41 protein-coding genes and 1 tRNA gene are annotated in these 45,335 nt (G+C 69.3%); 23 read left to right on the top strand and 19 right to left on the bottom strand.

Annotated elements, in window-relative coordinates; translation table 11 throughout:
• On the bottom strand, window positions 1-598 hold a 598-nt coding region (locus QN357_RS02410; protein WP_323504390.1), incomplete at its 3' end, for a CoA transferase subunit A.
• Window positions 599-774: 176 nt separating this feature from the next.
• Here QN357_RS02410 and QN357_RS02405 point away from each other — a divergent pair.
• Window positions 775-1,593 carry an IclR family transcriptional regulator gene (locus QN357_RS02405; protein ID WP_134560556.1) on the top strand — a complete coding sequence of 273 codons (819 nt, stop codon included), beginning with the start codon at window positions 775-777 and terminating at the stop codon, window positions 1,591-1,593.
• 105 nt (window positions 1,594-1,698) lie between these two features.
• On the opposite strand, the gene QN357_RS02400 is transcribed toward QN357_RS02405, so the two are convergent.
• The 4 genes from QN357_RS02400 to galU form a co-directional block, all read right to left on the bottom strand.
• Window positions 1,699-1,771, bottom strand: a tRNA-Ala gene (locus QN357_RS02400).
• Between the two features lie 96 nt (window positions 1,772-1,867).
• On the bottom strand, window positions 1,868-2,965 hold the full coding sequence (locus QN357_RS02395; protein ID WP_323504388.1) for a hypothetical protein: 1,098 nt from the start codon (window positions 2,963-2,965) through the stop codon (window positions 1,868-1,870).
• A gap of 145 nt (window positions 2,966-3,110) precedes the next feature.
• Complete coding sequence (locus QN357_RS02390) at window positions 3,111-3,770, bottom strand: GNAT family N-acetyltransferase (protein WP_134449330.1); 660 nt, start codon at window positions 3,768-3,770, stop codon at window positions 3,111-3,113.
• A gap of 75 nt (window positions 3,771-3,845) precedes the next feature.
• Window positions 3,846-4,739: a UTP--glucose-1-phosphate uridylyltransferase GalU gene (galU, locus tag QN357_RS02385; protein ID WP_134558259.1), complete on the bottom strand. Its 894-nt coding sequence runs from the start codon at window positions 4,737-4,739 to the stop codon at window positions 3,846-3,848.
• Window positions 4,740-4,773: 34 nt separating this feature from the next.
• Between galU and QN357_RS02380 the strand changes: the two genes are divergently transcribed.
• The 3 genes from QN357_RS02380 to mscL all read left to right on the top strand — a co-directional run bounded on the left by QN357_RS02380 (window position 4,774) and on the right by mscL (window position 6,298).
• Window positions 4,774-5,352: a 5-formyltetrahydrofolate cyclo-ligase gene (locus QN357_RS02380; protein ID WP_134558258.1), complete on the top strand. Its 579-nt coding sequence runs from the start codon at window positions 4,774-4,776 to the stop codon at window positions 5,350-5,352.
• A 74-nt stretch (window positions 5,353-5,426) separates the two neighbouring features.
• Complete coding sequence (locus QN357_RS02375) at window positions 5,427-5,852, top strand: FmdB family zinc ribbon protein (RefSeq protein WP_323504387.1); 426 nt, start codon at window positions 5,427-5,429, stop codon at window positions 5,850-5,852.
• Between the two features lie 11 nt (window positions 5,853-5,863).
• The gene (gene mscL / locus QN357_RS02370) at window positions 5,864-6,298 is read left to right on the top strand and encodes a large conductance mechanosensitive channel protein MscL (protein ID WP_323504386.1); all 435 of its coding nucleotides are present in this window, start codon (window positions 5,864-5,866) and stop codon (window positions 6,296-6,298) included.
• Between the two features lie 65 nt (window positions 6,299-6,363).
• Here mscL and QN357_RS02365 read toward each other — a convergent pair whose 3' ends face one another.
• Entirely contained in the window at window positions 6,364-6,645 is a 282-nt protein-coding gene (locus tag QN357_RS02365) for a hypothetical protein (protein ID WP_281535693.1), read from the bottom strand.
• 61 nt (window positions 6,646-6,706) lie between these two features.
• Entirely contained in the window at window positions 6,707-10,495 is a 3,789-nt protein-coding gene (locus QN357_RS02360) for an AAA family ATPase (protein ID WP_323504385.1), read from the bottom strand.
• Window positions 10,496-10,692: 197 nt separating this feature from the next.
• Here QN357_RS02360 and QN357_RS02355 point away from each other — a divergent pair, with 197 nt between their 5' ends.
• The 3 genes from QN357_RS02355 to QN357_RS02345 are packed head-to-tail and all read left to right on the top strand — an operon-like array spanning window position 10,693 to window position 12,939.
• A complete protein-coding gene (locus QN357_RS02355) occupies window positions 10,693-11,685 on the top strand; it encodes an adenosine deaminase (RefSeq protein WP_323504384.1) in 993 nt (330 codons plus the stop codon).
• Between the two features lie 32 nt (window positions 11,686-11,717).
• Window positions 11,718-12,005: a hypothetical protein gene (locus QN357_RS02350; protein ID WP_323504383.1), complete on the top strand. Its 288-nt coding sequence runs from the start codon at window positions 11,718-11,720 to the stop codon at window positions 12,003-12,005.
• The gene (locus tag QN357_RS02345; RefSeq protein ID WP_323504382.1) at window positions 11,998-12,939 is read left to right on the top strand and encodes an alpha-L-glutamate ligase; all 942 of its coding nucleotides are present in this window, start codon (window positions 11,998-12,000) and stop codon (window positions 12,937-12,939) included. The genes QN357_RS02350 and QN357_RS02345 overlap by 8 nt, the downstream gene beginning before the upstream one ends.
• A 59-nt stretch (window positions 12,940-12,998) precedes the next feature.
• Here the strand turns inward: QN357_RS02345 and QN357_RS02340 are convergent, their stop codons facing one another.
• On the bottom strand, window positions 12,999-14,015 hold the full coding sequence (locus QN357_RS02340; protein ID WP_134558253.1) for a magnesium and cobalt transport protein CorA: 1,017 nt from the start codon (window positions 14,013-14,015) through the stop codon (window positions 12,999-13,001).
• Between the two features lie 63 nt (window positions 14,016-14,078).
• Here QN357_RS02340 and QN357_RS02335 point away from each other — a divergent pair, with 63 nt between their 5' ends.
• The gene (locus tag QN357_RS02335; protein WP_134449321.1) at window positions 14,079-14,774 is read left to right on the top strand and encodes a 4'-phosphopantetheinyl transferase family protein; all 696 of its coding nucleotides are present in this window, start codon (window positions 14,079-14,081) and stop codon (window positions 14,772-14,774) included.
• On the opposite strand, the gene QN357_RS02330 is transcribed toward QN357_RS02335, so the two are convergent.
• From QN357_RS02330 to QN357_RS02290, 9 genes are all read right to left on the bottom strand, one after another.
• On the bottom strand, window positions 14,731-16,164 hold the full coding sequence (locus tag QN357_RS02330) for a M1 family metallopeptidase (protein ID WP_323504381.1): 1,434 nt from the start codon (window positions 16,162-16,164) through the stop codon (window positions 14,731-14,733). The genes QN357_RS02335 and QN357_RS02330 overlap by 44 nt on opposite strands.
• Window positions 16,137-20,102, bottom strand: coding sequence for a Pls/PosA family non-ribosomal peptide synthetase (locus QN357_RS02325; RefSeq protein ID WP_416347603.1), 3,966 nt, complete (start codon window positions 20,100-20,102; stop codon window positions 16,137-16,139). The genes QN357_RS02330 and QN357_RS02325 overlap by 28 nt, the downstream gene beginning before the upstream one ends.
• A 97-nt stretch (window positions 20,103-20,199) precedes the next feature.
• Window positions 20,200-21,051 carry an ATP-binding cassette domain-containing protein gene (locus QN357_RS02320; RefSeq protein WP_323504380.1) on the bottom strand — a complete coding sequence of 284 codons (852 nt, stop codon included), beginning with the start codon at window positions 21,049-21,051 and terminating at the stop codon, window positions 20,200-20,202.
• The gene (locus tag QN357_RS02315) at window positions 21,048-22,034 is read right to left on the bottom strand and encodes an ABC transporter permease (RefSeq protein WP_134449318.1); all 987 of its coding nucleotides are present in this window, start codon (window positions 22,032-22,034) and stop codon (window positions 21,048-21,050) included. Before QN357_RS02315 ends, QN357_RS02320 begins: the two co-directional genes overlap by 4 nt.
• The gene (locus QN357_RS02310) at window positions 22,031-23,008 is read right to left on the bottom strand and encodes a sugar ABC transporter substrate-binding protein (RefSeq protein ID WP_134449317.1); all 978 of its coding nucleotides are present in this window, start codon (window positions 23,006-23,008) and stop codon (window positions 22,031-22,033) included. The genes QN357_RS02315 and QN357_RS02310 overlap by 4 nt, the downstream gene beginning before the upstream one ends.
• Before the next feature lie 129 nt (window positions 23,009-23,137).
• The gene (locus tag QN357_RS02305; RefSeq protein WP_198413412.1) at window positions 23,138-24,595 is read right to left on the bottom strand and encodes a DUF2252 domain-containing protein; all 1,458 of its coding nucleotides are present in this window, start codon (window positions 24,593-24,595) and stop codon (window positions 23,138-23,140) included.
• A 67-nt stretch (window positions 24,596-24,662) separates the two neighbouring features.
• On the bottom strand, window positions 24,663-25,040 hold the full coding sequence (locus QN357_RS02300; RefSeq protein ID WP_322135251.1) for an SHOCT domain-containing protein: 378 nt from the start codon (window positions 25,038-25,040) through the stop codon (window positions 24,663-24,665).
• Window positions 25,041-25,162: 122 nt separating this feature from the next.
• On the bottom strand, window positions 25,163-26,788 hold the full coding sequence (locus QN357_RS02295; protein ID WP_323504379.1) for an MFS transporter: 1,626 nt from the start codon (window positions 26,786-26,788) through the stop codon (window positions 25,163-25,165).
• Between the two features lie 149 nt (window positions 26,789-26,937).
• Complete coding sequence (locus QN357_RS02290) at window positions 26,938-28,080, bottom strand: M20/M25/M40 family metallo-hydrolase (RefSeq protein WP_323504378.1); 1,143 nt, start codon at window positions 28,078-28,080, stop codon at window positions 26,938-26,940.
• Window positions 28,081-28,336: 256 nt separating this feature from the next.
• On the opposite strand from QN357_RS02290, the gene QN357_RS02285 reads away from it, so the two are divergent.
• The 4 genes from QN357_RS02285 to QN357_RS02270 are packed head-to-tail and all read left to right on the top strand — an operon-like array spanning window position 28,337 to window position 31,924.
• The gene (locus tag QN357_RS02285) at window positions 28,337-29,176 is read left to right on the top strand and encodes a GNAT family N-acetyltransferase (RefSeq protein ID WP_323504377.1); all 840 of its coding nucleotides are present in this window, start codon (window positions 28,337-28,339) and stop codon (window positions 29,174-29,176) included.
• Window positions 29,173-29,814: a MurR/RpiR family transcriptional regulator gene (locus tag QN357_RS02280; protein ID WP_134561558.1), complete on the top strand. Its 642-nt coding sequence runs from the start codon at window positions 29,173-29,175 to the stop codon at window positions 29,812-29,814. The genes QN357_RS02285 and QN357_RS02280 overlap by 4 nt, the downstream gene beginning before the upstream one ends.
• Window positions 29,815-29,858: 44 nt before the next feature.
• The gene (gene menC, locus QN357_RS02275; RefSeq protein WP_134449310.1) at window positions 29,859-30,980 is read left to right on the top strand and encodes an o-succinylbenzoate synthase; all 1,122 of its coding nucleotides are present in this window, start codon (window positions 29,859-29,861) and stop codon (window positions 30,978-30,980) included.
• A complete protein-coding gene (locus QN357_RS02270; RefSeq protein WP_323504376.1) occupies window positions 30,977-31,924 on the top strand; it encodes an aminodeoxychorismate lyase in 948 nt (315 codons plus the stop codon). The genes menC and QN357_RS02270 overlap by 4 nt, the downstream gene beginning before the upstream one ends.
• A 39-nt stretch (window positions 31,925-31,963) precedes the next feature.
• On the opposite strand, the gene QN357_RS02265 is transcribed toward QN357_RS02270, so the two are convergent.
• Entirely contained in the window at window positions 31,964-32,593 is a 630-nt protein-coding gene (locus tag QN357_RS02265; protein WP_323504375.1) for a hypothetical protein, read from the bottom strand.
• A 330-nt stretch (window positions 32,594-32,923) separates the two neighbouring features.
• Here QN357_RS02265 and QN357_RS02260 point away from each other — a divergent pair, with 330 nt between their 5' ends.
• From QN357_RS02260 to QN357_RS02210, 11 genes are all read left to right on the top strand, one after another.
• Complete coding sequence (locus QN357_RS02260; protein ID WP_241985019.1) at window positions 32,924-33,775, top strand: SDR family NAD(P)-dependent oxidoreductase; 852 nt, start codon at window positions 32,924-32,926, stop codon at window positions 33,773-33,775.
• Complete coding sequence (locus QN357_RS02255) at window positions 33,772-34,542, top strand: TetR/AcrR family transcriptional regulator (protein ID WP_323504374.1); 771 nt, start codon at window positions 33,772-33,774, stop codon at window positions 34,540-34,542. Before QN357_RS02260 ends, QN357_RS02255 begins: the two co-directional genes overlap by 4 nt.
• A complete protein-coding gene (locus QN357_RS02250) occupies window positions 34,532-35,305 on the top strand; it encodes a hypothetical protein (protein ID WP_323504373.1) in 774 nt (257 codons plus the stop codon). The genes QN357_RS02255 and QN357_RS02250 overlap by 11 nt, the downstream gene beginning before the upstream one ends.
• A gap of 6 nt (window positions 35,306-35,311) precedes the next feature.
• Window positions 35,312-36,607 carry an aminotransferase class III-fold pyridoxal phosphate-dependent enzyme gene (locus QN357_RS02245; RefSeq protein ID WP_323504372.1) on the top strand — a complete coding sequence of 432 codons (1,296 nt, stop codon included), beginning with the start codon at window positions 35,312-35,314 and terminating at the stop codon, window positions 36,605-36,607.
• Complete coding sequence (locus tag QN357_RS02240) at window positions 36,598-37,788, top strand: MFS transporter (RefSeq protein ID WP_166787377.1); 1,191 nt, start codon at window positions 36,598-36,600, stop codon at window positions 37,786-37,788. Before QN357_RS02245 ends, QN357_RS02240 begins: the two co-directional genes overlap by 10 nt.
• Window positions 37,789-37,914: 126 nt before the next feature.
• Window positions 37,915-38,613 (top strand): IclR family transcriptional regulator, encoded by a 699-nt coding sequence (locus QN357_RS02235; protein ID WP_134449305.1) that lies wholly within the window; start codon window positions 37,915-37,917, stop codon window positions 38,611-38,613.
• Window positions 38,614-38,654: 41 nt separating this feature from the next.
• Complete coding sequence (gene hutU / locus QN357_RS02230; protein ID WP_134449304.1) at window positions 38,655-40,322, top strand: urocanate hydratase; 1,668 nt, start codon at window positions 38,655-38,657, stop codon at window positions 40,320-40,322.
• Entirely contained in the window at window positions 40,319-41,536 is a 1,218-nt protein-coding gene (locus QN357_RS02225) for an allantoate amidohydrolase (protein ID WP_323504371.1), read from the top strand. The genes hutU and QN357_RS02225 overlap by 4 nt, the downstream gene beginning before the upstream one ends.
• Window positions 41,533-42,945 carry a formimidoylglutamate deiminase gene (locus QN357_RS02220; protein ID WP_323504370.1) on the top strand — a complete coding sequence of 471 codons (1,413 nt, stop codon included), beginning with the start codon at window positions 41,533-41,535 and terminating at the stop codon, window positions 42,943-42,945. The genes QN357_RS02225 and QN357_RS02220 overlap by 4 nt, the downstream gene beginning before the upstream one ends.
• Window positions 42,942-44,135 carry an imidazolonepropionase gene (gene hutI, locus QN357_RS02215; protein WP_134559171.1) on the top strand — a complete coding sequence of 398 codons (1,194 nt, stop codon included), beginning with the start codon at window positions 42,942-42,944 and terminating at the stop codon, window positions 44,133-44,135. Before QN357_RS02220 ends, hutI begins: the two co-directional genes overlap by 4 nt.
• Window positions 44,113-44,739, top strand: coding sequence for a HutD family protein (locus QN357_RS02210; protein WP_323504369.1), 627 nt, complete (start codon window positions 44,113-44,115; stop codon window positions 44,737-44,739). Before hutI ends, QN357_RS02210 begins: the two co-directional genes overlap by 23 nt.
• A 14-nt stretch (window positions 44,740-44,753) precedes the next feature.
• On the opposite strand, the gene QN357_RS02205 is transcribed toward QN357_RS02210, so the two are convergent.
• Window positions 44,754-45,335: HNH endonuclease signature motif containing protein (locus QN357_RS02205; protein ID WP_323504368.1), on the bottom strand; the 582-nt coding region annotated here is incomplete at its 5' end.

The raw sequence follows: 45,335 nt of genomic DNA, 5'->3' as shown, positions 1-45,335 counted from the left end.
AGATCGTGCCGCGCGGCACGATCTGTTCGGCCTCGGCGATCGTGACGATGCCGGCGGTCGCGACGAGCGGGTTGAAGTTGCGGGCGGTGTACCGGTAGACGAGGTTGCCCTCCGTGTCGGCGCGCCAGGCGTGCACGAGGGCGACGTCGGCGACGATGCCGCGTTCCTGCACGTAGCGGATGCCGTCGAACACCGCGTGGGGCTTGCCCTCTGCCACGAGGGTGCCGACCCCGGTCTTCGTGTAGAAGGCGGGGATTCCTGCTCCCCCGGCCCTGAGGCGCTCGGCGAGGGTGCCCTGGGGGCTGAATTCGACCTCGAGCTCGCCCGCGAGAAGCTGCTCGGCGAAGAGCCGGTTCTCGCCGACGTACGACGCGATCACCTTCCGCACCTGCCCGGTCTCGAGCAGCCGGCCGAGACCGATCCCGTCGACGCCCATGTTGTTCGAGACGACCGTGAGATCACGAACACCGGATGCCCGCACCGCGTCGATCAGGTCGGCGGGAATCCCACAGAGGCCGAAGCCGCCCACCGCGAGCACGATCCCGTCGTGGAGGACGTCACCGAGTGCGTCGGCCGCGCTGGTCAGTACCGTGGACATGGTCGTCTCCTCATTGAGCATTCACTGTGTCCACCCTGTGGACACGCTGTCTGACGGCCATGCTAACCGGGCGGCGAGGACCGTGTCAATCGCGGAAATCCGTGCGTTGGATTGCGCATCCACCCCGTGAACACTAGGCTCACCATCATCCACATTATGGACACATAGGAGTCGAGATGACCACGGTTGACGCAAAAGGACCGGGCGGCACCGTGCAGGGCGGCACCGTGCAGGGCGCCCAGGTGACGGCCCGGATCGCCCTGCTTCTCCGGCTCGTGGGCCGCGCGCCGGGCGGGGCTGCGCTCTCCGACATCGTGCGGGACTCCGGCCTGACCCGGCCGACCGTGCACCGCCTGCTCACCTCGCTCGCCGCAGAGGGGCTGCTCGACCACGATCCCGTGCGGCACACCTGGCACTACGGGCCCGAGATCTTCGTGATGGGGGTCGTCGCCGCCGACCGATACCCGATCGAGGAGCTCGCCCGGCCGAGCCTGCGCCGGCTCGCCGAGGAGACCGGCGAGAGCGCCTTCCTCTCCATCCGCCGAGGCGCGGAGACCGTCTGCCTGCTGCGGGAAGAGGGCAGCTTCCCGATCCGGTCGTTCGTTCTGCACGAGGGCGTGCGGTTCCCGCTCGGCGTCGCCTCCGCCGGGCTCGCGATCCTCGCGTACCTGCCGGAGGACGAGGTGACGGCATTGCTGGGCGGCGAGCTCGCAGCGACGTGGGGTCCGGCGCACACGGCGGCGGGCATCCGCTCGAACCTCGAGCTCACCCGCACCACGGGGTATGCGGTCAACCCCGGGCTGATCCTGGAGGGCAGCTGGGGCATGGGAGCGGCGATCTTCGATCGGTCCGGCCGGCCGGCGTGGGCGCTGTCCCTGACCGGGATCGAGCCCCGGTTCCGGCCGGAGCGACAGGAGTTCCTCGGTCGCCTGCTCCTCGAGGAGGCGAACCGGATCACCCAGGAGTTGCAGAAGCCCGGCCCGCTCGCGCACTGATCCGCGCAACCCTCACGCGTCGCCGAGTATCGTCGTGGCTGGAATTCACCCCGGAAACGACAAAAGGACCGGGGCCGCTGGGCCACGATCCTTCTGTCTTGCCGGTGGAGCTAAGGAGATTCGAACTCCTGACCTTCTCATTGCGAACGAGACGCGCTACCAACTGCGCCATAGCCCCCAACCGCTTATGAAGAATATCACGCGTTGGGCCTCGTTCTGAGCACACCCCGTGCGCGGCGACCTCCTGGCGGAACGGGGGTGCTCGTCCGAGTGCCTACCCGGCGGCGCGGCGGCGGCGCAGAACGGCGTCGAGGTCGGTCATTCCCGGCTCGGTCTCGCCGACGATGCCCATCGACGCGAAGCGGCTGACCGGTGCGGCGGCCGTTGCCTTGCCCGCGACGGCGACCGGCCCTGTCTTCGTGACCGGCCTTGTGCCCACGTTCGTGCCCACGTTGCTGCCCAGGCTGCTGCCCTGGGCGAAGATCGTTCCGGTGTGCCGGAGCGGCGTGACCGCGACCTGCAGCTGGTCGGCTCGGCGGGCCACCTCGGCCTCCGCGGCTGCCCGGCGGAGCTGCGCGGCGGCATCCGCTGAAGCCATGGCGACCTGGGCGACCGTGCCGGGGGCGAGGTGCAGCGGGCGGGGCAGCGGGTGCGGCGTCCAGGTCTGCACGGGAACGGGGGTCTCCTCGAACTGCACCGGTTCGAAGTCCTGCCCGACGAGCGGCCGGGAGCGGGCTTCGGCGACGGCGGGGCCCGCGGCGACGGACCGGGCCCTGGCGTGCGCGCTGGTGCGGGCGAGGCGGTTGAGGGTGCCGAATGCGAGGACGCCGGAGGCGGCGCCGACGGCGAGGAGGACGGCCGAGCCGCCGGAGACCAGGGCGACGAGGCCGAGTGTGACGGCCAGGAGGCCGCCGAGGAGCACGAGGGTCGCGAGGGCACGCACGCGGCGCACGCGCCGGCTCCTGGCCGCTGCGTGCCCGATGACGGTGGACTGGGCGGCGCGTTGGGCGGCGGCCTGTACCGCGGCGACCTGCGCGGCGGCGGCGCGTTCTGCTGCGGCCTGGGCGGCGACCGCGCGGCGGGCGGAACTCGCGGCGGCCATCACGGCCTTGGCCTCGACGCGAGCGTCCTCCTCGGCCTGCGCGAGCAGCTTCTGCTGGGTCACGACGGTGCGGGCATTCGCCTCGAGTCGTACCTCCTGCGGAATCTCCGACGTCTCCGCGAGGATACGCATGGTCTGCTGCAACCGAACCGCATTGCGTTCGATCGTGAGATATTGGCGTCGTCGGGTCCAGGTCGGCATCAAATAGGCCACCCAGAGCACGGCGGCGACCCCCACCATGACTCCGCCACCCAGGACCTCGCTACTCATGCTCCCTACGGTATGAGTCAGGGGCCGTTCCGGCGCTGATTAGACGGGGTGTGTCCGCCGACTCGCCGGTGAATCGACGATTCTTTTTTGCGCGGCGTGTCTTTTTGCGCGGCGTCTCTGCTGTGCGCGGGTTGTGGTTCGATGCTCAGTACTCGGCCACACCGAGCGGATGCGCCGCCGCGGCCCTGTCCGCGGGGGTCACCGCCGCAGCATCGGCGGGGGCCGCCCCGTCGCGCCAGCGGCGCAGCACGCCCTGGCGCACTTCCTCGGCCACGAGGGCGAAGCAGAAGTGATCGCGCCAGTCGCCGTTGATGTGGATGTAGCGACGGCGGAGGCCCTCGTAACGGAAGCCGAGCTTCTCGACGACGCGCAGGGAGGGGCCGTTCTCCGGCCGGATGCAGATCTCCATCCGGTGCAGGCCGAGCTGCCCGAAGCAGTAGTCGGTCGCGAGGGCCACGGCGATCGGGGTGATCGAACGACCGGCGAACTCCTCGGCGACCCAGTATCCGATCGTCGCGCTCGACAGCGAGCCCCAGCTGATCGAGGAGACGTTGAGCTGGCCGGCCAGCCGGCCCTGGAATTCGATCACGAACGGCAGGCCGTTCCCGGTGCGCGAGTGCGCGAGCAGGCTGCGAATGCTCGCGCGGGTGTCGAAGGACATCGGCGCGTACGGGCTGGTCGCCTCCCAGGCGCGCAGCCAGCCTCGGTTCTCCATCAGGGAGCGTTCGAGGTTTTTGTCATCGCGCAGCCGGATGGGACGCAACGTCACATCACCGTCGAAGAGCGTCGGAATCGCGATCGCCACAACCTGCCTGTCTACTCGGATTCAACTGGTGTTCCCCCACTGTAGTCACCCGGATCAGTCCCCGAGTCACCCCGATCAGTCGAGGGTGGCGGCGAATCCCTTGAGCCATGGGCGCAAGTCGGGACCGAGGTCTTCGCGGTCGACGGCGAGCTGCACGATGGCCTTGATGTAGTCGAGCCGGTCGCCGGTGTCGTAGCGGCGACCGCGGAAGATGACGCCGTAGACGCCGCCCGTGGTCTCGGGGTTCACCGCCATCTCCTGCAGGGCGTCGGTCAGCTGGATCTCGTTGCCCTTGCCCGGCTCGGTGTGCTCGAGCACGCCGAAGACCGAGGGGCGGAGCACGTACCGGCCGATGATGGCGAGGCTCGACGGGGCATCCGCTTCAGCGGGCTTCTCGACGAGGCCGGTGATGCGCACGACGTCGGGGTCGTCGGTGGCCTCGATCGCGGCGCAACCGTAGAGGTGGATCTGCGAGGGCTCGACCTCCATGAGCGCGATGACGCTCGTGTTGCGTTCGACCTGCTCGGTGAGCATCTTCTCGAGCAGTGGGTCGCGGGCATCGATGATGTCGTCGCCGAGGAGCACGGCGAAGGCCTCGTTTCCGACGTGCATCTTCGCGCGGAGGACGGCGTGGCCGAGGCCGAGCGGGTCGCCCTGGCGAACGTAGTGGATGTCGGCGAGGTCTGTCGCGAACTGAACCTTGGCGAGGCGGTCCTTGTCGCCCTTCTGGATCAGGACGTCCTCGAGCTCGGTCATCCGGTCGAAGTGGTTCTCCAGGGCGTTCTTGTTGCGCCCGGTGATCATCAGGACGTCGTTCAGGCCGGCCGCGACGGCCTCTTCGACGACGTACTGGATCGCCGGTTTGTCGACGACGGGGAGCATCTCCTTCGGCATTGCTTTCGTGGCCGGGAGGAAGCGAGTTCCCAGACCAGCAACGGGAATGACGGCTTTCGTGATGCGTGTACCCATGGCCCCTACGCTATCGGCATCTAGGATGACTTATATGGACTCCGAGACCGTTCACCGAAAGCGGGCGCTCCGCGCCGAACTGCGTGAGCGCCGGCAGAACATGACCTCGGTCGAGACGGATGCCGCGACGGCGGGCTTCACCGCGAACCTGCAGAGCATCGTCGTCGACCTCAGCGCTCGCTCCATTTCCTGCTACCTGTCCGCCAGGAACGAACCCAATACCCGGCCGTTCGTGAACTGGGCCGAGGCCCAGGGCATCCGGGTGCTCTTCCCGGTCTCCCGGGACGACGGCCTGCTCGACTGGACCGTCGGCGAGGACCAGACCGAATTCCCCGGTGTCTCCGGGATGCCAGAACCCGCGGGCAGCCTGCTCGGGCCGATCGCGATCAATGACGTCGACCTGATCATCGTCCCCGCGGCCGCCGTCGACACGACCGGGCTGCGGATGGGCTGGGGCCGCGGCTACTACGACAAGACCCTCGGGTCGATGGAGAAATGTCCCCCGGTCTACGCCGTCGTCTTCGACAACGAATACGTCGACTCCGTGCCGCGTGAAGTGCACGACCAGCCCGTCGACGGCCTGGTCACGCCCACGCGCATCATCACCTTCTAACTCATCCACCCTCACGTTCATCTATTTCAATCAGGGTTCCCGGCGCGCGCCGGGTTCCTACAGCCGGAGTTTCAGTGCCTACCTATTCCTACCGTTGCACCGAGTGCGACACCGCGTTCGATATCCAGCAAGCCTTCACCGACGACACGCTGACCGTCTGCCCGACCTGCGGCGGCAAGCTGCGCAAGGTGTTCTCCTCGATCGGCGTGAGCTTCACCGGTTCGGGCTTCTACCAGAACGACTCCCGCTCGGACGCGAAAGCGGCCCTGCAGGCGCACCCGAAGAAGCACGCCAAGTCGCACGCGGACACCGCGTCGCACGGCGAGAAGGGTTCGCACTCCGACAAGGGTTCTGACAAGCCCAAGAAGGCCGAGAAGTCGGAGAAGAAGTCGGGCGCGTCGTCCGAGAAGTCGGGCGGGGCATCCGCCGGCCCGTCGTCGTCATCGTCGTCGTCCAGCTCCCCATCAACCACGAGCGCGGCTTCGCCCGCAAAATCTTAGGAGTATTCCCCATGATCCAGGGCTTCAAGGAGTTCATCATGCGCGGCAACGTGATCGAACTCGCGGTCGCGGTCGTCATCGGCGCGGCGTTCACGTCGGTCGTCAACGCCATCGTCACGGGCATCTTCAACCCATTGATCGCGGCGATCTTCAAATCGGAGAGCCTCGCCGGCGCGATGGGCGTTCCGCTGCCCGGCGGCGGCACCCTGGCCTTCGGACTCGTGCTCGCGGCTCTCATCAACTTCCTGCTCATCGCCGCCGTCGTCTACTTCGTCTTCGTGATGCCGCTCAACAAGCTCAAGGAGGCGCAGGAGCGCCGCCGCGCCGCCGGCCTGCCGCCGAAGGACACAACCGTCCCCGCGACCGAGCTCGACCTGCTCACCCAGATCCGCGACCTCCTCGCCGCGGACGCCGCCAAGCCCGACACCGGCCCGTCCCCGAGGTAGCTCTCCTCCGGCGTGCCTGCCGTAGCGTCGGAAGCGCGTACGCAACGGCGGATGCCGGGCGCAGGTCACCAGTGCGGCGGGCGGTCCTGACGCAACTGGGCCTCGTTCGCGCTCCGTGACGGCTCGGTTCCGGCGACGTGCGGTGCGACGCCGCCCTCCTCGCGCAGGACCGGCGGGTGCGGGTTCGGATCCGTGTCCGGCGCCGGCGTCAGGCGCGCCCGGCGGGCTCCGCCGCGGGCTTTCACGACGGACTGGCGCGGCGCTGACGCGGGATTCGCCGGGTCGAGTCCGTGCGACCGGTCGGCTGCACTCTCCGGGGTCTCGACCCAGTCGTCGGTGTCTTTCACGACAGGTCCTTCAGGTCTTCCCCGGACGGCACTGCAGTCACGAGGGCGCGGGCGCCGTCCGTCACGCGTGCGGGTACTGAGCTGCCGGCGGCGTGGGGGGTGTGACGCCGACGAGGCCGGCGACGCGGGTGGCGACGGCGTCCGGGTTGCTGAACAGTTCGAAGGAGTGCACCCGCAGGTAGTGCCAGCCGAGTCGCCGCAGCACCTCTGGACGGAGCCTCAGCGACTCGCGCAGGCTTGCCCGGTCGACGACGGCATCCGTTTCGACGACGACGGCTCGGCCGGCGTGCGAGCCCGCGAGGGCGAGCTTGCCGCGGTGGCCGAGCGTCACGGTGACGCCGAGGCGTTCGAGGCGCTGGGCGAGGTCGACGAGCATGGGCTCGGTGGCATCGGGGACCTGCGCCTCGTTGTGCCTGGCTTCGGTCTCGGTGAGCACCTGGGCGAGGGCGAGGATGCCGTGGCGCTGGCGGTCCTCGTCGATGTCGGCGGGGCGGAAGCAGGAGACGATGTCCATGGCGCGGCGGGCCCGGGTCATGCCGATCGCGAGCAGGCGGTCGCCGCCGGGTTCGCCGAGCGAGCCGAAGTTGGTCAGCAGGCGTCCGTGCGGGGTGCGGCCGTAGCCGATCGAGAAGATCACCCGGTCGCGGCTCTGGGCGACGGCCTGTTCGAGGGTGAGCACGGTGAACGGTTCGGCCCGGTCCTTGAGGATGAAGTCGGCCAGGTCGGTGCGCTTGGAGAAGGCGGAAAGCACGGCCTGGTGCACGCGTACGGCGTGGCGTGCGCTCGCGGTGATCACCATGAGCGATTCGCGCGGGCGCTTGACGGCGTGGTCGAGCACGAGGTCGACGACCTTCGTGACCTCGGCGTCGACGCTCTCGACGGCTCCGCTGTCGGCGTCGGGCATGCCGTGGCCGCCCGCGACGTAGTTCAGGGTGAGGCTGCCGTGACCGAGGTAGCTGCCTGCCCACGGGAGGGAGTCGATGCGGCCGCCGTAGAAGCGGTGGTTGACGAGTTCGGTGAGGTCTTCGCCGCCGGCCCGGTAACTGCGGGTCAGGGTGAGGGTGGGCAGCAGTTCGCCGAGGCGGGCGAGGGCGGAGTCCGCGTGCAGGGCGTCGACGTTGGTTTCGCGCTCTGCGCGGTCTGCGAGGCTGACGCGGCTGACGCGCGCGTTGGCGTTCGTGCCGCCGCCGGCATCCGTGATGCCGGTCTCGAACGGCGACGGCGTCTGGGTGACGGGGTCGCCGAAGGCCACGATCTGCTTGCCGCGACGGATGGCGCCGACGTTCTCGGCGAGGGTCGTCGCGCCGGCGTCGACGAGGAGCACGGCGTCGAAGTGCTGGTCGTCGAGCTTGGAGACCTCGTACGGCGAGGCGAGCCAGACCGGGGCGAGCACGCGGCCGAGGTGCGGGGCCGCCTTGTTCAGGCGGGACGGGGTCGCGCGGTCTGCGCGCAGCAGGCGGCGAAGACGGTCGGCCTCCTCGGGCCAGTCGACGATGCCGATCTTCCAGGTTTCGGCGAGGAGCCAGCCGAGGCGCTGCCCGGTCGTCGACGCGTGGGCCTCGTCGACGAGGCGGAAGTCGGCCTCGAGACGGTCGAGCACCTGGGTGTTCGCGTTCAGGAGCGCCTTGTCGGCACCGAGCATGGTCTCGAGCACGGACTGCCACCAGGCGAGCTCGAGTTCGTTGGCGACGTTCTCCTCTGAGACGTGCCGCTTCGCGAGGTCGGTCATCAGGGGGTCGAGGTTGTGTTCGCGCAGCGTTGCGAGCAGCGCGGTGCGCTCGTGCAGGTTGGCGAGCACCTCGCTCTCGGCGGCGAGGCCGGAGATCGTGTAGATCAGTTCCTTGACCGGGCGCATCGCGAGCTGCCGGTTCGTGCCGGTGTTGCGCAGTGGGATATCGAGGGCCGCGAGGTCTTCGGAGACGCGCTGGAAGGCGACGTGGACGTCGGAGATCCCGACGGGCACCTCCGGCATGACGCCGGCGACGACGTAGCGCTGCCAGAGGGTGCGCTGCTGCTGGATCCGGCGGAGGCTGTCGTTCAGGTCGGTGACGTGCACGCCCGGCCGCAGGTATTCCTCGGCGAGGCGGCGCAGGCGCCGTCGGCTGGTGCCGGTCATGTCCGGAGAGTCGCGGCGGGCGGACGTCGCCGAGATGAGCTCGGTGAGCGAACGGTCGAACACGGCCGGCTGGAACTTGTCGAGGGTGTCGCGAATGTCGAGCAGCAGACGCAGGTACACGCCGAGCTCTGCGATGGTTTCGAAGGGCCGCAGCCGGGTCTGGCCGACGAGGCCGGCGGCACGCTCGAGCAGGCGCGGCAGCTCGACCTGGTTGACCCGCTTGGCGAGCTGGTGGGCAGCGGATGCCTCGGCCGGCACCGCGAAGGACGCCCCGTACCAGGGCGAGTCGCCTGGACCGTAACGGAACTGGCCGAGCGCGGCCGCCTTAATCAGCGTCTGCGCCGCCGTCGCCCGGTTCTGGGCGAGGCGCTCGAGCGCGTGCCGCTCGAGCCGGGCGGTCGTCGACGGCGGGGAGGACAGCTGGGCGAGCCTCGCGAGTTCGCCGAGGGCGTCGAGCACGGAGACGCCGAGGGCAGGGTCGCGCCGGGTGAGGGCGCCGCGGTAGTCGAGCAGCACCTTGCGGAGCCGCACGAGGGCGTCGTCGACGTCGCCGACCATCGGCTGGACGGCCTTCTCGTTGCGGGTGATCGAGGCGATCAGGTCGCGGCGCAGCAGCCGTGGGGTGACGGCGACGCCGGGGAGGCCGACCTGGGTGAGGCGCTGGTTGATGCCGTCGAGGCTCGAGCGGCGGGCGCTCACGACGAGGACACGCTTGTGCTGGGAGATCAGGGAGCCGATCGCGTTGACGATCGTCTGGGTGCCTCCGGTGCCGGGCAGGGTCTTGACGACGAGCGAGTTGCCTGCCGCGATCTGCGCGACGACGTTCTCCTGTTCGGGGTCTGCGTCGAGCAGCAGCACGTCGGTCGCGGGCGGCCGGGAGTCCTGGCCGATCGGCACGACGGGGTTGTATGCGCCCTCGATGGCCCGTCGGGCGCTCGGGTTCCCCGCGATCGCGTCGAGCAGCGGATGCTCGAGGTGCGCGGCATCCGCCTTCATGGCCCGGCCGACGTCGGCGAAGGAGGATGCGACGAGGCGCGGGGTGACGTTGAACCAGGGCAGGTGCGAGGTGAGGCCGCGGAGGCGGTCGATGACGGGCTGCGGCTTGAAGGCGCCGTTGGTCACGGCGAGCGCGACGAAGGCGTCGGCGTCGAGGGTGATCTGGAACTGCTCATGCAGCGCGCGGCCGAGTTCGGGATTCAGGAACGGCTGGCCCTTGAGCTTGAGCTCGAAGTCGCGGCCGTAGCGGCGGATCGCGAGCGGGCGGAGCAGCACCGGGCCGAGGAAGTCGACGTCGCCGAAGCGCCATTCGGCGAGGCCGATGCCCAGGTGCACCGATTCGATGCCGCGCATGGAGCGCAGTTCGATGCCCTTCTGGGTGATCTCACCGGCCGCGAGGCGGGCGTTGCGCAGCGCGAGTTCGTCGCGGATGAGGTTGGAGAGCAGGGTGGACTTGCCGGTGATGAACTGCGGAAGTCCGCCGGGGTGGGCCTGGCTCAGTTCGATGCGGGTGCGCGGCTCGTCCGCGAAGTGCAACAGAGGCGAGCGCCCGCCGATCTCGGCGAGTTCGGTGCGCCATCGGTTCCAGACCGGCTCGGCGATGTTTCCCGCGACGACCGAGGGATCCCCGAGGCTCACGGTCTGCGGGGAGACCGCATTCCGCGGCTCACCCGACGGAGCATCCGGGTTGGTCGACAGGATGTCGTCGTCATCTTGTTTTCTATCGAGGCGCCACACACCGACACCCTAAGTCCGGAAAACACCGTTCGGCCGCAGGCTCCCCGGGTTTCGTGGGGATTCGCGGGAAAACCCGCGGATTTGTCGTGTTTGCCGACCGTCGTGCTGGACCGTGCGCTGGCGGGCGCTTCCGCCGGTGCGCTGAACGAGGACACCACTGGTGAATCGGAGCCGACCGGGCTTGCGAGAATGGGGAAATGAAACTCCCCCTGGTCGAACTCCACCTGCACATCGAGGGCACTCTCGAACCGGAGCTCATCTTCGAGCTGGCCGAACGCAATGCCGTCGTCCTGCCTTTCGCGACCCTGGCGGAGTTGCGGGCGCAATACGAGTTCACCGATCTGCAATCCTTCCTCAATCTGTACTACCACAACCTCGACGTCCTGCGCCAAGCCGCCGACTTCACGGACCTGACCCGGGCCTACCTCAGCAGGGCCGCTGACGCGGGGGTGCGGCACGCCGAGATCTTCTTCGACCCGCAGGCGCACACGAGCCGCGGCATCCCGTTGCTGACCGCGCTCGGCGGGGTGGCGAATGCCCTCGGCACCTCGGTCCCGGACTTCGGCATCTCGACGAAACTGATCGTGACGTTCCTGCGCGACCGGCCCGCGAACGAGGCCCTGCAGATCCTCCGCGAGATTCTCGCGAGCGGCTACACGATCGACGGTGTCGGACTCGACTCCGCGGAGGTCGGCTACCCTCCGGAACTGTTCGAGGAGGTCTTCGCGCTCGCCGCCGCGAACGGGCTGCGCCGGGTCGCGCACGCCGGCGAGGAGGGCCCGCCCGAGTACGTCTGGAGCGCGCTCGACCGGCTCGGGGTGGAGCGGATCGACCACGGCATCCGCAGCCTCGAGGATCCCGCGCTCGTCGAACGGCTCGTGCGCGAGCGGGTGCCGCTCACGGTCTGCCCGTTCTCGAACGTGCGGCTGCGTGCGATCGACACGCTCGCCGACCACCCCATCGTGCGGATGCTCGACCTCGGCCTGCTCGCGACGGTCAACTCGGACGACCCCGCGTACTTCGGCGGGTACATCGACGACAACCTCGCGGCGCTCGACGCCGAGTTCGGACTCGGGCCTGACCGGCTCGCCCTCCTCGCCCGGAACGGGATCGAAGCCTCGTTCCTCGATCCGGCGGAGAAGGCCGCGCTCGGCGCGGACGTCGACGCCTGGCGCGCCGCCCAGGCGTGACCGGCACCGTGAACGAGGGCTAGTGCCCTGAGGTGCAGGGCGCGGGGACCGGTGAGGCCCTCGTCCGTGCCGCGATCGACGAGGCCCGCGCCTGGGGCGTCTCCGCCGTCGTGCCGGTTTTCACCGCCTGCAGGACCGTGCGATCCCGACAGCAGCGAGACGAACAACTGGATGTCCGAGTCGGCTGGCTCGTGCTCGGCACGGTGGTTGTCCGGGTCCCCGAGCGCGGTGCTCGCGGGTCACGCACCGTCACGACCTGCCACGGAGACGACCCTGGTCGCGCGGCCTCTGCCGTGTTCGTACGCTGGAGTGATGACTGAGCTGCCGCGCGTGTACATCCTCCACGAGAACCCCGACTGGCTGCCGCCGTTCACCGCGGCCTTCGCCGCAGAAGGCGTCCCTGCGGAGGAGGTCCTGCTGACCCGCGGCTCCATCGATCTCGACGCCGAACCCGCACCGGGCGTGTACTGGTCGCGGATGAGCGCCTCGGCGCACAGCCGCGGAAACGTGCACTCGAAGGACTACACCCGGGCCTATCTCCGCTGGCTCGAAGACTCCGGACGCCGCGTCGTCAACGGCGGGGACACGATCAACTTCGAGGTGAGCAAGGTGCAGCAACACCGCGCCCTGCGCGCGGCGGGCTTTGACGTTCCGAAGACCGTTGCCGTGTTCGGTCGTGACGACCTGCGTGAGCGCTCCCGCGAATTCGCGACGCCGTTCATCACGAAGCACAACCAGGGCGGCAAAGGACTCGGCGTGCGGCGCCTCGACTCGTTCGAGGAGTTCGACGCCTACCTGGCCTCGCCGCTCTTCGAGGAGCCGGCCGACGGCATCACCCTGCTCCAGGAATACCTGCCCGCGGAACGGCCCTTCATCACCCGGGTCGAGTTCGTCGGCGGGCGTTACGTCTACGCGGTCCGGGTCGACATCTCGGCGGGTAGTTTCGAACTGTGTCCGGCAGACGCGTGTGTCATCGACCCGGGAAACGACGCGGCAGCGGTCGAGCCGTTCGCCCTGCGCAAGGGCTTCGACAGCGACCCACTGATCGCCCGGTACGAGGCCTTCCTCGCCGACCACGGCATCGAGATCGCCGGCATCGAGTTCATCGAGACCGCCGACGGCCGCCGGGTCACCTACGACGTCAACACGAACACGAACTACAACCCCGCCGTCGAGGCCAGCGCCCCGCTGCCGGCTGCCCGGGCGATCGCCCGGTTCCTCGGCGGGTTGCTGACGGCGAGCGTCCCGGCCTGACCCTGCGCTTCAGGCCTCAGGCGATCGGTTCTGATCTGCGCGGCGGGCGCCCGAAGCGGCTACAGCCAGTTGTTCTTCTTGAAGACGCGCCAGAGCACGAAGCCGCCCGCGACCATCAGCCCGAGGGCATAGGGGTAGCCGTACTCCCAGTGCAGCTCCGGCATGTTCTCGAAGTTCATCCCGTACACGGTTCCGACGAGGGTCGGAGCGAACAGGATCGCCGCCCAGCTCGAGATCTTCTTGACCTCTTCGCTCTGGGCCAGGCCCGTCTCCGAGAGGCGCCGGGTCTCGTCGTTCTGGCGCTGGGTGACGAGGGTCGAGTGCACGATCAGCGCGTTGTCGAGGATCTGCCGGAAGGCCGAGCCGCGCTCGTTGATCCGCAGCACGTGGTCGAGCACGTCGTCGAGGTGGTGGTGCAGCTCGACCTCGACGTTGTACTTCGCGAAGCCGCGCTTGAGGGCCTCGAGCATGCCGATCAGCGGCTGGGTCGCCCGCTGGAACTCGATCACCTCGCGGGACAGGTCGTAGATGCGCCGGGCGACCTCGGGGTCGCCGTCGAAGATCTCGTCCTCGATCTCGTCGATGTCGTTCTCGAGGCCGGCGATCACGGGCGCGTATTCGTCGACGAGCTGGTCGAAGATCGCGTAGAGCACCGCCTCAGGGCCGAGGGCCAGGAGCCTCGGCGTCGACTCCATCCGTGCGCGCACTTTCGCGAGGTCCGGGGATTCGGCGTGGCGGATGGTCACGACGAAATCGGGCCCGACGAAGACGTGCAGTTCGCCGAATTCGACCCGCTCCTCGGCGTCGATGTACCGGGCCGGGCGGAGCACCACGAAGAGGATGTCGTCGAACCGTTCGAGCTTGGAACGCTGGTGTCCCTTGAGCGCGTCCTCGACCGACAGGTGGTGCAGGTTGAACTCCGCGGCGATGGAGCGCAGCTCAGCCTCTTCTGGCCGGTACATCCCGATCCAGGCGAAGCCGCCGCATTCGGTCAGAGTCGCATAGGTCTCATCGAGGGAGGCAGGCGTCGCGAGGCGTCGACCGTCCACGTAGACCGCGTTGTCAATCAGTGTCATGTCGTGCTCCTCGAGTGCAGCTACCAGTGTGCCACCGGCCGTGGGTTCGGCCACACTTGGTGCATGGAATCCATCGGCGAGGTGATCGTCATGGTCGCGCCGCGTTCACCAACGGATGCCGCCGACCGAGCCCTGCTGGCGGCGGCCGCCGCGTGGGCGCTCGGCCTCGATCCCGCGAGCGTGCGGGTCTGTCGCCGCTGCCCGCACTGCGGGAGCGCCGAGCACGGGGTGCCCTCCCTCGCGGCCGTGACATCCGGGTCTGCGCCGCACCCGACCGTTCACCTCAGCCTCAGCCGGGCGTCCGGCCACGTCGCCGTCGCGGTGAGCTTCGCCGGGCCCGTCGGCGTCGACATCGAAAGCGTGGACGCCGTCGCCCGCTCCCCCCTCGCCGACGTCGCCCTGTCTCCTCGCGAGCGGGCGGCGAACGCCGCAGACCTCGCCGGGATCTGGTGTGCGAAGGAGGCGATCCTGAAGTCGACCGGCGACGGCCTCCGCGTCGATCCGCGCGACCTCACCCTCGCCCCCGCCCCAACGGCCGGGTTCGGCCCGGCGCTCGCCTCCTGGCCCGGCGCCGGCGTCGCCCTGGCCGACATCCTCCTCGCGAGCTTCGACCCCGGCGCGGGCCTCGGGCTCGTCGGCCGGGTCGCCGTGCTCGCCCGTCCCGGAACCGGCCCCGCGTCTCAGCCGGCCCTCCGACTGCTCGCCTCCCCCGACGTCAGAGCTTGGGGAGGGCGGTCCGGTAGATCCAGCGGTCGATGATGCGGCGGATTTCCTCGCTCCCGGTGTGGATGGAGACGAACTCGACAAAGGCATCCGTCGAGACGAGGCCGTGCCGGTTCGCGCGGGTCCAGGCGCGCAGGGTGTCGAAGAACACCGCGTCGCCGAGGGAGCGCCGCACGGCGTGCAGGGCGAGCGCACCGCGCTTGTAGACCCGGTCGTCGAACATGTTGTGCGGGCCGGGATCGCCGACGAGGAGGTCCTGCGGTTGCGCCTCGAGCCTGCCGCGGTGGAACACCGCGCTCTGCTCCGCGGTGCGTCCGCCGGCGTGTTCGCCCCAGATCCATTCCGCGTAGCAGGCGAAACCCTCCTGCAGCCAGATGTCGCGCCACGCGGCGGCGGTGAGGCTGTTGCCGAACCACTGGTGCGCGAGCTCGTGGGCGATCAGGCGGTCGCTGCCATGGTTGCCGTCGACGTGATTGCGGCCGAACACGGCGAGGCCGTGCGCCTCGAGCGGGATCTCGAGCACGTCATCCGTCACGACGACCGAGTACCCCGGGAACGGGTAGGGGCCGAAGGTCGTGCTGAACACCGAGACCATCTCGCCGAGCCTTCCGAAGTCGACGCCGACGTTGTGCGCGAGGTTCGACGGGAAGTGCAGCATGATCGGCACCGGGGCCGGGCCGCCCGCCGCAACCGGCGGCAGCACGCTCGAACGGTACCGGCCGATCATCACGGAGGCGAGGTAGGTCGCCATCGGTTCGACGACCTCGAAGGTCCACCTGGTGTGGCCGGAACGGGTCGACTTCGCGGTGAGCGTGCCGTTCGAGACCACGGTGTACGGCGCCTCGCAGCTCACCGCGATCCGGTACGTCGCCTTGTTGCTCGGGTGGTCGTTGCAGGGGAACCACGAAGCGGCCCCGCACGGCTGGCCCGCGACGAGGACTCCGTCGAGCAGTTCCTCCCAGCCGACCTCTCCCCAGATACTCCGCAGCGGATGCGGCGCCCCGCGATACCGCACGGCGATCTCGAACCGTTCCCCGGCTTCCATCGTCGTCAGCGGGGTCACCACGAGCTTGCGTCCGGTGTGCACGAACTTGCGCGGCCGGGCGCCGTTGACCGTGACCCGGTCGACGCTCAGCCCGTCGAAGTCGAGGCTGAACCGGTCCAGGCGCATCGTCGCCACGAGGGTGATCGTCGCGGTCGCGCGCAACTGGTTGGTCGCGACCCGGTAGTCCAGGTCGAGGTCGTAGTGCAGCGCCCGGTAGCCGCCGTTGCCCGCGCCGATCAGGTAGGGATCGCCGGCCGTGCCGGCGCCGATCGTCGTCGGGAGGTTGAGGGCGACCTTGCCGGACGAACCGGCAGAGCCCTTGCCTGCGCCGTTCGTCCCGCCGGTCTGCGGGCTCACGGTGTCCACGGCAGTCTGTGCCACGGCGAGATCGGGTTTCCTGACCAGACCGACCCGGCAGGCACCCGCTCGCCGCGCATCACGAGGGACGCGGGGCCGACCGTCGCTCCGGCATCCACCGATGCGGCGGGCAGGATCACGCTGTGCGGTCCGAGGGTGGCCCCCTCGGCGAGCGCGACCCGGTCCAGCTGCATGATCCGGTCGTGGAACAGGTGAGTCTGCACGACGCAGCCCCGGTTCACGGTGACCCCGTCGCCGAGGGCCACGAGGTCCGCTTCCGGCAGCCAGTATGTCTCGCACCAGACGCCGCGGCCCACCCGGGCCCCGATCGTGCGCAGGAACATCGACAGGGCGGGGGTCCCGGCGGCCTTCGCCGCGAACCACGGCCGGGCGACCATCTCGACGAAGGTGTCCGAGACCTCGTTGCGCCAGATGAACGATGACCAGAGCGGATGCTCGCTCACGGAGATCCGCCCGACGAGCGCCCACTTGGCGAGGCTCGTCACGACCGCGGCGACGGCACCGGCCGCGAGGAGCACGATCCCGCCGAGCAGGATCGCCCAGCCGAGACCGAGGCCGAGCCAGAGGGCGTCGAGCGCGGCGAGCACGCCGAGGGCGATCAGCCCGGTCACGACAACCGGCACGATCCGGAGCACCTCCCAGAAGGCACGGGCCGTGCGGAGACGGGCGGACGGCTGGAACGTGCGCGCCTCGTCGACATCCGTCACGAGCCGCCGCAGCCGCTCTGGCGGGTTGCCGAGCCACGAGGACCCGCGCTTGGCCTTGCGCGGCGTGGACGAGAGCACGGCGACGAGTCCGTTGCGCGGCACCGTGCGGCCGGCGCCGGCCATGCCGCTGTTGCCGAGGAAGGCGCGGCGGCCCACCTTGGCGGGCCCGATGTGCATCCAGCCGCCGCCGAGTTCGTAACAGGCGACCATCGTGTCGTCGGCGAGGAACGCTGCGGGCGCGATCGTGGTGAGCGCGGGGATGAGCAGCACGGTCGACGCCTCGACGCCCGCGCCGACCTTCGCGCCGAGCAGGCGCAGCCAGACCGGGGTGAGCAGGCTCGCGTAGACGGGGAAGAGCAGAGTGCGCGCGCCGTCGAGGATGCGCTCGGTCATCCAGACCTGCCAGCCGAACCGACTGCGCACAGGGTAGTAGCCCTCGCGGAGCCCGACGCCGAGCACCCGTACGGCGAGCACGACGAGCAGCGCGTACACGAGCCCGGCGACCACCACGGCGAGCGGCATCATCAGCGCGGCCCGGCCGAGCGCGAGGCCCAGGGTGCCGGCGTCGCCGATCGCGGCGCCGACGAGGAGGGCGGCGAGAATCACCGCGACCGCGGGCATCGCGGTCATGCCGAGCGCGCCGAGGGCGTATGCGGCAAGCCAGCGCCGGCCGCGTGGCGGGTGTTCGGCCGGCCAGGCGCCGCGGGCGGCCCCGACCCGGGTAGCAGGCGAGCCGGCCCAGCGTTCGCCCTCCGGCACGTGGCCGGACACGGCGGCGCCGGGTTCGATCACGGCGCCCTCGCCGATCACCGCTCCGCCGAGGAGGGTGCTGCGCGCGCCGATCGTGGCGCCGGCGCCGATCTTCACCCGTCCGATGCGCAGCACGTCGCCGTCGATCCAGTAGCCGGACAGGTCGCTCTCTGGTTCGATCGCGGCGCGCTCGCCGATGGACAGCATCCCCGTCACGGGCGGGAGCGCGTGCAGGTCGACGCCCGGTTCGATGCGGGCGCCGAGCGCCCTGGCGTAGTAGCTGATCCAGGGCGCTCCGGCGAGGCTCACGGCGTCGACGAGCAGGGACACCTGCTCGGCGAGCCAGAGCCGCAGGTGCACGGACCCCGCCCGCGGGTAGGCGCCCGGCTTCACCCCGCGGAGGAGGAGCCGGGACGCGAGAACGGAGAGCGCCATCTTGCCGGGCGGGGTGACGAAGACGAGGAATCCGGCGAGGATCCACCACCAGGACAGCGTCGGCGCGAACGTGGCGCCGCCCGCGGCGAGCAGGTTGTTCGCCGCCGCGAGGTAGACGAGCCAGCGGGCGCCGACGAGCGCGTGCAGCGGGATGCCGAGCAGGGTCTGCAGGAGCTGGCTGCGGAACGGGACCGGAAGCACGGTGCGCGCCGCGGCCACCACGGCGGGGGTGCGGGAGTCGAGTTCGTCGGCGAGAGCGCCGATGCGGGGGTGGTCGTAGATGTCGTTAACCCGGGTGTCCGGGTAGCGTTCGCGGAGCGCGGAGACGAACTGGGCGGCCGTGAGCGAGCCACCGCCGTGTGCGAAGAAGTCGGCGTCCGGACCCTCGACGGTGGACCCGAGGATGGCAGCCCACTTCTCGGCGAGCCAGGCCGCCGTCGGAGACAGCAGGCCGGCATCCGTGTCGTCGCCCGTCGCCGGGAGCGGCCAGGGCAGGGCGGCCTTGTCGACCTTGCCGGAGACCCGCGTGGGCAGCTCGTCGACGACGGCGAGCAACGGCACGAGAGCGGCGGGTAATTCCTCCCGCAGGCGCACGGTCGCCTGGCCGCGGTCGAAGGCGGATGCCGCGTCGACGAGTGCGAGGTAGCCCACGAGCACCTGGTTCCCGGCCGGGGTGCGCTGCACGACAGCGGCGGCACCGGCGACGCCCGGCAGGGTGCGCAGCGCTGCCTCGATCTCGCCGAGCTCGATGCGACGTCCGCCGAGCTTGACCTGGTCGTCGGCGCGGCCGGCGAAGACGAGGCCGGACGCCTCGAAGCGCACGAGGTCGCCGCTCCGGTAGGCGCGCGGCCAGCCGAGGCCGGCGTGCGGGGCGTACTTCTCGGCGTCCTTGGCCGGGTCGAGGTAGCGGGCGAGGCCCACTCCCCCGATGATGAGTTCCCCGGTCTCGCCTTCGGCGACGCGGGCGCCCGCGGAATCGACGACGGCGAGGTCCCAGCCGTCGAGGGGCAGGCCGATCCGGATCGGCGCGCTGCCGTCGAGCAGCGCGGCGCACGCGACGACGGTCGCCTCGGTCGGCCCGTAGGTGTTCCAGACCTCACGGCCCCTGGCCTGCAACCGGTCGGCGAGTTCGGGCGGGCAGGCTTCTCCGCCGAAAATGAGCAGGCGCACCCGTTCGAGGGCTTCCTCCGGCCAGAGGGCGGCGAGGGTCGGCACCGTCGACACGATGGTGATCCCGTGCGCGATCAGCCACGGGCCGAGGTCGACGCCGCTGCGCACCAGCGAACGGGGAGCGGAGACGAGGCAGGCGCCGTTCCGCCAGGCCAGCCACATCTCCTCGCAGGAGGCGTCGAAAGCGACCGAAAGGCCCGCGAGCACCCGGTCGGCGGGGCCGATCGGGTCGGCCCGGAGGAACAGTCCGGCCTCGGCGTCGACGAACGCGGCCGCGGAGCGGTGCGAGACGGCGACACCCTTCGGCACCCCCGTCGAACCGGAGGTGAAGATGACCCAGGCGTCGTCGCTGCCGCGGGGCAGGGTGCGGTGGGTGTGCGCGAGGGTCAGGTCCTCCTCGGGCGGCAGCATCCGCTGCCTGAGCATGACGTCGTCCACCGCCGGCCGGAACTCGAAGACGCCGCCGCGGCCGATCACGCCGACGACGCGGGCCTCGCTGAAGACCAGGTGAGCGCGTTCCTCTGGGTCGTCGGCGTCGACCGGGACATAGGCGGCGCCGACCCGCAGGGTCGCGAGGATGGACACGTAGAGTTCGCGGGTTCCGGAGGGGATGCGGATGCCGACGGTGTCCCCGCGGCGCACGCCGGCCTGGCTGAGGGTGAGCGCCTGCTCGTCGACGAGGTGCCTGAGCTGACGGTAGCTGACGGTGCCGGACTGGTCCTCGAGCGCGAGCGCGTTGGGGTGCCTGGCTTCGGTGGCGAAGAGGATGTCGATGAGGGTGCGCGCCTCCGCCGTGCGCGATCCGGCCTCGAGCACGGCCTGGGCGGCGGACTGCGCTGCGGCCTGGGTTGCGCCCTGCGGAACGGGGGTCTCGGTCACGCTCGCTCCTCGGATCGGGACGCGGTGCTGCACACCGCACGACGATTCCCCAGTGTAGAACAGGCGTGTGACGCCGGGGTGTCGGCCCGCACCTCGGTCAGCTGGCGTCCCCAGCGGATGCCGGCCGGCCGAGCACAGGACCGAGCGCGTCGAGCTCCTCGCCGCCGGCCATCAGCCTCGTGAGCTCGTCGACCGTGATCCCGTCGCGCGCGAACTCGCCGAGGCTCGTGCCGCGGTTGAGCACGAGGAACCGATCCCCGACGGCCCAGGCATGGTGCGGGTTGTGCGTGATGAACACGATGCCGAGGCCGCTGTCCCTGGCCCGCGCGATGTACCGCAGCACGAGGCCGGCCTGGGTGACGCCGAGCGCGGACGTCGGTTCGTCGAGGATGACGAGTTTCGCGCCGAAGTGCACGGCGCGGGCGATCGCGACCGCCTGGCGTTCCCCGCCGGAGAGGGTGCCGATCGGCTGGTCGACGTCGCGGAGGGTGATGCCCAGGGTCGCAAGGCTGTCCCGGGTGGTCGCCCGCATCCTGGCGACGGCGAGGCGGCGGAACGGCCCGCGGCCGACCGTCTCCTCCGCTCCGAGGAAGAAGTTTCGCCAGACCGGGAGCAGCGGCACGAGGGCCAGGTCCTGGTAGACCGTCGCGATGCCGAGGGAGAGCGCGTCACGGGGGCTCCCGAAGTGTTGTTCGACGCCGTGGGCGAGGAGGGTGCCTTCGGTGTGCCCGTGTGCCCCGGCGAGGACCTTGATCAGTGTGGACTTGCCCGCGCCGTTGTCGCCGAGCACGCAGAGCACCTCGCCGGCTCCGATCGAGGCCGTCACCCCGCTCAGCGCACGCACCGAACCGTAGCTCTTGCCGAGACCGCGGACCTCGAGAAGAGGCGTCCGGGCATCCGCCGCCGCGCCCAGGGGCTCCGCCGCGCCCAGGGGCTCCGCCGCGGTCATGAGCGCTCACCGGCCTGGCGGCGCACCCAGAGGTTGACGAGTACCGCGAGCAGCAGCATGCCGCCGAGGAAGGCCTTGAGCCAGTTGCTGTCCCACTGGGCGAAGACGATGCCCTGGAGCGCCATGCCGTAGATGAGGGCGCCGAGGGACGCGCCGATCGCGGAGCCGAACCCGCCGGTGAGCAGGCAGCCGCCGACGACGGCGCAGATGATGTAGACGAATTCCTGGCCGATGCCCGTCGTCGCCTGCACGGTCGACACGTCGAAGAGCTGGAGCATTCCGACGAGCCAGGCGGCGCCTGCGGTCGTGAGGAAGAGCCCGAACTTCACCCGGCGCACGGGCACGCCGACCTGGCGGGCGCTTGCGGCCTGGCCGCCGACCGCGAAGACCCAGTTGCCGAAGCGGGTGCGCAGCAGCACCCAGGTCGCGAGCGCGGTCAGCAGGATCCACCAGACGATCGAGATCTTGACGTCCATGCCGAACAGCGGGAACGAGGAGCCGAAGAGCACCCGGGCCTGGTCGAAGCCGGTGACGGCCCCGAGGCCCTGGATCGCGACGGTCCCGGTGAGCAGTTTGGTGACGGCGAGGTTCAGGCCCTGCAGGATGAAGAAGGTTGCGAGGGTCACGATGAAACTCGGCAGGCCGGTCGAGGTGACGAGCCACGCGTTGAATGCCCCGACGAGGAGGGCCGCGGCGAGCGCGAGCACGAGGGCGAGCCACACGTTCAGGCCCCACTGCGTCGTCGCAATACCGACGATCAGGCCGGTCGTTCCCGTCATCGCGCCCGCGGAGAGGTCGAACTCTCCGCCGATCATCAGGAGCGCCACGGCGACGGCCATGATCCCGAACAGCGACGACGAATACAGCCAGGTTGCGACGCCGGCCGGGGTCAGAAAAGCGGATGTCGAGATCGAGAAATACAGGAAGATCCCGAACGCGGCGACGAAGGCCCCGACCTCGGGGCGGCGGAGCAGCCCGGTCATCGGGTTCCGTGTGCCGCGTAGGTGGCGACCTGCGCCGCGTTCTCCTTCGTGACGAACCCGGGGCCGGAGAACACCGGCTGGCCGCCGCCGACGACATCGCCGTTGCGCTTCTGCAGGGTGAGGAAGACCACCGGAAGGTAGCCCTGGGAATAAGGCTGCTGGTCGACCGCGAACAGGATCGAGCCGGCCTCGATGAGCGTCGTCACGTCTTTGGACACGTCGAAGGTCGCGAGCTGCGCGTGGCTGCCCGCGTCGGTGATGGCCTGGCTCGCGGCGACGGCGATGCCCGGGTTCAGGCTGAGCACACCGTCGATCGTCGGGTCGGCCAGGAGCGTGCTCTTGATCGTGTTCTGGGCGTCCGCGAGGTTGGCGATGTCGACCTGTACGTTCGTGACCGGGCTGCCGAGCCCGGCGGCGGCTCCCCGGCAGCGGTCCTCGAGGCCCGTGTTGCCTGCCTCGTGGATGACGCAGATCACCTTCGTGGCTCCCGCCTTGGCGAGGCGCTCCCCCGCGGACTGTCCGGCGGCGTACTCGCTCTGGCCGACGTGGGTCTGGGCGCCGAAGGCGAGGGACTCCTCGAGTCCCGAGTTGATCGTGATCACCGGGATGCCGGCCGCCACGGCCTTCTCGACGGACGCCTTGACCCCGTCGGGGTTCGCCATCGAGACGATCAGTCCGTCCGGATGCGTCGCGACGGCCGAATCGATCAGCTGGCTCTGACGCACGGGGTCACCGTCGCCCTGGTATGTCACGGTCGCGCCGAGGTCGGTGCCTGCCTGCTCTGCGCCACTCTTGACCACGTCCCAGAACGCGTCGCCCGGGTTTCCGTGGGTGACCACCGCGATGGTCGTCTTCCCGGCGGATGCCGCGTCCGATCCGGTCGCGGTGCTCCCGTTCGTCGAGCATCCGGTGAGGGCGAGCGGAAGCAGGACCAGGGCGGTGAGCCCGGCGAGCAGGCTGGTTTTGTGCAACATCGGTGGGTCGTCCTTCGAGGCCAGTCGTCAGCCAGCTGCCGGAGTTCGGCAGGCGAGCGGGACGCCGCTGAGGATGACCCTCCTGAATCTTAGGCTGCAGCGCTGCGCGGCTGGTTCGGAAAGGACCTCCTACAGGCCGGCGATAGACGGCAGCCGTCCGGAACGGACGGCCTCGGCGAAGGCCTCATAGTCGCGGTCGTTCTGGTCCGCATAGCGCAGCGAGAAATCAGTGATCGCCGTGTCGAATTCAGCTCTCTTCCCGAGGTAGGCGGCGATGGCGACGGGGTCACCCGAGCGTGCGTGCGCGCGAGCGAGCGTCCAGCCGCAGAGCCCGGCATAGAGGGTCATGCCGAACGGCACCATGTTCTCCACGACGACGGACCCCTTCATGTCGCGTAGCTGGCGCCAGTAGAGGAACCGGTTCTCCTGCACCCCTTTCGTCCAACCGAGGTAGATGTCGCTCGCGGCCTGCATCATCCGCTGTCCCTGCACGACGCGCTCACCGGGTTGTTCGTAGCGGCTCCTGTCGAGGTGGTCCTCGAGCACCGAGGCCCTGGCCTCCTTGACCTGGAGGAAGAGTGGATCCTGTTGGTCACGCCCCTGGAGCAGCGCTATGTAGGCGCGCGTGCCGACGCTCCCGACGCCCACGACTTTACGGGCAACGTCGACGAGTTCGAAACGTTCGAGCAGCCGGCGGCGGTCATCCTGGAGATTGGCGCGGTAGGAGCGGAACGCCGTCCGGACCGATTCCTCGATCTCGTCGGGCGACAGTCCCGTCGTCGTCGTCAGCTCCCGGACAGGGATGACGATCGGCGGCTGGCTGATGATCCGGTAGTCCCCGTCAACGAACTCTGCGAGCTTCGACAGCGCCTGCAGGCTGTCACGGGTGCGGGCCTTGTCGGCGAGCGCCCTGGTCCTCTTCTCGGCGTTCACCGCAGCCTTGCGCTCCGTCCGGTCTCCTTTCTTTTTGCCCGCGGCCACCTGGAGGGTCGCCATGACGGTCTCCTCGGTCATGCGGGCGTACCAGACGTCCATCGTGCCCATCTTCGCGAATTCCGCCATCGCCTCGCGATACGCCCGCACCGAGGCGAGCGTCACGTCGTGGACCTGGGAGTTCGTGAACCTGTTGTTGCGCGCCGCGATCGTGAAACTCGCGCACATCCGCTGGACGTCGTATTCGAACGGGCCGGGCAGGGTTTCGTCGAAGTCGTTCAGGTCGAAGAGCAGGGCACGCTCCGGCGAGGCGAACAGGCCGAAATTGGACAGGTGGGCGTCACCGCAGAGCTGGACGATCAGCCCGGACCTCGGGGTGTCCTTGAGGTCGGCGGCCATGATCCTGGCCGCGCCGCGGTAGAACGTGAACGGCGATACCAGCATGCGGCCGTGCCGGACCGGCACGAGGTCCTGCTCCCTGGTGAGGTTCTGTTCCTCGAGCAGCGCCACCGGGTCCGGTCTGTCCGCGGCCGGCGACCAACCCGAGTGACTGGCGCGGGGAGTCTGCTCCCTGGCCCGCTTGCCCCTGGCCTTGCGCTCCCCCACGGTCGCGTGCTCGACGACATTGTCGAGCGCGGCCCTGTCCTCATACATGGTGGACGACATCCATGCTTGACGACCTCTCTGTCGTTTTCTTCTGTCGTTTTCTCCCCGGGCAGGACTAGCCCAGCGCGCGGGCCTTGAGCCGCTCGTATTCGGCCTGGGTGATGACGCCGGAGTCGAGCAGCTTCTTCGCGTCCGCGATTTCCGTGGACGGCGACGAACCCGCAACGGTCTTGATGTACTGATCCGTCTGGCCCCGGTACTGGTTCCTGCGCTGCTCCTGGCGCTCGGACATCCCGGAACCCCGCGCGATCAGGTAGACGAGGGCGGTGAGGAAGGGCAGGAAGACTAGGAAAACCATCCAGATGGCCTTGACCCCGCCGCTGACCTGATGGTCGCTGAACAGGTCCCCGATGACGGTCACGAGCACCATCAGGTAAGCGAGGAAGACGAAGGACCAGAAGAAGAACCCGACAAAGTTCCAGAAATTATCCATGAGCCGTCTTCCCTCGGATACCGGGACACCCGTGTGATGCCCTCGTCGCTGACAAAATACTGTCGTTCGGCCGTTTCTGGAATGGGCACTGCCTGGAATGGCACCGCCGGGAATGGGCCCGGTCACGGCGATTGCCGCGCGTCCCGGGTCTTCCCCTGACGCCTCTCGACGGCCTGGTTCGGAATGTTCCTGGAGAACAACAGGGATCCGAGGGCGAAGAGGACCAGCGCGAAGAAGGACACCCGCAGGGAGGACACCTGTGATTCGCTGTAGATCCTGGTCAACTCGGCACTGTCGGAGCTCGACAGTCCCGCGTCCGTCGCGATGCCGGCCACACTCGAGACGGGAACGATGGCGACACCGGCCGCTGTCTGCGTGCTGACCGCGGCTTTCGCGGAGTCGGGAAGGCTGCTGCTCTCCACCGAGCTCAGGAACGAGGACGAGAGCGACGCGATCAGCACCGATCCGATCAAAGCGGTACCGAGCGACGAGCCGAGGTTCTGGAAGACTCCCTGAAGCCCGCCGACCTCGCTCGTCCTCTCCTCGCCGACACTGGACATGTTCACGTTTCCGAGTTGCGAGGCGAGAAGGCCGAGAGCAGCTCCCGCGGTGAACATCCCGACGCCGAACACGACGCTCTTCAGGTCCAGGGAGACGGAACCGAGCAGGCATACGGCGCTTCCCCCCAGGACGAGCTGACCGACGCGCACGATCCGGCGCGGTGACCACAATGTCGACAACCGGGTGCCCACCACGGAGAAGAGGATGAGCGCGATCGACAGCGGGAAGATCTTCAGCCCGGTTTCCAGCGCGTTGAGCCCCAGGGTCATCTGCAGGTAGATCGGGATCATGAAGAACACCCCGGCCGTGAACGCGTACTGCGCACCGAGCACGGAGAGCCCGGACCGGAGCTGCGTGATCGAGAACATCCCGACGTCCAGGAGCGGGGCGCGGCCCGTCTCGGCCAGTCGCCGTTGGCGACCGGTGAACAGCCAGAGGAGGAAGACGCCCAGCAGGATCAGGTAGGGCACGAGGGACAGGCCCAGGGGCTCGATCGGGGTCCCGTTGATCTCGGGAGCCTGTTTCGGGAGGATCCACCCCCAGGTCTTGCTCTGCAACATCCCGTACACGACGAGGACGAGGCCCGCCGCCGAGAGCAGGACGCTCGGGACGTCGATTCGGGTGCTGCTCGGCCCGCTGCTGTCGGAGATGAGGCGCGCCGTGAGCACGACGCCGATCATGATCACGACCTCGGACACGAAGACGTAGCGCCAGTTCAGGTAGGTCGTGACGTAGCCTCCGATCAGGGGGCCGGCCGCGACCGCGGCCCCGGACACGGCTCCGATGATCGCGTACGCGGTCACGCGGTCCCTGTCCCGGTAGTTCTCCGCGACGAGAGCTGCGATGGCCGGGATCACCAGCACGGCGCCGAGTCCTTCGATGACCGACCAGCCGAGGAAGAGCACCGCGAAATTCGGGCTCAGTGCCGTCAACAGGGAACCGCACGAGTAGACGACCGCACCGATCACGAACGCGCGCCGCCGGCCCCAGATGTCGCCGAGCTTTGCGCCGAGCAGCATGACCGCCGCCATCGTGAGGGTGTAGAACGTGATCGCGCTCTGCATGGCCGCGACCGTGGTGTCCAGGTCTGTGACAACCGTCGAGATCGACACGTTCATGACGGTGCTGTCGAGCACCATGACGAACTGCGCACTGCCGAGGACCGCGATTGCCGTCCACTTACTCATCGAGTCACCCGCAATCCGACGCGAACGCCGCTGGCCCCCTCATCCGACCGGTTTCCGGCACCCCCGTTCGAGGCGAGTATGACATCGCTCCGAACCACGCGAAAGAGGATCGATCGGCCGCCGCGTCGACCCGCGACGGGCGAGACTGCTCAGCGCGGCAGGTGGATGACGGTGAGGACCTCGGCGAGGAGGCGGATGCGCTCCCAGAGCGACTCGATGATGATGTGCTCGCTGCGGGCGTGCGCACCGCCGCCGCGGGGTCCGAAACCGTCGACGATACCGAGAGCGGATGCGCCGAGCAGGTTGGTGTCCGCGGCGCCGGCCGCTGGACGAGCGCTGAGTGGAGCCCTGTCGGAACCACCGCCGCCGAACCCGGCGTCGCAGCCCGAGATGACGGCGGCCAGGGCCTGGTCGGCGGCGCGTGGCTGCCAGGCCGGGCGGTAGGACAGCCGGGTGACGGCCACCTGCGCACGCGGGCGGACGGGAGTCAGCGCCTCGATCTCGTCGAGGACTTCGCCTTCGATGTCCGGATCGGAGAAGCGGAAGCCGAGCACGGCCACGGCGTCGTCCGCGACGACGTTGGCCAGGCCGGGGGCAGTGATGGAACCGAGGTTGTAGAGCACCTTGGCGGCCGGGCGTTCTTCGGCGCGGATCGTGGCCCTGGCCGCGATGTCGCGCACCCGCAGCAACTGGTCGATGATCTCCTCCGTCGCGGAGACTCCCTTCTCGGGGTCGAGGGCGGCGTGGGCGGGAACACCGGAGACGGCGAGAGCGAGGCGGGTGCTGCCGAGACGCCCGACCTTGAGGTCGCCGTCGGGGTGCGGCGACTCGAAGCCGATCGCCGCAGAACAGCCGTCGGCCGTGGCCAGCAGCAGCGCGCCAGAGGTCGGGGAGCCGATTTCCTCGTCTGCCGTGACGATGATCCGCACCGGCACGTGGTCCACGGCGCCGGCATCGCCCAGGGCGCGGAGCAGCTCGAGGGCCTCTTCCATGACCACCAGGCCGGATTTCATGTCGTAGACCCCTGGGCCGGTGATGCGGATTCCATCGCTCGTCCACGGCACGTCGCCGGCGAGGGTGCCGACCGGCCACACCGTGTCGGAGTGCCCGATCAGGAGAACGGGAGCGGCGCCGACGCCACTGCCCCGCCCGGGGAAGTCAGCGACCAGGTGGGGGCCTCCCGGTGTCGGGTGCAGCACCACCGTGCCGCCGAGTCCGGAATAGCGGGCGGCGAGCGCATCCGCGAACGCCGTGATGGCCGTGCCCGCCCCGGTCGGCGTTTCGCGCAGCACGTAGTCCTCGAGGGTCGCCAGCGCACGAGCCCGCGCGGAGGCGTCCGGTATGACGGGTCCAGTGGATGTGATGACGGCATCTCCTCAGGCGGTGGCAGGCTCGGAACAGGTAGAAGATATGTTACCTATCCTTCGACAAGTTCGCGGATTTGCTTGAGAGTTACGAAACGAATACGACACATAAGTTGTTTATGATTGTCAGATTGGTTCTGGAACATCGTGTTCCGAAAAGACCAGGACAGGGAAACGACACAACATGGGTGACCTGAAACTCACGGTGGAATCCACCCGGTCACGCGCCGTGTTCAGCCACGCCAGCGAGCTGTATACCCGGGTGTTCGGTTATACCGCGGCCGATCACAGCCTGAACCCGAAGCTGCTCTCGGCAATCGTGGGCAACGGCGGTGCGGCCGTTGCCGCGCGGGACGGCGCCGGCGAGCTCGTCGGTTTCGCCTACGGCTTCGTGGGTTTCGAATCCGGGGCGCCCTACTTGTACTCGCAGGCCGCGTTCATCGACCCCGCCTGGCAGGGCAAGGGAGTGGGCCGCCTGCTCAAGCAGGAACAGGCAATCATCGCGAGATCAGAGGGACTCACCTCGATGCGCTGGGCGTTCGACCCGACCCTTGCCCGCAATGCCCACTTCAACCTCGACGTGCTCGGCGCCCGCGGAGTGCGCTTCGCCGCGAACTACTACGACGAGCCGTTCTCCGATCGCCTGATCGTCGACTGGGCGCTCTCGGACGCCACCGGTACCGAGTCGGCCACGCCGCCCCGCGCCGCGGCCTCGACCCCCCCGGGTTTCCCCGTCGTGGACCCCACAGCACTGGGAACGACGCTGCCCCGGCACTGGGGTCGGCCGGTGGGCGACGGCGACGTCATCCACGTGCCGATCCCGTCCGACAGTCCCGCGAAGACGCTCGCCCCCGTCATCGTCCAGGCATTGAGAGCCGCCGTGGCCGAAACCTTCACCGAGTTGTTCGAGCGCGGCTACGTCGCCGAATCCTGCGTCCGGGTCGACGGCACGAGCGCCGCATACGTCTTCGTCGCGGCCAGCACCCAGGAGGCCGCGCCGCGCATCCGCCAGGCAGCCCGATGACCGAGGCGAACGAGGCCCTCACAAGCCCGGAGGACCGGTACGCCGCACGACTGCAGAAGCGGTCGTCGTCGTCGGTCTTGCGCGCGCGCATCGTGGAGAGCGAAAAGAAGAACCTTGCCGAGACCTTCGCACACCTCGGGGAAGACGATGCCCTCGTTCGCGCGCCGGCCCGGATCGTGGCCGCCCGCAGGCGGTATGTGCTCGGCGCGGGCAAGTCATTCGCATACGCGACCCTGTTCGCCTGGGACCTCTCGGCAGGACTCTCTCAGGTGCTCCTCATCGACGAAGCCGCCGTCCGCTCGATCGACGTCCTCAGCGACGTCCGCCCGACCGATGTGCTCGTTGTGTTCTCGTTCCGCCGGTACCAGCGGCAGAGCGTGCTCGTCGCCGAACGGTTCGCCGCGGCCGGCGGAACCGTGATCGCCGTCACGGACTCCCCCGATGCTCCGGTCGCAGCCTTCGCCACCGAAACCGTGACCGTGCCGACCAGCAGCGCCTCGTACGCCGACTCCCCCACGGCGGTCGCCGCCGTCATCCACCTGGTGAGTACCTTGAGTATTGCCAGTGCCAAAGGAGCCCGGCGCAGGTTCGCCGAGCGGGAGCAGCTGAACCAGATCCTGAACAGTTACGTGGAGTGAACCATGGACGAACGCAGCACCCAACGCAGCATCGAAGGAGCACGATGAAGGTAGTGGGCGTTTCCCTGTTTGTCACCCGGTTGCCGCTTGTGCACGGTTTCGAGACGAGTTCTCACCGCAAGAGCCACCTCGACCACATCGTGGTGCGCCTCACCGACGAATCCGGCGCGGTCGGCTGGGGCGAGATCGCCTCGGCGAGCGACCCCTTCTATTCCTCGGAGACCGTGGACACGGCGCTCCTCGTCGCGAAGAAATACATCGTCCCCGCGATCATCGGGCACGAGTGGGAGACGCCGGCCGAGCTGGCGACGACGTGGGCACGCATCCGCGGCCACGAGTTCGCCAAGGCCGGCTTCGACATGGCCGCGTGGAGCCTGTACTCCGGCGCGCGCGACGAACCGCTGTCCGTGGCACTGGGCGGCACCCGCGCCGAGGTCGCAGCGGGCGTCTCCCTCGGCATCGAATCCTCCATCGACGCCCTGCTCACCGAGGTCAGCCGCCATGTCGACGCCGGATACCGCCGGGTGAAACTCAAGATCAAGCCGGGCTGGGACATCGGTCCCGTTCGTGCTGTACGCGCCGCTTTCCCGAAGCAGGACGTCCATGTCGACGCGAACGGGATCTACGCGGATACCGACGAAACCACGGCCCTCATGCGCGGTCTCGACGAATTCGGCCTCAGCATGATCGAACAGCCGTACGCACCCCGCAATTTCGTCGCCCATGCCAGGCTCCAGGCCACCCTGGAGACCCCGATCTGCCTCGACGAGGGGGTCGTGGACCTCGACGACATCGGCACGATGATCGCCCTCGGCGCCGGCCGGATCCTGAACATCAAGGTGTCACGGATGGGCGGTCTCACCGTTGCCCGCGCCGCACACGATCTCGCGAGGGATGCGGGCATCCCGGTGTGGTGCGGCGGGATGCACGAGTTCGGCATCGGGCGCGCGGCCAACGTCGCCCTGTCATCGCTGCCCAACTTCAGCTACCCGTCCGATGTGTCGGCGTCGGAGAAGTATTACGCGAAGGACATCATCGACCCCCCGGTCACCGCACTCGACGGCATGGTGACCGTTCCCACCGGGCCGGGTCTCGGCTACGCGGTGCTGCCCGACTGGATTTCCGAGAACACGATCAGCCACGAGCACTATGGAGTAGAACGATGAGCACAGCAGACACGAATCCCGTTGCGATGAACGCGGACGCCTCGCCCACAGACGGGGCGGACCCCCGCGTGCTGTTCATGCTGGACGACCCGACCCAGACCGGAACGGATGCCTCCGCGCTCGCGGCCTCGGTCCGTCGGGCCGACCCGGCAGACCCGCAGATCTCGGTGCTCGACCTCGCGGTGACCCGCGGCGACGGTATCTTCGAAACGCTCGACGCCATCGACGGTTTCGGCCAGGCCCTCGAGCCGCACCTGGCCCGCCTGTCCAATTCGGCAAGGTTGCTCGACCTGCCGGCTCCGTGCCTCGACCTCTACCGCGAGGGCATCCGCCAGGGAATCGCAGCGTCGACCCACCCGCGCCTGTCGGTCAAGCTCGTGCTCACCCGCGGCATCGAGGGCGCCGGCCGGTGCACGGGGTGGGTCTTCGTCGACCCGGAACCCGACTTCACCGAGGCGCGCACCCACGGCCTGAAGGTGGTCACCCTCGACCGCGGTTACCGCCACGATGTCGCCCAGACGTCCCCGTGGTTGCTGCAGGGAGCGAAGACCCTCTCCTACGCGGTGAACAAGTCGGTCTACCGCGAGGCGGAGCGCCGGGGAGCCGACGACGTGATCTTCATCAGCAGCGACGGGTTCGTCCTGGAAGGGCCGACATCGACAGCCGTGCTGCAGTTCGGCAGGCACCTCGTCACGCCGTCGACCGACCAGGGTATCCTGGCCGGCACGGCACAGGCCGCCTTCTTCGAGTACGCGGAGGCGAACGGGCTGACCACCGAGTACCGCACCGTCACTCCCGACGAGCTGCATGCCGCAGACTCGGTCTGGCTCGCCTCGAGCGTGCGGCAGATCGTGCCGATCGTCGAGATCGACGGGGTCGCCCGCGGCTTCGACGCCGAGCTCCACACCGCGGCGCTGGACTACCTGGTCACTCGCCGCAGCTGAGGCCGTGCTGTACGGCCCCAGGCCTCCCGGCCCCGTGCGTCACGGGGCCGTGGGGATCGCGAGGGCCGCCACGATGTCCTCCGCCCGCGCCCAGTAAGCCGCGTAGTGCTCGGGGTCGGCGTTGACCTGGACCGCGTGGGCAAGCAGTGTCGGCTCCATCTCCTTCCAGCCGGCGACCTTCGTCAGCTTGGTGAAGAAATTCTGCGCAGAGACGTAGGGATCCATCCGGTCGGCCAGTGTTCCCCAGGCGCCGTTGTCGCGCTGCTGGAACAGTCCGCGGCTGTCGGCGCCTGCCGCGTCGCCGTAGTCGAGGACCCGCAGGCCCGACTCGCCCAGTGCGGTCATCACGCCGACGGTCTGGGTGTGCGTCCCGATCCCGAGGTCCCTCCCTGCGTTCATGATGTGGGCCGCGTTGACCAGGCGGTCCTGGCAATAGCCGGCGACGGGCCCGGCGGGCACGGTGATCGCGCCGACGTCGACGGGGTCGGCCGTCGGGCAGGTGACGGTGATCCCCGCGGCGCCCGCACCGAACCCGGCGAGGTTCCAGCCGGCGAAGCCCAGTCCGACACAGACTGCGACCGCGACGCCCGCGATGACGAGTCCGCGACCCCGGGTCCGAGTCCGAGTCCGAGTCCCGGTTGTGGATCGTCGGGCTCGGGAGTGCGACACGACGGTTCCCTTCGCGAGCGTGGTTGGACTGTGGCATCGGTCGGATGGTCCGACCGCACCCGAGGTGACGCTACCTGCCGAATATATGCGGAAGCACTGAGCCGATGCCGGGTCCAACGACGGGTGGATTCCTGCGGGGCACGAGCGTACCGTACCGACCTGGCCCGGACATCAAGGACGGCACGGAAGCGACCTGGGGCATCACGTGGCGCGCATGTTTCGCCACGTTACCGGCGTGTAAAACGTCTTACCCGGGCATTGCGCCTCCCTGGTCAGCGTGCAAATCTTGCCTAGTTGGTCAATCGTCCAACTTTGCAACCGGGAGTACCCGTGCCTCTGTCACTACCGAAGAAGTCGCCGACGAAGAAGTCGCCGCAGAAGGATGCACCGCCGAAGAAGCTCGGGCACCTCGCCGTTGTAACGGGCGCCAGCTCCGGTCTCGGTGCCGAATTCGCCCGACGATGGGCGGAGCGCGGGTATGACGTCGCCCTGGTCGCGCGGCGAAAGGACCGTCTGGAGGCCCTCGCCGCCGAGTTGGAGGAATCCTCCGGCGTGCACGCCTTCGTGGTGCCAGACGATCTGTCGGACCCCGAGGCCCCGTATCGGATTGTCGCGGCCGCCGAGGCTCTGGGAATCCCCATCCGGGTTCTGGTGAACTGCGCGGGCTTCGGCACAGCGGGGCCGTTCGTGCACGAAGATTCCCGCCGGATCGCCGACGAGATCATCGTCAACACGCTGGCCCCGACGATACTGAGCCGGTTGCTGCTGCCAGCGCTCCTGTCGGCGCCGGGCGGCGTCCTCCTCAATGTCTCGAGCACCGCCTCGCACCAGCCACTGCCGGGCATCGCCGTCTATGCGGCGACCAAGTCGTATCTGACCTCCCTCACCGAATCGCTGTGGCAGGAACAGCGCGGGACCGGGCTCACCGTCCTGGCGCTGTGCCCCGGTCCGACGGCGACCGGGTTCTTCGAGGCCGCAGGCTCCGACGCATTCGCCGTGGGCTCGGTCGCGACGATCGACACCGTCGTGCGCTCGGCATTCGCTTCCCTCGACCGGCCTGACTCCGGCCCGACGCTCACGGTCGGGTTCCGGAATCGGGTCACCGGGAGCCTGGCCAGCCTCGCGCCACAGCGAATCTCCCTCGCCGTCGCAGCACGCCTCACGTCGGGAGCCCGCGGATGAGGCGCATCCCGCCCGCACAGCGTCGGGACGAACTCATCGCGGCGGCCACGCGCGTCATCGCCCGCGATGGGCTGACGGCCGCAACGACCCGTGCCATCGTCGCCGAAGCTGGCATGCCGCTCGGCGCCTTCCACTACATCTTCGACTCCCGTGACGATCTGCTCACGGCCGTGATCGACACCAACACAGAGGAACAGAAGTTCCTCGTGTTCACGAGCGTGGGAACCGACCAGGACCGCAGCGTCAAGGCCGTGCTCCGGGCCGGCCTCGACGCCTACATCGACTGGCTCGTGGCCAACCCGCACCGTGAACTCGCCCTCGCGGAACTTGCCCTGTACGCCTCCCGCACCGGGACCGCCGAAGCGGCACGCACCCAGTACGACGTCTACTACCGGTCGGCGAAGGAGTCGTTGCGCCGCGTCACCGAGCTCACCGGGCAGTCCTGGACTGCACCTGTCGAGCAACTCGCGCGTTACCTCGTCGCGATCGTCGACGGGATGACGTCGACCTGGCTCGCGGACCGCGACACCGAGGCCGCCAGGTCCCTCGCGGGCTTCGCCGCTGCGTCGCTCGCGGGACACGCATCCGCGCCCGACAAGGCAGCCACCGAACCGAGTGATGACGAGAGCGACGACATCCGGATTCGCATCCACCTCGACATCGATCTCGATCTCGATCTCGATCTCGACTGTGACGACAACAACTCCCGCAACAACACCGGCCACAACACCGGCAACAACACCGAACAGGACCCCCGTGCTCACTGACACCGACCCCCACGTGCGCGCCCAGGTCAACCTGCACGCGGTACTCGGCGCGCTACCACGGCTCGCCGAACTCGCTCCCGATGCCCAGGCGCTCCTCGCCAAGCTGAAACGCCCGGTGACGGTGAGCTTCCGCGGACCGGCCGGGCTCAGCCTCGACCTCAGCTTCGCGCAGGACGGGATCACGCCGGGACGTACACCGGGCGCCGCCCGCGCCCTGCTGGTCTTCCGCTCGGCCGCGCACCTCAACGCCGTCGTCGACGGAACGGCCGGCCCGATTCCCGCCGCCGGACCGGCCGGACTGCGCTTCCTGCTCACCGTGTTCACGCCGCTCAGCAACCTCCTCGGCTCCTACCTGCAGCCGACCCCCGACCGCCTCGCCGACGCGGGCTTCACCGAGATCAACGCCCTGCTCACCCTGCACGTCGCCGCGACGGCGATCACGATCATCGGCAACGAAGACCGCAGCGGACAGTTCAGCGTCGCGCAGATGCCCGACGGTGACGTGGACATCGAAGTCGGGGAGGGACTCCGCTACCGGCTGGCAGTCCGTGGCAGCAGCATCCGCCTCGATGCCGAACCCACCGGTTCTCCCCGTGCGGCGCTCACCTTCGCGGACCTCGATGTCGCCGGCGGGGTGCTCAGCGGGCGATACAGCGCCCTCGCCTGCATCTGCGACGGTCGGATGGCGATGCGCGGGATGATCCCGCTCGTCGACAACACCAGCAGGATCCTCGACCGCGTCAGCTCCTACCTCGGAAAGTAGCCCGCCATGACCGACACCCTCTCCCCCGTCACGCCCATGAATCCCATCAAGCCGTTCGAATACCCGCTCAGCCGTGCCGCCTTCGCGCGGGCCACGAAGGTGATCCCGTCGGGGATCTACGGCCACCAGGGCCCCTCGGAGGGCTGCTACATCCCACAGGCCTCCTTCCCGCTCTTCTCCTCCCGCGCGGAGGGAAGCCGGTTCTGGGACGTCGACGGCAACGAATACATCGACTACATGTGCGGCTACGGCCCCAACGTGCTCGGGTACGGCGACGCCGAGGTCCACGCGGCCGCCCGCAGGCAGGCCGAACTCGAGGACGTCGTCTCGATCCCGTCGACGATCATGGTCGACCTCGCCGAACTCCTCGTCGAGACGGTCGCGAGCGCAGACTGGGCTTTCTTCGCCAAGAACGGCGGCGACGCAACGACCCTCGCGATCATGACGGCACGCGCAGCGACCCGCCGCAAGAAGATCATCTTCGTGAAGGGCTACTACCACGGGGTGGCACCCTGGTCGCAGAAGCTCGACTACCCCGGGGTCCTCGAAGAGGATGTCGCCAACAACCTGACCATTCCGTTCAACGACATCGAGGCCTTGCGCCAGACTCTCGAACAGCATGCCGGCCAGATCGCCGGGCTGATCGCCCAGCCGTACATGCACGGGAACTTCGTGGACAACGCGCTCCCGGCCGAGGGGTACTGGCAGGCCGTTCGCCGGCTCTGCGACGAGCATGGCGTCGTCCTCATCGTCGACGACGTCCGGGCCGGCTTCCGGCTCGACCTGGCCGGTTCCGACTATTACTACGGCTTCAGTGCCGACCTGATCTGCTTCTGCAAGGCCCTCGCCAACGGTTACAACGTGTCCGCGCTCTGCGGCCGCGACTTCCTTAAGGACGCCGTCAGCAGCATCACATACACGGGCAGCTATTGGATGAGCGCCGTGCCGTTCGCCGCCGCGATCGCCACGATCACCAAGCTGCACCGCATCGACGCGCCCACCCAGTTCGCCCGGCTCGGCACCCGGTTGACCACGGGTCTCGTCGCGGCGGCACACGGCGAGGACTTCACCCTTGTATCCTCGGGGGAACCAGCCCTGTTCTACCTGCGTCTCGCCGACGACGACTCACTCATGCTTCACCAGGAATGGGTCGCCGAATGCGTGCAGCGCGGGGTATTCATCACCTCGCACCACAACCACTTCATCAACGCCGCCCTCACCGAAACGGACGTGGACATGACGATCGATATAGCCAGGCAGGCCTTCTCAATCGTCCGGAAGCGGCATCCGCTGTGGAGCTGAGCCCGCACCTCCCCGTCCCACGGGCGGAGCTGGTCTCGGTCGGGTCGACCTATGCCGTGCAGGGACTCGGGTACGCAGTGATCGCGACCTCCCTGCCCACCATCCAGGCACGCCAGTCCCTCGACGCGACCATGGTGGCCCTCCTTCTCCTCGGGGTCTCGCTCGCCGCGGCGGGCGGATCGGTCCTCGCCGACGCGATCGCCATCCGCCGCAACAGCAAGGCCGCGCTGCTCAGCGGGCTCGCCGCCCAGGCCGTCGGGTTCTTCATGATGGCGACCGCACAGCCGGCCCCGATCTACATCGGTGCCGTACTGCTCTACGGCGTCGGGCTGGGCGCGGTGGATGCTTCGAGCGCGATGCAGGGCGTCCTCGTGCAGAGGGGCAGGCCCCGCCCCCTCCTGGGGCGGTTCTTCGCCGCCTACACGCTCGCCGCGATCGTGGGGGCATTCCTGATGGTCGCGCTCGTGGAGACCCCGGCCGGCGCCGGGGCGGTCCTCGCGATCGTCGGAGTGGTAGACGTGCTCGTCATCGTCGCCGGCTGGCGGCTCCTCGACACGGGTCATGCGGCCCGCAAGCCCGGGCACGCCCGCGACGCCACCCGCATTCCGCGCTGGCCCGTCTTCGTGATCGGGGCGCTCATCCTCGCCGCGTTCGTCGCCGATTCCGCCGTGAGCACCTGGAGCAGCATCTACCTCAGCGGCACGCTCCATACGGCGGCCTGGGCTGCGCCGCTCGGTTACGCCGCATACCAGATCGTCGTGCTCATCTCACGGCTCGGCGTGGACTACCTCGTCCGCCGTACCGCCCGCACGGTGATCGCAACGTCGGCCATCGTCTTCGGCGGCATCGGATTCGTGGTGATCGCCCTGGTTCCGACCGAAGCAGGCGCGATCATCGGCTTCGCCCTCACCGGCGTGATCGCGGGGGCCCTCGTCCCGCTGTCCTTCGGGGCCGCCGGCGACGTCCTCCCGTCCCGCAGCGACGAGATCATCGCGAGGGTGAACCTCTTCAATTACGCCGGCGCCATCCTCGGCACCGTCATCGTCGGGGTGGTCGCCGACCAGACCGGTTTCGGCATCGCCTTCCTGATCCCCCTCGTGATCCTGGTCCTGGTCCTGCCCGCAACCCGGGCCCTGCGCAAGCCGAAAGCCATCCCCCTCGAGGCACCCCAGCCCGGCTGAGCACGGCAACAGTTGCCCGTGCGGAACTGCCGGGCCTTGTCCGGAGCGTAAAAAAATGAAATCATGTTGTCACTAGATGGAAATTCTCCGGTCGCAGTTGATCGGATTCTCTCGAAAGGCGGCGGCATGAGCCTGGACGCTCCGGAATCCACGGGCACCCGGACCGTTGAACGCGCACTCGGCCTCCTCGCCTACGTGTGCGAACACGGCGCCGTGTCCCTGACCGAAGCCGCGCGCGGCAGCGACCTGTCGATCTCGACCGCCCTCCGACTCCTGCGGACCCTTGAAACCACGGGGTTCGTCTCGCGGGACGACAGCGGCGACTACCGGCCAGGGAGCATCACCATCCGGCTCGGCGCCCAGGCGCTCTCCCGGGAGACCATCGTCTCCGTCGCGGAGCCGAAGCTGCACGAGATCGTCGAGCTCACGAGCGAGAACGCCTACCTCGGCCTGCCGTCGACCTCGGACACCATGCTGTACGCGGCCGGCGTGCACGGGACCCATCCGGTCCAGCTCGCCAACTGGGTCGGCCGGGTCATTCCCCGCTCGACGACGGCTGCCGGAAGGGCATTCGCCGGCGCTGTCGGTCCCCGGGGTTTCACCGTCGTCCGAAGCGGAGCAGACCATGACTCGACTGCGATCGCCGTGCCCGTTCACTCGGTCGGCAAGATCGTCGCAACCGTGTCGGTCGTCATCCCGAACTACCGCGTCACCGATCCCGGACTGGATCGCATCGGCGCCCTTCTCATCCGGGTCGCCGGCGAGATCTCCGAACGGCTGGGTTCCGACCCGCTGCCGCAGAATCAGACAAAACCAACCGACTAACCAACCGGCGCCGGCCGGCATCAACCAGAAGGAAGAAAATCGTGGCCCAGAAGCATCTCCCCCGTCCGGTTCGCGCTGCCAGGGGCACCACCCTGACCGCGAAGAGCTGGCAGACCGAGGCGCCGTTGCGCATGCTGATGAACAACCTCGACCCCGAAGTCGCCGAGCGTCCCGACGATCTCGTCGTCTACGGCGGCACCGGGAAGGCCGTCCGCAGCTGGGAGGCGTTCGACGCGATCGTGCGCACCCTCCGTGAGCTCGAGGACGACGAGACCCTGCTCGTGCAGTCCGGCAAGCCGGTCGGGGTCTTCCGCACCCACACCTGGGCGCCTCGGGTGCTGATCGCCAATTCCAACCTCGTCGGGGACTGGGCGACGTGGCCCGAGTTCCGCAAGCTCGAGCAGGCCGGGCTGACCATGTACGGCCAGATGACCGCCGGTTCGTGGATCTACATCGGCACCCAGGGGATCCTGCAGGGCACGTTCGAGACCTTTGCCGCGATCGCGGACAAGCGATTCGATGGCACGCTCGCCGGAACCCTCACCCTCACCGGCGGCGCAGGCGGCATGGGCGGCGCCCAGCCCCTCGCGGTGACGATGAACGGTGGCGCGGTGCTGATCGTCGACGTCGACCCCGCCCGTCTGCAGCGCCGGGTCGACCACGGCTATCTCGACGAGATGACGGACGACCTCGACGACGCCGTCGCCCGGGTCCTCGCCGCGAAGGCGGACCGCCGGGCGCTTTCCGTCGGGCTCGTCGGCAACGCGGCATCCGTCTTTACCGAACTGCTCGAACGCGGCGTCGCGATCGACATCGTCACGGACCAGACCAGTGCGCACGACCCACTCAGCTACCTGCCGGAGGGCATCAGCGTCGCCGACTGGCACACCCGCGCCGCCGCGGACCCCGAGGACTTCACGATCCGGGCGCGGGCATCGATGGCCAGGCACGTCACCGCGATGGTCGGGTTTCGCGACGCCGGGGCCGAGGTGTTCGACTATGGCAACTCGATCCGTGCCGAGGCGGTCCTGGGCGGATGCGAGCGCGCATTCGAGATTCCGGGTTTTGTTCCCGCCTACATCCGGCCGCTGTTCGCCGAGGGCAAGGGACCGTTCCGCTGGGCCGCCCTCTCCGGGGACCCGGCCGACATCGCCGCGACCGACCGGGCGATCCTCGAACTGTTCCCGAACGATGCGAAACTCGCGCGCTGGATCCACGGCGCCCAGGAGAAGGTGCAGTTCGAAGGCCTCCCCGCCAGGATCTGCTGGCTCGGCTACAAGGAACGGCACCTCGCCGGGCTGCGGTTCAACGAGATGGTCGCCTCCGGCGAGATCAGTGCCCCGATCGTGATCGGACGCGACCACCTCGACGCCGGCTCCGTCGCTTCTCCGTACCGCGAGACCGAGGCGATGAAGGACGGCTCGGACGCGATCGCCGACTGGCCGCTGCTCAATGCCCTGCTCAACACGGCGTCCGGCGCGACCTGGGTGTCGATCCACCAGGGCGGCGGTGTCGGCATGGGCCGGTCGATCCACGCCGGCCAGGTCACCGTCGCTGACGGAACGGATCTCGCCGCCCAGAAGATTGAACGGGTACTGATCAACGACCCCGGCACCGGCGTGATGCGTCACGTCGACGCCGGTTACGAGCGGGCGGCCGCCGTTGCCCGTGAGCGCGGGCTGCGTGTGCCGATGTGGGAGGCCGAATGACGGCGCCGGCAACGGCGCACGGCCTGCTCTCCGGCCTCGACGAGATCGCGGACATCGGCAGGGATGCCCGGCGCGGCGGTTACTCCAGGCACCTGTGGCAGCCGGCCGACCTGGAACTGCGCGACTGGTTCACCGGACGCGCCGTCCGGCTCGGGCTCGACGTGGAGATCGACCGGAACGGAAACACCTGGGCGTGGTGGGGGCCGCGCGGCGACGACGCGATCGTCGTGGGCAGCCACCTCGACTCCGTTCCCGGCGGCGGTACGTACGACGGCCCCCTCGGCGTGGTCAGTGCCCTCGACGCGATCGCACGACTGCAGGCGAGCGGGTTCCGGCCCGCACGCCCCTGCGCCGTGCTGGTCTTCGCCGAGGAGGAGGGCTCCCGGTTTGGTATCGCCTGCCTCGGCTCCCGGCTGATGACCGGCGCACTCGATGCAGGTCGGGCCCGCGCTCTCGTCGACGCGGACGGAATCTCGCTCGAAGCAGCGGCATCCGCTGCCGGCATCGACCCGGCCGGCCTCGGCGAGGACCGGGCCGCCCTCGCACGCATCGGCTTGTTCCTCGAACTGCACGTGGAGCAGGGCCGCGGGTTGATCGACCTGGGCAGCCCGGTCGCGGTCGCCTCCTCGATCCTCGCCCACGGGCGCTGGCGCATCACCTTCACAGGAGAGGGCAACCACGCCGGTGCCACGCGCATGACCGACCGTCGGGACCCGATGCTCGCAGCCGCCCGCTCGATGCTCGCGGTTCGGGATGCCGCCGTCGCGAGCACCGGCTCCCGGGCCACGATCGGCCGGATCGAGGCCGTGCCCGGTGGCACCAACGTGATCTCCTCGCAGGTCACTGTCTGGCTCGACGCCCGTGCCGCCGAGGATGCCGCAGCACAGGACCTCGTCACGGAGATCACCGCGCGGGTCTCGGCGGCCGCCGCAGCAGAGGGATGCACCGCGGTCGTTGCCGAGGAATCCTGGAGCGGCGCCGTCGCTTTCGATGAGGCGCTGCGCGACCGGCTCGTTCACTCCCTGCACGGCGTCCCTACTCTCCCGACGGGCGCCGGCCACGATGCCGGAGTGCTGTCGAGTCGCCTGCCCACGGCGATGATCTTCGTGCGAAACCCGACCGGAGTCTCCCATTCGCCGGAGGAATTCGCCACGCTCGACGACTGCCTCGCCGGCGTCGCGGCGCTCGAGCAGGTTCTCCGGGAGCTGCTGTGAAACCGGGAATCACCGTGACGTTCTGGTGCGCACGCGCCCTGATCGACGGCGCGCCCGTTGACGCGGTCCGGGTGCACGCGGCCCCGGACGGGACGATCGCCCGGCTGGAGCGGGGCGTTCCGGCGCGCGCCGGCGACACGGTCCTCGGTACCGTGGTCCCCGGGATGGGCGACGCGCATTCGCACGCCTTCCACCGTGCCCTGCGCGGACGCACGCAGGCCGACGGCGGCGATTTCTGGCGCTGGCGGGAGAGAATGTACGCCGCGGCATCCGCTCTGGACCCCGACCTGTACTACGAACTCGCCTCGGCGGTGTTCGCCGAGATGCTCATCAGCGGCTGGACGGCCGTCGGCGAATTCCACTATGTGCACCACCGGCAGGACGGCCGGCCGTACCCGGATGCCCACGCCATGGAGCTCGCGGTCGCGGCCGCCGCACGAGACACCGGGATCCGCCTGACCCTGCTCGACACCTGCTACCTGCGCGGGGGCGCGGATCGTCCGCTCTCCGACCTGCAGCGGCGGTTCGGCGACGGCTCGGCGGAGGCCTGGCTGCAACGCTGGTCGAGCCTGCGGGACACCCTCGATACCGTCGCTCGTACTCTGGCCGGTCCAGGCCCTGCCGTCACGCTCGGTGCCGCCGTGCACTCGGTGCGGGCTGTGCCCCGGTCGGCGATGGCGACGATCCTCGCCGGGTTGCCGGCAACGGTTCCACTGCACATCCACCTCTCCGAACAGCCCCAGGAGAACGCGGAGTGCCTCGCCGAATACGGCCTCACCCCGACGGGCCTGCTGCACGAACTCGGCGCTCTGACTCCCCGGCTGAGCGTCGTCCACGCGACCCACCTGACCGACGACGACGTCGAACTCCTCGGCACCGCCGGCGTGACGGCCGTGTTCTGCCCGACCACAGAGGCCGACCTGGGCGACGGGATCGGGCCCGCTCGACGCCTGGCGGATGCCGGCGCCCGGCTTGCCCTCGGATCCGACCAGAACGCGGTTGTCGACCCCTTTCTCGAGACCCGCGGCCTCGAGGCCGGCGAACGTCTCGCCTCCGGTCGGCGCGGCCGATTCTCACCACCGGAACTGACCGAGACACTCACCCGCGGCGGCTACGCGTCGCTCGGGCTCGGAACCGGCGGGCTGCAGGTCGGTGCGTGGCTGGACCTCGTCGAACTCGACACCGCCTCGGTCCGCACCGTCGGCGCGGGTCCCGACCAGCTCCCGCTTGTCGCTACCGCGAGCGATGTGCGCCGCGTCATCGTCGGCGGACGTATCATCGCGAGCGACGGGCTTCTCGTGTCGCCCGCTGCCGACCCCGCAGTCCTGCTCGGTGCCGCCCTGCACCGGCTCGACGACACCATCGACCGTATGAACCCGGTCCGCCTGATCCCGAAGGAACGCGCATGACCTCCGAACTGATCACCGATATCGGCGAGCTGAGCACGTTCGCCGGCCACGAGGACCGTCGCGCGAACGCCGCGCTCGTCATCGACAACGGCAGGATCGCCTGGATCGGCGACGCCGAGCATCCGCCCGTCGCCGACGTGCGCACGAGTGTCGGCGGGCGGGCCGTGCTGCCGGGGTGGGTCGACTCGCATTCCCACCTCGTCTTCGCCGGCGACCGCTCCGCTGAATTCGAGGCGCGCATGGCCGGGACGAAATATGCCGCCGGCGGCATCAGCACCACCGTGAACGCGACCAGGGCCGCAACGGATGCCCAACTCGAGTCCAATCTCCGAGCCTTGCGCGACGAGGCGCGGGCTCAGGGCACCACCTTCCTCGAGACCAAGACCGGCTACGGCCTCGACGTCGAAACCGAGCGCCGGTCCGCGGAGATCGCCTCTCGCGGGGCGGACGTGGTCACCTTCCTGGGCGCGCATCTGGTTCCGGAGGGCATCAGCGCCCGCGACTACCTCGACCTCGTGACCGGCCCGATGCTGGCCGCCGTCAGGCCGTGGGTCAGTTTCATGGACGTGTTCTGCGAGCGCGGGGCCTTCGACGTCGAACAATCCCGGGAGGTCCTGCTCGCCGGCCGGGCGGCGGGGCTCGGCCTGCGTGTGCACGGCAACCAGCTCGGGCACGGCGGGGGTGTCGCCCTGGCCGTCGAGCTCGGGGCGGCGAGCGTCGACCACTGCAACTACCTGACTCCCGCCGACTTCGACGCCCTCGCCGCGTCGGACACGGTGGCGACCGTACTGCCGGCCTGCGACCTGTCCACCCGGGAACCACTCGCGCCGGCCCGCGCGCTCCTCGACGCGGGCATCACCGTGGCGATCGCGACCAACTGCAATCCCGGCACCTCGTACACGACCTCGATGCAGTTCTGCATCGCAACGGCCGTGCTGCAGATGCACCTGACCGTTGAGGAAGCCGTGCGCGCGGCCACTCGAGGCGGTGCCCGCGCCCTCGGGCGTGACTCGGGGGTGGATGCCGTCGGCTCGCTCCGGGTCGGCGGTCGCGCCGATCTGCAGGTACTTGACGCGCCCTCCATCTCGCACATCGCCTATCGGCCGGGGGTACCGCTGACCGCCGCCACCTGGCTGCTCGGACAGCGCGTGCCCACGGTGGTGACCCGTGCCGCCCGAGCAGCGTTCTGACGCCGTCTCCCGCGCGAGCGCCCGGGTGCCGGTCGCCTGGCGCAATGGCGGAGGCTGGACGAGCACTGTGGCCGTAGCGCCCCCTGCGGCGACAATGGACGATTTCGACTGGCGGGTCAGCATCGCGACGATCGCCGGCGACTCGGCATTCTCCGAGTTCGCCGGCATCGACCGATATCTCGTGCCGCTGTCCGCGGCCGGGCTCGACCTGACCATCGACGGCACGTTGCAACACATCAGCCAGTACGAGGTCTGCGCTTTTCCCGGGGAGAGCCTCGTCTCATCGACAGGTTCGGCGGAGAGCTCCGACGACCTGAACCTGATGCTGCGCCGCACCGCCGCGACGGGTTCCCTCCGGGTCGAGCGTCTCACCGACCCGTTATCGGTGATGCCGGGACCCGACGAGAGCGTCCTGGTCGTCGTCCTCGAGGGCGAGGTCGAGATCGACGGCGCGCCAGGCACGGACTCCCTTGCCCTGGGCCTCCGCGACGCCATGCTGGTCGCGCCGGGACAGTCCCAGACGCTCCGCGGCGAGGCCATCGTGGCCCTCGCATCCACGGCGGTCAGGAACATCCCTTCGGTGCCGGACATCACTGTCACCTGATTCAGCCGGGCCGGTCAGTCGCGGTTGGGTGGTCCGGTGAGGATCTGGTGGGCGCGGTGCCGGTTCGGTGGCCGCCAGAGCCGTTGCGGATCGATCAACCCAGGGGCCCGCACTTGCGGTGAGCCTTTCACCATGCGGATCTCCCACCCCGAGGTGTCGATCGTGTGGTGATGGAACCAGCAGAGCAGGACCCCGTTATCGACGGTCGTCGGGCCGTCCTTGGCCCAGGGCTTCACGTGGTGTACTTCGGCCCAGTGCGCCGGGGCTTTGCACCCGGGGATGATGCAGCCGCCGTCCCGGGCGGTGATCGCCCGGCGTTGCGCCCGGTTGAAGTACCGTCGTTCCGGCCCGAGCTTGAGCACGTCGTTGTTCGCCCCGAACAACACGCCCTGGAAGCCGCCGTCGCAGATGCGCTGGTGCACCGTCTTCAAAGACACGGGGGCTTCGACGCCGTCGATCCACCCCACCCCGACCCCGGAGGCGAGGTCGGCGGCGTTCACGTGCACCATCACCGTCGGTGCCGACCCGCCCATCGACGGGGTGTCCGTGTCGCGGGCAGCGTGTTCGAACAACGCCCGGAGGATGTCGGCGCGTTT

Origin of the sequence: Cryobacterium sp. RTC2.1, assembly GCF_035018685.1 — a bacterium.
Taxonomy (GTDB): Bacteria; Actinomycetota; Actinomycetes; order Actinomycetales; family Microbacteriaceae; genus Cryobacterium; species Cryobacterium glucosi.
The sequence above is the reverse complement of the archived record's forward strand: the minus strand, read 5'-3'. Positions and strand labels throughout refer to the sequence as shown.

What these genes read in the sequence shown, in the direction of transcription:
- QN357_RS02405 (WP_134560556.1), top strand. Translation starts at nt 775, where the DNA reads ATGACCACGGTTGACGCAAAAGGACCGGGCGGCACCGTGCAGGGCGGC.
- QN357_RS02395 (WP_323504388.1), bottom strand. Translation starts at nt 2,965, where the DNA reads ATGAGTAGCGAGGTCCTGGGTGGCGGAGTCATGGTGGGGGTCGCCGCC.
- galU (WP_134558259.1), bottom strand. Translation starts at nt 4,739, where the DNA reads ATGGGTACACGCATCACGAAAGCCGTCATTCCCGTTGCTGGTCTGGGA.
- QN357_RS02380 (WP_134558258.1), top strand. Translation starts at nt 4,774, where the DNA reads ATGGACTCCGAGACCGTTCACCGAAAGCGGGCGCTCCGCGCCGAACTG.
- mscL (WP_323504386.1), top strand. Translation starts at nt 5,864, where the DNA reads ATGATCCAGGGCTTCAAGGAGTTCATCATGCGCGGCAACGTGATCGAA.
- QN357_RS02355 (WP_323504384.1), top strand. Translation starts at nt 10,693, where the DNA reads ATGAAACTCCCCCTGGTCGAACTCCACCTGCACATCGAGGGCACTCTC.
- QN357_RS02345 (WP_323504382.1), top strand. Translation starts at nt 11,998, where the DNA reads ATGACTGAGCTGCCGCGCGTGTACATCCTCCACGAGAACCCCGACTGG.
- QN357_RS02340 (WP_134558253.1), bottom strand. Translation starts at nt 14,015, where the DNA reads ATGACACTGATTGACAACGCGGTCTACGTGGACGGTCGACGCCTCGCG.
- QN357_RS02335 (WP_134449321.1), top strand. Translation starts at nt 14,079, where the DNA reads ATGGAATCCATCGGCGAGGTGATCGTCATGGTCGCGCCGCGTTCACCA.
- QN357_RS02320 (WP_323504380.1), bottom strand. Translation starts at nt 21,051, where the DNA reads ATGACCGCGGCGGAGCCCCTGGGCGCGGCGGAGCCCCTGGGCGCGGCG.
- QN357_RS02315 (WP_134449318.1), bottom strand. Translation starts at nt 22,034, where the DNA reads ATGACCGGGCTGCTCCGCCGCCCCGAGGTCGGGGCCTTCGTCGCCGCG.
- QN357_RS02310 (WP_134449317.1), bottom strand. Translation starts at nt 23,008, where the DNA reads ATGTTGCACAAAACCAGCCTGCTCGCCGGGCTCACCGCCCTGGTCCTG.
- QN357_RS02305 (WP_198413412.1), bottom strand. Translation starts at nt 24,595, where the DNA reads ATGTATGAGGACAGGGCCGCGCTCGACAATGTCGTCGAGCACGCGACC.
- QN357_RS02300 (WP_322135251.1), bottom strand. Translation starts at nt 25,040, where the DNA reads ATGGATAATTTCTGGAACTTTGTCGGGTTCTTCTTCTGGTCCTTCGTC.
- QN357_RS02295 (WP_323504379.1), bottom strand. Translation starts at nt 26,788, where the DNA reads ATGAGTAAGTGGACGGCAATCGCGGTCCTCGGCAGTGCGCAGTTCGTC.
- QN357_RS02285 (WP_323504377.1), top strand. Translation starts at nt 28,337, where the DNA reads ATGGGTGACCTGAAACTCACGGTGGAATCCACCCGGTCACGCGCCGTG.
- QN357_RS02280 (WP_134561558.1), top strand. Translation starts at nt 29,173, where the DNA reads ATGACCGAGGCGAACGAGGCCCTCACAAGCCCGGAGGACCGGTACGCC.
- menC (WP_134449310.1), top strand. Translation starts at nt 29,859, where the DNA reads ATGAAGGTAGTGGGCGTTTCCCTGTTTGTCACCCGGTTGCCGCTTGTG.
- QN357_RS02270 (WP_323504376.1), top strand. Translation starts at nt 30,977, where the DNA reads ATGAGCACAGCAGACACGAATCCCGTTGCGATGAACGCGGACGCCTCG.
- QN357_RS02255 (WP_323504374.1), top strand. Translation starts at nt 33,772, where the DNA reads ATGAGGCGCATCCCGCCCGCACAGCGTCGGGACGAACTCATCGCGGCG.
- QN357_RS02245 (WP_323504372.1), top strand. Translation starts at nt 35,312, where the DNA reads ATGACCGACACCCTCTCCCCCGTCACGCCCATGAATCCCATCAAGCCG.
- QN357_RS02235 (WP_134449305.1), top strand. Translation starts at nt 37,915, where the DNA reads ATGAGCCTGGACGCTCCGGAATCCACGGGCACCCGGACCGTTGAACGC.
- QN357_RS02225 (WP_323504371.1), top strand. Translation starts at nt 40,319, where the DNA reads ATGACGGCGCCGGCAACGGCGCACGGCCTGCTCTCCGGCCTCGACGAG.
- hutI (WP_134559171.1), top strand. Translation starts at nt 42,942, where the DNA reads ATGACCTCCGAACTGATCACCGATATCGGCGAGCTGAGCACGTTCGCC.